This is a genomic window from Leclercia sp. M50 (assembly GCF_037150775.1).
Classification (GTDB): Bacteria; Pseudomonadota; Gammaproteobacteria; order Enterobacterales; family Enterobacteriaceae; genus Enterobacter.
The window spans coordinates 1-57,671 of record NZ_JBBCPK010000014.1 but is presented as its reverse complement, the minus strand read 5'-3'; the positions used below and the strand labels follow the sequence as shown (position 1 = coordinate 57,671).

The window sequence follows — 57,671 nt, the reverse complement described above, 5'->3', positions numbered from 1 at the left end:
GACCCGCCTGCTCCATCAGGTTGATGTTTTTATCCTGCTTCATGCGCGCGATGTCAGCCGGGTTCGGGTACGGCATAACCTGGCACTCGTTCTTCTGCAGCTTGGCGTAACGCACGGAGGCGTCAGGCGTGATGGAGAAGACCAGACGGTCGATCTGCGGCTTGGTGCCCCAGTAACCTTCAAACGCTTTGTAAAGAATGCGGGAGTCTTTCTGATACTGCAGCAGCTGGAACGGACCGGTACCGATTGGGTTCAGGTCAACTTTCTCCGGGGTGCCAGCTTTCAGCATGTTGTCCGCATACTCTTTAGAGAGAATAGAGGCGAAGTCCATGGCCAGGTCAGCCAGGAATGGCGCTTCCGGACGGGTCAGCACGAACTGAACGGTGTTGTCGTCCACTTTTTTGATTTCGCTGATCAGATCCGGCAGACCCATCCCTTCAAAGTATTCATAGCTGCCGCCGGATACTTTGTGGTACGGGTTCTGGGCATTTTTCTGACGGTCAAAGGAGAACACCACGTCGTCGGCGTTAAAGTCGCGCGTAGGTTTAAATTCTTTGCTGTCCTGCCACTTCACGCCCGGGCGCAGGTGGAAGGTGTAGGTCTTGCCGTCTTCGCTGATGTCCCACTTCTCTGCCAGACCCGGAATAACTTCCGTAGTACCGGTTTTGAATTCAACCAGACGGTTATAGATAGGTACAGAGCTTGCGTCGTACGTTGTACCAGAGGTAAAGAGCTGTGGGTTAAAGCCTTCCGGCGAGCCTTCAGAACAGTAGACCAGGGTTTTTGCCTGTACGCTTGCTGCGACAGTCATGGCTACCAGGCTCAGACCAAGCTTCAGCATCCCTGACTTCTTCAAGGAAATACTCATTGTTATTCTGCTCCAATGTGATGTTTTTGTTGTGTTACTCCGCCTGACCTTTAATTTTTTTTTACCCGGTCTGGTCGGTGTTGCCCTAAGGCGTGATAAGGGATGGAGATTCCTTTCAGAAGAGCGACTGAGTTGCAGCGCAGATCCTCCCTGAAATGCCCCTCGTGCCCTACAATCTGTCAACAGAATGTGAAAACGTCAATACAGGTGACGGGGATTTACGCTAAGTGTGAGAATTGGCAAACAAAGATTAAAAAAACCACCGGGGCCTATTTTCAGCAGGGAAATTTATGCTACCCGCCATGATGCAGCACAACTCTCTATGCATTCTGCTACAACCAGTGATTAACATTTATTCAACCGGGGTAAATTTTCTTACGGAATGGCGATTATCTGCGCACTAAATGCCGTGAACGTTAAAACGCACAGGGGAAAATGCTGAGGTTATGTATAAGCAACGCGAAAAAAGATCATTCCATATATAAAAAAATACAATGGAATATGTCACATAATCGTTAACAGGCAGGGGGAAAGCGCGGTAACCGCTATTTTAATTACTTTTGAATAATAACGTTCTGATGGGGTGTATTACTGTAACCCATAAAAGCAAAAAACCCCGCTCAAAGAGCGGGGTTTCGAATGTGGTCGGCGAGAGAGGATAACTCGTCACTCCGTGACTCGCCCTGCGGGCCGTTGCTGAAGCAACGTTCTCTCGCTTCGCTCGAGTCGAACCTCCTGCCCCGGAGGTTCTCATCCTCATAACCTTCAGATGCAAAAAACCCCGCTCAAAGAGCGGGGTTTCGAATGTGGTCGGCGAGAGAGGATTCGAACCTCCGACCCACTGGTCCCAAACCAGTTGCGCTACCAAGCTGCGCTACTCGCCGAATGCGGAGCGCATCTTACTGCTACGCTCTGCCTCCGTCAATCCCTTATTTTGCAAAAGCCTTTCGATCGGCTATAAAGTCGCCAGGCCCGTTACTTTGCGGCTTTCGCGGCGCTGTCCGGCACTTTACACCAGTTGTTATTCTCGTTAATCCCGCCGTCCGGCGAGGTGTAACCGAGGCAACCGAGAATGGTGTCGTACAGTTCCACATGACGACGAGCCACCTTCATATCCGCCTGCGCTTTAAGATGCGCAAACATTTTGGCTTTCTCCGGGTTCTCCAGATACTTATCAGACATCCACACCATCATCGGTACGCGGAACTGCTCCGGCGGGGCCATCTTGCGCGGCGTACCATGCAGGTGCTCTTTCTCGTTAATCGACTCACCGTGGTCGGCGGCATAGAAAACAATGGCTTTCTTATCGCGCAGCTGGTCAATCACGCTGTCGATAAAGTGATCCACATAGGTCACCGAGTTGTCGTAAGAGTTGATCAGCTGCTGTTTACTGCAGTCTTTATCCACGCCTTTACACTCCGGCGTCCATTTCGCAAAGCTACGTGGATAACGCTGGGTATAGTTAAAGTGCGACCCTTTGGTATGCAGGATAATCAGATGTTTACCGTTCGGGTTGCCCTCCAGCGAGCGTTGCATCTCGTCGATCAGCAGCATGTCGTCCACGCTCTTACCGCGGTTACGCGGCTCAGCGCCAATCTGTTCACGGTAGGCAATGTTGTTGGCCATGGTGTTGCTGTAGAACCACATCTCGCTCTGCATCGCATAGAGGTCGGAGGTAAAGCCCAGCTGACGCAGCACTGAGAAGACGTTCTGCTCTTTCAGCGTTCGCTGTGGGTTATCGCTCGCCCCGCCCTCACGCACGAACATGCAGCGCAACGAGAGTTTGGTCGCGGTATCGCAGGAGTAACCGCGGAAGGCGACAAGGTTTTTCTCCTGCGCCAGTTTCGGCGTGGTATCCCGCTCATAGCCCAGAATGCCCATGTGATCCCAGCGCGTGGTTTCACCGATAATGAAGACAACGTAGGTGTCATCCAGATCCGCAGGCGCCTGATAGGTGAATTTCTTCGCCGGATTCAACAGCGATTTATTGTCGGAAGATTCATCCACCTGCGCCCAGGCGTATAACCCCAGCGCGGAGATCCAGTTTGAAGGCAGATAGGAGTTCGCCACCACGCCGCCATAGCTCGGCATATCCACGCCGGAGGTACGCTCGACATTCTTCTGCTGTAAATCCAGCAGGCGGATAGGTCCCCAGACCATTAAGCCTGCCAGCACCACCACCGCAGCGCTTCTGGTGCGCTGTCCGGGGGTACGCAGCTGGCGCAACAACGTATAGCGGCAGCGGTTGTTCCAGATAAGCAGTAGCGGCAGGATGCTGACGCAAACCAGCCAGAGAATAAAGTGTAAACCGACCACCTCTTTCGAGAGGTCGATATCTGTGGTCATCACCGAAGCAATAATGCCGTAGCCGATCACCACGTTCATAAAGGTCATGTAATAGCTGGCACCTGCCGAGCACAGCACCACCAGCGTGGCGAGTACCCGCCAGACACGGCGGCCAAACAGCGACAGCAAACGCAGTAAAAAGAAGGTAACCAGTACAGTAGCAACCAGTTCAACGACCGCAGCGATTCCTTTCCAGGCGGTAAAGTCTTGCGCGTAACCGTCAAACCGACGGAAAAAAACCGCGCCATTCATAAACAGACCGATGTACAACGCAAGTAAAAAGCTGAGCTTTTGTTGCGTCATCGCTTTGATATATTTCATTAATGCAACCTGGAAAAAGGTAAAGTAGAGCCGCTTCACTCTTGGTCAAAAAGTGAACAGGTTATTTCATTGCCTGGGAGTACGTTATAAGAAACGTCTTTAAGCGCGGTAAGTAGACCACAGGGAAAAGAAAAAGTGGCAGCAGAGAATGTGATCCCTGCAAATATTTACAAAAAAACAAGTCCGATGGCCTACAACCGGCCTGTTCTTTACAGTTTATAAAAACAAAAAGGGCCGGAATATCCGGCCCTTAGAGGTAGTTTTAATCAAGCATGCGCTTGTTGCAACACTTCACGCTGCGGCTGGCGAATAGTGGTAGACAGGGCCAGAGACAGGATAAGTAAGGCGAATATTACGCAGAAAGTCACATAAAAACCGCCGAACAGCGAAGCAATAAGCGAACCGCAAATACTGCCGATACCAAAACCTAAATAAATAACGCCATAGTTTTTCGCCAGATTATTCAGGCCGAAGAACTCACTGACCAGCGACGGGAAGACGGTGATGGTGCCGCCGAAGTTAAACGCGACGCAGGCGATAGCCGCAAAGAAGGTCACTTCGTTGAGCGGGGCGAAAAGCAGAGCCGCCATTCCCACCAGGGAAACCACCTGGCCGAGGGTAATGACACGGATACGGGCAATTTTATCGGAGAGGATCCCCAGCACCAGGCGACCAGAGAGGTTGGCGATAGAGATAATGGTTACCGCGTTGGCCGCTGTTGCCGCATCCAGTTTCACCATCCCCTGGGCGATATCTTTCGCCACGCCAATCACATACAGACCGCTCATGCAGGCCGTCAGGAACATCACAGCCAGCATCCAGTACTGCGGCTTACGCATCGACTGGGCCAGCGTAAAGTCATTCTCGACAACGCCATTGACCGTCTGCACCTCCTGCTGCGGCGCATCTTTCATCAGGGTAGCGCCAAACAGGATCATCACCAGCACGATTGCGCCCCAGATCATAAAGGTCTTTTCAAGGCCGACGGTGGCGAGTAACTGGCTGTCGATAAATTTGAAGCCCAGGCTGCCAAGGCCATAAGAACCGATGGCAAAGGCGGAGATCAGCCCTTTACGCTCCGGGAACCATTTCACACAGTTCGACAGGGTTAAGAGATAGCCTGCACCATCCGCCAGCCCGACCAGCACCCCGGCGCTCAGCCACAGCATCATCAGATTGTTGGAATATGCGGTCAGGAAGAAGCCCAGCCCCAGCAACACACCGGAAGCCATCGTGACGCGCTTCACGCCGAAGCGTTCCTGTAATTTACCGGCGATGGACGAAGAGAGCGCCAGGCCCAGGCTCAGCAAACCAAAGGAGAAAGCCACCTGGCTTATCGGGGCATTGAGTTTGTCGGAAAGGGCGCTGTTAAACAGGCTCCAGGTATAGACCGACCCCAGAGCGAACTGGGTCACGATAGTACCGAAGAGGGTCAGCCAGCGGGTGCGGTTGTAAGTTGAAGTGTTCATGGCAGTTGTCCTGCAGCAGAAAAAAGGGAAATTCACTGCTGACAACGATATCCAAAACCTTACCTTACCAGGGGGAAAACGGCATGAAATGCAGAGGGCGTGGAATGAAATGCCGAAAATCAGGAATGAATGGCCTGGACAACCGTCTGAACCGCACCGGAGAAGGCTCGCTTCCGGCGCTGCACAGGCGATTTACGTGCCTAATTCAGAACCTGGCGCTGACGCCGAGGGTATAAAGGTAATCCTCGCCGGTGGTCATATTTTCAGCCTGCGACATCGAGGCATAGGCCGCCATATGAGGATTGATCAGCATATCGGCCCCGACGGTGACATCCATCCAGTTACCGTATTGGGTGGACGGCACCAGGCGTCCCAGGCCGGACTGCATTTTCCACTGATTATCACCGAACTGCTGGTTATAGCTGATTTGCGCCCACGGTCGCACATCGCCCACGCGCGTATCCACGCGCCAGCCGAGCGTACTTACGCTGGCGTGCCACAGCGGGTCGATCAGCGACTGCGTGTTCACGCTATCGCCAAACTCGTTATACATATTGGGCGTGGAGCCATCATAGTGCCAGGCGGCAACCGGTCCGGTCGTGAAACGGCGGGCCACGGGAATACTCCAGCCCACACTCATTGAGCTGGTCGCCTCCACAGGAGAGGAATCAGGTAAATTCAGCGCTAAACCGGGCGTATTCTGCGAGGAGAGGATCCGCTCTTTGAGAATGTCCTCATACCGCGGTTGGTGATCGTCGTCCCATGTATAACGCTCGGTGGTATTACTTTTTGTATCCGAAACGATATATTCCTGTTGCCAGGCGTTTGCTGTGTTGCCTGAAATCAGACAGGCCAACAAGCTCGCCATACCTGTCACGGCATGGCGGCCACTGATATTTTTTATCATCATCAAAGCGACTCCAGAGAAGAGCCGAGTTCGGCGATATTTGTGTTTGTTTAATTGAGGCCAGGTTGCAACATGAGGGATGTTGCGTATCAACCTGTATTAACTATTGTCTCTTTAGGTGACACGTCAAGCCGGGTCGATTGAAATTTTTGTAATTTCAGGAGCAAATAGGGAGAGAAACGATGCAACGTTGTGGCTGGGTTAGCCAGGATCCGCTTTATATCGCCTATCACGATCAAGAGTGGGGCGTACCGGAAACTGACGGAAAGCATTTATTCGAGATGATCTGTCTCGAAGGTCAGCAGGCCGGTTTATCCTGGATCACCGTGCTTAAAAAACGGGAAAACTATCGTCAGGCCTTTCACCAGTTTGATCCGGTCCTTGTCGCCGGGATGACCTCTGCCGATGTCGACAGGTTAGTGCTGGACGCGGGGATTATTCGCCATCGCGGCAAAATCGAAGCCATTATCGGCAACGCCCGGGCCTATCTGGCGATGGAAGAGAACGGCGAGCGCTTTTCCGATTTCGTCTGGTCTTTTGTCGATAACACCACGCAGGTGACCCAGGCGGCGACGCTTGCAGAGATCCCCACCTCTACGCCAGCCTCAGATGCCCTGTCGAAGGCGCTGAAAAAGCGCGGCTTTAAATTCGTTGGCACCACCATCTGTTACTCCTTTATGCAGGCCTGCGGGCTGGTCAACGATCACATCACCGCCTGCCACTGTCACCCCGGAGGTCAACATGATCCGCAAATGGCTCAATGACGATGTCGAGCCCCTGCTGGCACTCTGGCTGGAGAGCACCACCGTCGCCCATCCCTTTATCGATGCGCAATACTGGCTGGAGAGCAAAGCGGTGGTGCGTGAGGTCTACCTGCCGTCGGCCGAGACATGGGTATGGGAAGAGAAAGGCCAGCTTCGCGGGTTTATCAGCGTGATGGAATCCCGGTTTATCGGCGCGCTGTTTGTCGATCCGGCCTTTGCGGGCAAAGGGATCGGGCATGCGCTGATAAAACATGTTCAGCAGCGCTACCCCTCTTTAAGTCTCGAGGTCTACCAGAAGAACAATCGGGCGGTGAATTTCTACCACGCTCAGGGCTTTCGCATTGAAGACAGCGCCTGGCAGGAAGATACTCAACACCCGACCTGGCTTATGAGCTGGCAGGCGGATCAAACGCCGTCAGCGTAAGCGCTGGCCCCTGATATTTTTCCAGCCACGCCAGCGCAGTATTTCCCGCGCAGCCATTCCCCAGCTTCGAGCTGGGGAGATCTTTGGTCAGCACGTTGACCGCCCCGTTCTTACAAATCCCGTCGTTATCAGGATCCAGATCCGGCCATGCCCCCTGATGGATACAGATCACCCCCGGCTTGATGCCCTCGCTGACCACCGCGCCTGCCAGCACCTGCCCGCGATGGTTCCAGACGCGGACCACGTCGCCATCGGCAATGCCGCGCGCGCTGGCGTCATCCGGGTGGAGCGTCACCGGCTCGCGTCCGGCCACCGCATACTGCTCGCGCAGTGAGGAGTAGTTCAACTGGCTGTGCAGACGATGCGCCGGATGGGCAGAGAGAATTTGTAACTGCCCCGGCTCAGCATTGCCATGCCACTCGTCCGGCGCCAGCCACATCGGGTGCGGCGGACAGTCGGCATACTGGAAGCTGGCGATCCGCTCGGAGTAAATCACGATTTTGCCGCTCTCGGTTTTAAGCGGATGGCCCTCGGGATCGCGACGGAAATCCGCGAAGCGCACGAATCTGGCGTTCTCCTCAGATTCCGGCATTTCGACGATATCATTGGCTTCCCAGAACTCGGCAAAGGGTGCCAGGGTCACTCCCTGTGCCGCGCCGCGCTGCCCGGCAATCTCATAGAACGTCTCCAGCCACTCCAGATCGGTTTTACCTTCGGTAAAGCGCTCGCCGCCGCCCGGCTCCCAGCGCTCGCTCAGCTCGGCAAACACATCAAGATCGTCACGCGCTTCATCGCGCGGCGCCACAACCCGCTTCATCGGCACCATATGCTGGTTGCTGTAGTCGCCGGTCATGGTCATGTCGTTGCGTTCAAACGAAGTGGTCGCCGGCAGCACGATATCGGCATGCTTCGCCGCCGCCGTCCAGAAACATTCGGAGATTACCACCAGCTCCGGTTTTTGCCAGGCGCGGATCAGGCGGTTGGTGTCCTGATGATGGGTAAAGTTAGCCCCGCCCGCCCACCAGACAAAGCGGATATCCGGGAAGTGGCGATCCAGACCGTTGTGCTGATAAAAAGCGCCGGGATTTTCCAGGGCTTCCACAATGCGGGCGACCGGGATCTTATCCACCGCGTCGGTACCGCCCTTGACCAAACCCTGCATCGAGGCCAGCACCGCCGCCCGACGCGTCGGGTTACCGCCATTAGCAAAGTGATACGACAGTCCAAAGCCGCCACCCGGCGTACCAATCTGGCCGAGCATCGCCGCGAGGGTGACCAGCATCCAGTGTTTTTGCTCACCAAACTGCTGGCGCTGCATCCCCCACCCCGCCATCAGCATGGTGGTGTTATTGTGGAATAACGCCGCCAGTTCACGAATTTTATCTGCCGGAACGCCACAAATGTCGGCGGCCCACTCGGCGGTTTTGGCGATACCGTCCGTCGTTCCAAGCAGGTAGTCAGCAAATTTTTCATACCCGGAGGTACAGCGGGCAAGAAACGCCTCATCCTGCCAGCCATTCTCAACCAGCGTATGGGCGATGCCGAGCATCATCGCCACATCGGTGCCCATATGCGGGGCGATCCACTCGGCGCGCTCGCCAAAGAAATCCATGGTTTCGGAGCGCATCGGATCGATGCAGATCAGGCGCTTGCCGCTTTTACGCAGCGCGTCGAAATAGGGGATGCCCTGCTCATCGCTGGCGTTCCAGGCGATCTTAAGGGTGTTGAGCGGGTTGGCGCTCCAGAGCACCACCACCTCGCTGTGCTCCAGTACCAGCGGCCAGCTGGTCTGCTGCTGATACACTTCGTTGCCGCCCACCACATACGGCATGATGGCCTGCGCCGCACCGGTGGAGTAGTCCCCCAGATGGCCGGTATAGCCGCCCGCCAGGCTCATATAGCGCTGGAGCAGGGTTGCGGCTTTGTGCAGCACGCCATTGGAACGCCAGCCGTACGAACCGGCGAAAATGGACGATGGGCCATAGCTCTGGCGAATACGTTTATGCTGCGCATCGATAAGCGTCAGCGCCTCATCCCAGCTGACGCGCACAAATTCATCCTGCCCACGCACCCCCTGCGGATTATCCGGCGAGGCGAGAAACCCCTTACGCACCATCGGCCAGCGCACGCGGGTTTTGCTGTGCACCTGGTCGCGCACCGCGGTCTGCAGGGAGTTGGGATAGGTTGTCGGCAACGCGCCGCGGGATGACAGCACCGTCTCGCCGTCGGTCTCGACCAGCATGGGCCCCCAGTGGGCTGCAGTCAGAATGGTTTTCGTTGAAGTGGTCACAGCGTGTGCTCCTGGATTGCCGGTTGCAGGTTTTCTCAGCCTTCATTGAGGCTGTTTATGATTAGACACAAATTTAAGAGTTATCCCCGGAATTTTCTCCGTAACTGGACGTCATAATCAACCGCCACGCCCATCGTGGCAAAGAATAAAAAAGCTTAAGGAAAGAAGATGAAAAAAAGCGCACTTATGATTGCCGCCGTGGTGAGCGGCGCACTGGTTGTTTCAGGCTGCACAACGAACCCTTACACCGGCGAACGCGAAGCGGGTAAATCAGGCATTGGCGCAGGCCTCGGCTCCCTGGTCGGCGCAGGTGTTGGCGCACTCTCCTCCTCGAAGAAAGATCGCGGCAAAGGGGCGCTGATTGGCGCCGCAGCAGGCGCAGCCCTGGGCGGCGGCGTCGGTTATTACATGGACGTACAGGAAGCGAAGCTGCGCGACAAAATGCAGGGCACCGGCGTGAGCGTAACCCGCAGCGGCGATAACATCATTCTGAACATGCCAAACAACGTCACCTTCGACAGCAACAGCTCAACGCTGAAACCGGCGGGGGCCAATACCCTGACCGGCGTGGCGATGGTGCTCAAGGAGTACGAAAAAACCGCGGTGAACGTGCTGGGCTATACCGACAGCACCGGCAGCCAGGATCTGAACATGCGTCTCTCCCAGCAACGTGCTGACGCGGTGGCCAGCTCGCTGATCACCCAGGGCGTAGCGGCGACCCGTATTCGCACCAGCGGTATGGGCCCGGCGAATCCGATCGCCAGCAACAGCACGGCGGAAGGCAAAGCGCAGAACCGTCGCGTTGAGATCACCTTAAGCCCGATTCAGTAAGTGTTGTGCCGGGTGGCGGCATCGCCTGCCCGGCCAGTCGTCCCGGTAAGCGTAGCGCCACCGGGCATTTTCGCGCTAAGGTATGCTCACCCAAGGCAAGGAAACCAGCGATGAGCAAATCAACACGGCCCACCATCAGCGATGTGGCGAAAGCCGCAAAAACCGGTAAGACCAGCATCTCCCGTTACCTCAACGGCGAAAAACACCTGCTGTCCGACGCGCTGTTAGCCCGCATTGAACAGGCCATTGCCGATCTCGACTATCGTCCCAGCCTGATGGCCCGGGGACTGAAGCGCGGGCGAACCCGCCTGATCGGACTTATCCTCGCCGATATTACCAACCCCTACTCTGTTAACGTCCTCAGCGGCATCGAAGCCGCCTGCCGGGAAAAAGGCTTCACCCCGCTGGTGTGTAACACTAACAACGAACTTGACCAGGAGCTGCACTACCTCGATCTTCTGCGCAGCTATCAGGTAGAGGGCATTGTGGTTAACGCCGTGGGAATGCGTGAAGAGGGGCTGAACCGCCTGCAACAGTCCGCCCTGCCGATGGTGCTGATTGACCGCAAAATCCCGGATTTCGCCTGTGATGTGGTAGGGCTGGACAACACCCAGGCCGCCACCACCGCCACGGAACATCTTATAGAGCAAGGGTTTGAAGCGATTCTGTTCCTGAGCGAACCGCTGGGGATGGTCAACACCCGTCGCGAGCGCCTCAGCGCGTTTCGCGCGACCCTCGCCCGTTATACTGGCGTGATCGCCGAGAACGTCGAAATCCCCCTCCATGAAGCCGGACAGATGGACAGTGCCCTGCGCCAGTTCCATACCCGTCATCGCGGCATGCGCAAGGCGGTCATCTCCGCTAACGGCGCCTTAACGCTACAGGTCGCCCGATCGCTTAAGCGCATCGGCCTGCACTGGGGCAGCGATATCGGTCTGCTGGGCTTTGACGAGCTGGAGTGGGCCGAGCTGGCCGGTGTCGGCATCACCACCCTCAAACAGCCCACCTGGCAGATTGGCTTCGCCGCCGTCGAGCAGGTGATTCGCCGGATCAACGGCGCCGATGAAGCGGTCCGGGAGCGGGTCTTCTCCGGGGAGCTGATCGTGCGCGGTTCCACGGCGCGTTAATCCCCCTTCGTGATGGCGATCATAAATCCGGCATCCTGAACTTTTCTTTGGAACCGGTTCCATCTAGCGTAAAGAGTATCAGCTACGTGATGGAGTCCACCGATGGGCAGAAAAATTATTGTTGTCACCGCCGCGTATGGCGCTGACCAGGTACGGCAAGCGGGTGGGCAGCGCGCCATGCTGCCGGTTATCGCCGGGGCAGGCGCCGATGGCGTCGAGATCCGCCGGGAGTTATTCAGCGATGCCGAACTGGCAACCTTACCCACCCTTGCCGAGTCCATTGAACTGCTCGGCCTGTTGGCCTGCTACTCCGCCCCCGATGCACTGTTTAGCGCGGATGGCACCCTCAACCCACTGCTGCCCCGCTACCTTGCCGAGGCCGCGACGCTCAACGCCCTGTGGCTGAAAGTTTCCCTCGGCAACTTCAGCGATAAGCAGCAGCTCGATGCGCTGCGCGCCCTGCTCGATGACACCGGCATGACGCTGGTGGTGGAAAACGACCAGACGCGTTGCGGCCAGCTGGCGCCGATGCAGCGCTTCAAGGCGGCCTGCCGGGTAATGAGCCTGCCGGTCACGCTGACATTCGATATGGGCAACTGGCTGTGGGTGGGTGAGTCACCGGAAGAAGCGGCGAAGCATCTGGCGCCCGCGGTGAGTTATATCCACGTTAAGGCCGCCGTTCCTCATCAGCAGCAGTATCGCGCCGTGCCGCCCGACCAGGACAGCACCCGCTGGCAGGCCCTGCTGGAGCAACTGCCCGGCGATGTCCCACGCGGGATCGAGTTTCCGCTTGAAGGGCCAGATCTGACGGCGGTCACCCGTCATTACGTCAATTTACTGCGGGAGGCGTAAGCGATGCCGAATAGTCTGGATGTCATCACCATTGGTGAAGCGATGGCCATGTTTGTGGCTACCCACACCGGCGACTTAAGCGAAGTCGATCGCTTTATGAAGCGCGTCGCGGGTGCCGAGCTGAATGTCGCCACCGGGCTGGCGCGCCTGGGCCTGAAGGTGGGCTGGGTGAGCCGCGTCGGCAATGACAGCTTCGGCCAGTTTGTGCTCGACACCCTGAAAAAAGAGGGGATCGAGACCGCAGGCGTGACCATAGACGACCGTTATCCGACGGGCTTCCAGCTCAAATCAAAAGTCACCGATGGAACCGATCCCATTGTGGAGTATTTCCGCAAAGGCTCGGCAGCCAGCCATCTCTCCGTTGAAGATTTCAATCCGATCTGGTTTACCGCCGCCAGGCATCTGCACCTGAGCGGCGTGGCGGCAGCATTGTCCGCCAGCTCTTACGCCCTGCTCGATCACGCGGCGGGCGCCATGAAAGCCGCGGGGAAAACCCTTTCGTTCGATCCCAATCTGCGCCCGGTGCTGTGGAAAAGCGAAGCGGAGATGGTGGAGAAGCTGAACCACCTCGCCTTCCAGGCCGACTGGGTGCTACCCGGCCTGAAAGAGGGCCTCATCCTGACCGGGGAAAACACCCCGGAAGGGATCGCCGATTTTTACCTGAACCGGGGCGTGAAGGCCGTGATCCTGAAAACCGGTGCCGACGGCGCCTGGTATAAAACCGCCGATGGCGAGCAGGGTGCCGTGGCGGCAGTGAAGGTCGAGAACGTCGTCGATACCGTCGGCGCGGGAGACGGCTTTGCTGTTGGTGTGGTCAGCGCCCTGCTGGAGGGCAAAACGCTGCATCAGGCCGTCACGCGCGGCAATGTTATCGGCTCGCTGGCGATCCAGGTTCAGGGCGACAGCGAAGGATTACCCACCCGGGCGCAACTGGACGCATAAATTCCCTCTCCCTACAGGGGAGAGTGGGCTAACGATTAAACCACCGTGTACCCTACAGACAACGGCGGTAACCCCCTCAACGACAGAGGCAAGCCTATGAACAATGCAACAAACGCAGTAAAACGCTGGTGGTACATCATGCCTGTCGTGTTTATCACGTACAGCCTGGCGTACCTTGATCGTGCGAACTTTAGCTTCGCGTCTGCCGCAGGCATTACGGAAGACCTGGGGATCACCAAAGGCGTCTCCTCGCTGCTGGGCGCCCTCTTCTTCCTCGGTTACTTCTTTTTCCAGATCCCTGGCGCCATCTATGCCGAACGCCGCAGCGTCCGCAAATTGATCTTCATCTGCCTGATCCTCTGGGGTGCCTGCGCCTCCCTCACCGGGGTGGTGAATAACATCCCGGCGCTGGCGGCCATTCGTTTTATTCTTGGCGTAGTGGAGGCGGCGGTCATGCCCGCGATGCTGATCTACATCAGCAACTGGTTTACCAAATCCGAACGCTCACGCGCCAATACCTTCCTTATTCTCGGCAACCCGGTCACGGTACTGTGGATGTCGGTGGTCTCCGGATATCTGATCCAGTCCTTCGGCTGGCGTGAGATGTTCATTATTGAAGGTGTGCCGGCCATTATCTGGGCCTTCTGCTGGTGGGTGCTGGTGAAAGACAAACCGGCCCAGGCCAAATGGCTCTCTGAAGATGAAAAAGCGGCCCTGCAGGCGCAGCTGGATAAAGAGCAGCAGGGACTGAAAGCGGTGCGTAACTACGGCGAAGCCTTCCGCTCCCGCAACGTGGTACTGCTGTGCATGCAATATTTCACCTGGAGTATCGGCGTTTACGGTTTTGTTCTGTGGCTGCCGTCTATCATCCGCAGCGCGGGCGATAACCTCGGCATGGTTGAAGTGGGCTGGCTCTCCTCCGTACCTTATCTGGCAGCAACCATCGCCATGATTGTGGTCTCCTGGGCGTCGGACAAACTGCAAAACCGCAAGCTGTTCGTCTGGCCGCTGCTGTTGATTGCCGCCTGTGCCTTTATCGGCTCGTGGGCAGTGGGCGCTAACCATTTCTGGATCTCTTACACCTTGCTGGTGATCGCCGGTGCGGCGATGTATGCCCCGTATGGTCCATTCTTTGCCATCATCCCGGAAATGCTGCCGCGTAACGTGGCGGGCGGCGCGATGGCGCTTATCAACAGCATGGGTGCGCTGGGCTCGTTCTTTGGTTCATGGTTCGTGGGCTATCTGAACGGTGTGACCGGCGGCCCGTCAGCCTCGTACATCTTTATGGGGGTGGCGCTTTTTGCCTCGGTGTGGCTTACTTTAATTGTTAAGCCTGCTAATAATCAAAATATTCCCGTCGGCGCACGCCACGCCTGAATCCTTTTAAAATCAACGGAGATTAGCATGAAGCCGTCCATCATTTTGTATAAAGCCCTGCCTGATGCCCTGCAGCAGCGCCTTGAAGAGCATTTCACCGTTACCCGGGTTAACAACCTGAGCCCGGAGACGGTACAGCAGCATGCTGAGGCGTTCGCGGGTGCCGTCGGGCTGCTGGGCTCCAGCGAAAAGGTGGATGCCGCGCTGCTGGAAAAAATGCCTGCGCTGCGTGCAACCTCGACCATCTCGGTAGGCTATGACAACTTTGACGTCGATGCGCTGAATGCCCGCAACATCCTGCTGATGCACACGCCAACCGTACTCACCGAAACCGTGGCGGATACGCTGATGGCGCTGGTGCTCAGCAGCGCGCGTCGCGTGGTGGAAGTGGCCGAGCGCGTTAAAGCCGGCGAGTGGACCAAAAGCATCGGTCCGGACTGGTTTGGTGTCGATGTGCATGGCAAAACGCTGGGCATTGTCGGGATGGGCCGCATCGGCATGGCGCTGGCCCAGCGCGCCCACTTCGGTTTCAACATGCCGATTCTGTATAACGCGCGCCGCCAGCATAAAGAGGCTGAAGAACGCTTTAACGCCCGCCCCTGTGACCTGGATACCCTGTTGCAGGAAGCGGACTTCGTCTGCCTGATCCTGCCGCTGACCGATGAAACTCACCATATGTTCGGCAAAGCGCAGTTTGAGAAGATGAAGAAATCCGCCATCTTTATTAATGCAGGACGCGGACCGGTGGTGGATGAACAGGCGCTGATTGCAGCGTTGAAAAACGGTGAGATCCACGCCGCGGGGCTGGACGTATTTGAGCAGGAGCCGCTACCGGTCAGCTCAGAACTGCTGAAAATGCCAAACGTGGTCGCGCTGCCGCATATTGGCTCCGCCACCCACGAAACGCGCTATAACATGGCGGCCTGTGCGGTGGAAAACCTGATCGACGCCCTGCAGGGCAAGGTGGATAAAAACTGCGTCAATCCGCAAGTTAAGCCTTAAACGAAAAAAACCCGCCAGAGGCGGGTTTTTAAATCCTTTCGCTGAGTTGGAAGCTTACAGGCTTACAACGTTACCAGCTGCTGGGCCTTTAGCGCCGCTTTCGATGGTGAAGGAAACTTTCTGACCTTCGTCCAGAGATTTGTAGCCATCGTTCTGGATAGCAGAGAAGTGTACGAACACGTCTTTAGAGCCATCGTCAGGAGTGATGAAGCCGAAACCTTTATCAGCGTTGAACCATTTTACCAGACCAGTCATTTTACCAGACATAGATATTACCTTTTAAAAATTTGTTTTGCCTTCCGGCGCGATGATGGAATGTGTTACAGATTTTTAAGCGATGAAGGAAGGGTCACTACGAAGGGTATCTAAGATAACGCATCTGGACTGCTTAACTAAACTGCTCTAGGTCTGTGTAACAAACCGACGAGGTGTATTAAGACATAGTTCGCGGATCAAAGACAAGCTTTATTTTCAGAGAAGATAAAAAACCCCGCTTTGCAGCGGGGTTTTTTATTCTGGAATGTGCCCGGCGGCGCTTCGCTTGCACGGGCCTACAGATTTGTAGGCCAGCTAAACGCAGCATGGCCCGGCAAAATGCGAGTACGTTTTCAGACGTTATTCCGTTGCGGCCATCGCCGCGCTCCACGCCTGGCTGAACGCCTGATGCTGCGCGGCCAGCGGCCCAATCAGCGCATTGTACTGGCTGGCCTGCTGCGAGGTCGGGAACTGAATGCCGTTGGAGACAAAGCTCACCTGGGTGCCCTGCTGGGAAATATAATCTGCTACCTGCACCAGCTGCTGTGTAAAGATCTGGGCTGCTGGAATAAGCGGCTGCAGAGCTTCGGCAGGTTTGGTCACCACTTTTTCATACACTTTGTCGAACACAGGCTTGAGATCTTCGCCCTGCTTCAGCGCAGAGCGCGCGCCATCGGCCTGCATTTTGGCGTTCTGCAGCTGCTGGCCCAGCACACCCAGTGCGCCGTTTGACTGGCTCAGCGGTTCGCGCTGGGTCACGTAATCCTGGGGTACGCGAATTGCATTCACGCTATCCACCACCGGACGCAGTCCGGCGTCCATCGCCTGGTTCACCTGCTGTGAATAACCATACAAAATGGCATAGTCAGAAACGAAGGGACCAAACTGTTTTTTCTGATCCGCAGTCAGCGTTGGCAAACGCTCGCCACTACGCATCGCAGTATTTTGCAGGAAGTCGATAAACGCTTTGCGCTGATCCCCTTCCTTATCGAAACACCCACTCAGGCTAACTATCATTAACAACGCCGCAAGCGGCGCAAACCAGCGAGAGCAGGGCTTTCCTGTCGCCATTGTTATTACTCCTTTCACCCAAAAAAGCGCACACCGGCACACGCGTGCCCAACGGTGACAGAATAGTCCAGGTCAGGCCCGCAAGATACCCTTTTCATGTAAAACGACTATTGCCATATAAATTCTTACCATTTACAAAAAAATACCTGATGCTATGGCGCTACAGAATAATCAAGTCATTAGCATACTCAGTCGGTTCGCAAAGCGAGCCAGCGAAACGTATCTCTAACAATTAATCACGCACGTTACGATCTGTTCTCAGTTTTAGCGACTATTCTTAAATTGCTCTCTAATGTTCACGATCCCGCAGTGTGATTTATGAGGAGTTCTCAATGGAATTAAAAGATCCTATGTTTGATCTGCTAAGCAGTCTGGAACAGATTGTTTTTAAGGATGCACCGCAGACGGTTACCCGTTCGCAAAAGTCCAACCCCTTTACGGAATTTGAGCGCTTACGCAAAGGGACAGGGATGAAAACCGATGATTTCGCACGAGCAATGGGTGTCAGCGTAGCGATGGTTCAAGAGTGGGAATCAAAAAGAGTGAAGCCCTCCATGACCGAGCTGAAGCTGATGAGCCTGATTCAGGCTAACCCGGCACTCCGCAAGCAGTTGACTGAATAGTTATATTTTAGCCCCCGCATTTGCGGGGGTTTCTGTTTCTATCACCGCCTTTTACCACGCCACTCTCCGTTCAGCCACGCCAGTTCATGGGTCAGCTTCAGCCCATCCAGAAAAACGTCGTCATGCGATACTACCAGCAGTGCGCCTGTAAAGCCTGCCAGCGCCGCCTCGATAGCACGTGTCGAGGCCAGATCCAGATGGTTAGTCGGTTCATCGAGCAGCAAGAGCTGCGTCGCCTCTTCCCGCCACAGCACGCAGGCCAGCGCCGCTTTTAAGCGTTCGCCGCCGCTGAGCGCTGAAAGCGGGAGCGTCACCCGATCGGCGCCCAGCTGCAGCTGGGCCAGACGGCTGCGGAGTATCCCCTCCTCCAGCGGCGTGTTATGCAAATTGAGGTGGGAGATAACGGATTGCGTCAGATCCAGCTGCGATAAGTGCTGGTCGAGATATGCCACCGTGACCGACGTCCGGCAATGTCCCGAAACAGGCTGGCACTGGCCGAGGATGGCTTTCAGCAAGGTGGATTTCCCGCAGCCATTCGGCCCCCGCAACGCCACCCGCATCGGCCCATCCATGCGCCAGTTAAGCGGCGCCATCGTGATGTGCGGCAGCACCAGATCCTCCAGCACCAGTACCTGTTTCCCCTCCGCAATCTGGCTGCCTGGCAGGGTAAACATCACCGGGTTTTCCTCTTCCACCCGCTCCCGCGCCTGAGTGACCGCCGCGTTCATCGCATCCTGTTGCTCATGATGCTGTTTGCGCCACGCGCCCGGACGCTCCTTTGCTGCCCCTTTATACTTAACGCGCTCAAACGAGGCGATATTAAGACTATCCACCGTGCGCAGGGTTTTCGCCGACCGGCGCAGGCTGTCATCATGCTCCTTTTGCAGACGGGCGCGGGTGCGTTTGCGCTCGGTGGTTGCATGCTCAAGTGCCGCGCGGGCGGCCTGCTGCTCCGCATTCCGCTGGCGCTGATAGTCCGCGTAATTGCCACCGTAGCTGTGTAACCCCGACGCGCTGAGTTCCAGTATGCGCGGCACCTGTGCCAGCAGCTCACGATCGTGTGAAGCGACCAGCACGCAACCGGCATGCCGGGCAAGTTGCTCGTAAAACCACGCCCGCCCCTGCCTGTCGAGGTGGTTGGTGGGTTCGTCCAGTAGCAGAGAGTCCGCATTCGCCGTAAACGCGCCGCACAGCAGAGCGCGAACCCGCTCGCCGCCGCTCAGTTCAGCGGCCAGCCTGTCGGGATCAAACGGTGCAAGCCCCGCGCCGATAAACGCCTCGCTCAGTCGTTCCGTTAAATCCCAGTAACCGTCGAGACGCTCCAGATCCTCAGGCAGATAATCACCACTGTCGATACGCCTGCGGGCCGCGAAAAGGTCTTCATAGCCAAGCAGCTGAGCCAGCGTGGTGTAGGGGGAAATATTGTGCTGTTGCGCCACATAGCGGTGCGTGCCGAAACGTTCGATATGGCCGCTGGCAGGCACGTCCAGCCCGGCCAGCAGGCGCAGAAGACGGGTCTTGCCGCTGCCGTTACGGCCAACCAGCGCGCACAGTGACGGCTCCAGCGAGAGATTCAGCGGACCAAAAAGGGTATCGCCTGTCGGAAACTGGCAGGTGACCTGATGCAAAATAAAAGAAGGGGGTTGCGCAAAATGAGCCATAAGCACTCCTGAATGAAATCAAAACATCCCCTGCCGACGCGGTGGCGTTTAGCAAGGATCGAAATTCATCAGTCGTGTTTGTTCATTTTTGGGGGGCGCTCCAGAGGGAAAAAAGTAACCGGGGACAGGATAGCGGGTTTTTATTCAGGGTTTCAAGGTTAAATTTTCAACGGCACGCCATAAAAAAACCCGCCGAAGCGGGTTTTTTAGCAAGCGTAGCGCCGCCGGGCAAAAGCCCGTTACTGCAGCAGCGAGATATCCGCCACGCGCAGGAACAGCTCGCGCAGTTTTTCGAGCATAGAGAGACGGTTAATACGCAGATCTTTATCCTCTACGTTGACCATCACTTTCTCGAAGAAGGCGTCGATAACATCACGCAGTTCGGCCAGTTCCACCAGCGCTTCCTGGTAGCGACCTTCTGCGAAGACTGGCTCCAGCTTGTCGCGCAGCACCACAACCTGCATCGCCAGAGCGATCTCTTCCGGCTCTTTCAGCGTCGCGGCGTTCACTCGCTCGTTCAGCTTTTCATCGGACTTCGCCAGGATGTTGGAGACACGCTTGTTGGCCGCCGCCAGGGCAGATGCCGCTTCCAGGGTACGGAAGTGGGAGACCGCCTTCATACGGGCATCGAAATCGGCCGGACGGGTCGGACGACGCGCCAGCACCGCCTGAATGGTGTCCACGCTATAGCCTTCGTCCTGATACCAGGCGCGGAAGCGACCCAGCATAAAGTCGATCACCTCATCCACTACGTTGGTGTTGGTCAGCTTGTCGCCGTACAGACGCACCGCTTCTTCCGTCAGGGTCTGCAGATCGAGGTTCAGGTTCTTCTCAACGATGATACGCAGCACGCCCAGCGCAGCACGACGCAGCGCAAATGGGTCTTTATCCCCTTTCGGATGCTGCCCGATACCGAAGATACCCGCCAGGGTGTCCATCTTGTCGGCGATCGCCACGGCACAGGCAACCGGGTTGGACGGCAGATCGTCACCGGCAAAGCGCGGCTGATACTGCTCGTTCAGGGCCACGGCCACATCTTCCGCTTCGCCATCGTGACGCGCGTAGTGCATGCCCATCACGCCCTGGGTGTCAGTAAATTCAAACACCATGTTGGTCATCAGGTCGCACTTGGAGAGCAGACCGGCGCGGGTAGCGTGGTTAACGTCGGCACCGATTTCACGGGCGATCCAGCCAGCCAGCTCTGCAATACGGTCGGTCTTGTCGCGCAGGGTACCCAGCTGCTGCTGGAACAACACGGTTTGCAGGCGTGGGAGGTGATCTTCCAGACGCTTTTTACGGTCGGTATTGAAGAAGAACTCCGCATCCGCCAGACGTGGACGAACCACTTTCTCGTTACCGGAGATGATCTGCACCGGATCTTTCGATTCGATGTTCGCCACGAAGATGAAGTTCGGCAGCAGCTTGCCGTCGTTGGCATAGACCGGGAAGTACTTCTGGTCACCTTTCATGGTGTGAACCAGCGCTTCCGCCGGAACCGCGAGGAACTTCTCTTCGAACTTCGCGGTCAGCACAACCGGCCATTCCACCAGGGAGGTCACTTCTTCCAGCAGGCTGTCGCTCAGATCGGCTTTACCGCCAATCTGGCGGGCCGCTTCTTCCGCATCGGCTTTAATTTTGGCTTTACGCTGTTCGTAGTCAGCAATGACTTTACCGCGTTCCAGCAGGATTTCCGGATACTGATCGGCGTTGTCGATGGTGAACTCTGGCTCGCCCATAAAGCGGTGGCCGCGGATCACGCGATCGGACGCGACGCCCAGAATGGTGGCAGGAATAACGGTATCGCCCAGCAGCAGAGTCACGGTGTGAACCGGACGCACGAAGTGCACGTCGCTTGCGCCCCAGCGCATCAGTTTGGGAATCGGCAGCTTCGCCAGCGAGGTGGCAATCATGTTCGGCAGCAGCGCTTCTGCGCTCTCGCCTTTCACATGGGCGCGATAGAGCAGCCATTCGCCTTTGTCGGTGGTCAGACGCTCGGCCTGGTCAACGGTAATCCCGCAACCACGCGCCCAGCCTTCTGCCGCTTTGCTTGGTTTACCTTCAGCGTCGAACGCCTGGGCAATCGCCGGGCCGCGCTTTTCAACTTCGCGATCGGGCTGAGACGCCGCCAGGTTTGCCACTTTCAGCGCCAGACGACGCGGGGCAGCAAACCACTCAATTTTACCGTGTGCCAGGCCAGCGTTATCCAGCTCAGCAGTCACGTTCGCAGCGAAAGATTCAGCCAGGCTGCGCAGGGCTTTTGGTGGCAGCTCTTCGGTGCCGATTTCCACCAGGAAAGTTTTCTCAGACATGGCCGCCTCTTATTTGTTTCGGTTGCACATCGGGAAGCCAAGGGCTTCACGGGACGCATAGTAAGCTTCTGCAACGGCTTTGGTCAGGGTACGAATACGCAGAATGTAGCGCTGACGTTCAGTCACGGAGATCGCTTTACGGGCGTCGAGCAGGTTGAAGCTGTGGGCGGCCTTCAGAATACGCTCGTAGGCAGGCAGCGGCAGCGGAGTCTCCAGCGCCAGCAGCTGCTGGGCTTCTTTCTCATACTGCTCGAAGCAGGTGAACAGGAAGTCCACGTCCGCGTATTCAAAGTTATAGGTGGATTGTTCCACTTCGTTCTGATGGAACACGTCGCCGTAGGTGGTTTTACCCAGCGGGCCGTCGCTCCAGACCAGGTCGTAAACGCTGTCTACGCCCTGAATATACATGGCCAGACGTTCCAGACCGTAGGTGATTTCACCCGTAATCGGTTTACATTCCAGACCGCCAACCTGCTGGAAGTAGGTGAACTGCGTCACTTCCATTCCGTTCAGCCACACTTCCCAACCCAGACCCCAGGCACCCAGCGTCGGGTTTTCCCAGTTATCTTCCACGAAACGAATGTCATGAATGGTCGGATCCATACCCAGCTCTTTCAGCGACCCGAGATACAGTTCCTGAATGTTGTCTGGCGATGGCTTAATCACCACCTGGAACTGATAGTAATGCTGTAAACGGTTCGGGTTTTCACCGTAGCGACCATCGGTCGGGCGGCGGGATGGCTGTACATAGGCGGTAGCCATCGGCTCTGGCCCCAGTGCACGCAGGCTGGTCATCGGGTGTGAAGTGCCGGCGCCCACTTCCATGTCCAAAGGTTGAACAATGGTGCAGCCCTGGCGAGCCCAGTAATCCTGTAAGGTCAGGATCAGGCCCTGGAAGGTCTTAGTATCAAACTTTTGCATAGTATTTCGTGCTGGATACGTGTGGTTTTAAATGGAAGGGTTCAGTATACCCGCTGAGTGCAAGATATACAGTACGAAACGGGGTTGTTTAGGGAAAATTGGGAAATAAGCATAGCTGACAGCGCCCTGCAGACGCAGCCAGCACATTAAGCGACTATCTCAACGCATCGAAAGGTGTAAAAAATGGCCATCTGCGTCAAAAGAACAGATGAAACTCTCATTGCGGGCAGTGAAGCCCTGCATCTCATAGCTGCCCTGAAACTGCTCAAAGGCGGTGACGTCGATTTTTTGCGCGCCGGTATTGTAGCGCTGGGCCGCCCGATCCTTACACAGCTGTTCCATATCCAGGGAACGCTCCGGGCTGACTTTTTGGGTTTGCGCTTTTTGCGCCGGGGTGGTCTCCTGAGCCGCGCAGCTGGCCAGTAGCGCGGGTAGCAAAAGCCATATCGCACGCATCATCATTTATATTACCGCCCTCTGCTGTGGCTGTTATTTTTAAACTCTAAACTTTATAGATTATGGCCCGGCATTCTGCGAATCTCACCGCCCCGGCACAAGCAGGACGATGCAAACTCAGAATTTTCCAACGAGCGTCTGAATCAATATCACAGTCAGACTCTTTTTAATGTGTAAACAGAGGGATGGATGCAGGAAAAAATTAACTGGATTGATAATTTGCGGGGAATCGCCTGTTTGATGGTGGTGATGATCCATACCACCACCTGGTATATCACCAACGCCCCCGCCGTCAGTCTTATAAACTGGGATATCGCCAACGTGCTCAACTCCGCCTCGCGGGTGAGCGTGCCGCTCTTTTTTATGATCTCCGGCTATCTCTTTTTTGGCGAACGCAGCGCGCAACCGCGCCACTTTTTACGCATCGGTCTGTGCCTGCTGTTTTACAGCACCGTGGCGTTCCTCTATATCGTGCTCTTTACCTCGATCAACAGCGAGCTGTCGCTGAAATACCTGCTGCAAAAGCCGGTCTTCTATCACCTGTGGTTTTTCTTTGCCATTATCGTGATTTATCTGCTCTCCCCGCTGGTGCAGGTGAAAAGCACGAGCGGCAAAATGCTGCTGGCGCTGATGGTCGTGATTGGCATCGTGGCGAACCCCAATACGGTCTCGCAAAAAATGGGCGGGTTTGAATGGCTGCCCATCAATCTCTATATCAACGGCGACACCTTCTATTACGTGCTGTACGGCATGCTGGGCCGCGCCCTGGGTATGATGGATACCCGCAAACGCTGGCTGAATGCCCTGTGCGCCGCCCTGTTTATTGCCGCGGTGGCGATAATCTCCCGCGGTACGCTGCATGAACTGCAGTGGCGTGGCACCTTCGCCGATACCTGGTATCTCTACTGCGGCCCGATGGTCTTTATCTGCGCGGTTTCGTTATTTACCCTGGTGAAAAACACGCTCAATGCGCGCCCCCTGCCGCTGCTGGGGTTAATTTCACGGAACTCGCTTGGGATCTACGGTTTTCACGCGCTGGTGATCCACGCTCTGCGCACCCGTGGCGTGGAGTTAAAAAGCTGGCCGCTTCTGGATATCGTCTGGATCTTCTCCATAACGGTGGCGGTCAGCCTGTTGCTGTCGATGCTGCTACAGCGCATTGATACGCGCAGGTTTGTGAGCTGAGTGTGCGGCTTGTTTGCCCGGCGGCGCTTCGCTTGCACGGGCCTACAAGGCTGTGCAAACGAAGCGCCACCGGGCGCTGTATCAGGCGATCTCTTTCTGTTCTGCGATCGTATCAGACGAAGTCTGCACCGCACTGTCCCGCACGTTTTTTTGCACGGCCACCGCACCAAATAAGCTTAAGAAGAACGCAAGACCATAAAAGCCCTTCTCGCTTAGCAACAGAGTGGCATTCCACAAACCCACCACTAAAAGCGCGACGGCGATAATGAATGCCGTAAGGCACGTCATATAGTAGAGCGACGTCGTCGGGATCCCTTCATATTTGTCACGAACGGTTTTCTGATAAGAGGCTGCAGAAAACAAGCCAAGGATAATGACCGCAAAGTAATACCCTTTCTCATTGAGCTGCATATCCGCATTCCATAAACCAACCAGATAGCTAATGATCCCACCAAGAAGCGCAAGCCAGGATACGGCATTAAAAGCAGGGGAGCTATTTGTCACGTCTCTTTCCATTTTCACGTAAACCTCACCAGGGAACTGAACAAGGCATTATGGATGAAGTCTTGCGATCCACTGCAATGAAGGGCACGGAGAAGTATGAATTCGGAAAAAAACCATACAAATAAATAATTATTTAGAATCAATTATTTAAAATATAGAGATGGATAGGCCGGGTTAGGCGAAGCCGCCACCCGGCGCTGTATCACGACATCAGTGGCAGAAGCTGCTGATAGATTTTGCGGAACACGTCGCGACGCCCGGCATAGCGGGCATGACGATCGGGGTCCGGGGTGTGCTGCTGTTCAAGCGCCAGCTGTGGCAACAGCGACGCCAGCGGCTTGCCCGGATTCATTGCAATTTGCGCCAGTCGCGCCGCACCCAGCGCAGGCCCGACATCCCCGCCGGTACGGTAATCGAGCTGTTGTCCGCTGATATCCGCCAGCATCTGGCGCCAGTAAGGGCTACGCGCTCCCCCGCCAATCAGCGTAATGCTGGATGGTTGTAACCCGCACTCATGCACCACATCCATCCCATCGGCCAGCGCATAGCCCACCCCTTCCAGCACCGCTCGCGCCAGCTCAGCCGGGCCGTGTTGATGGGTTAAGCCAAAGAACACCCCTTTCGCCTGGGGGTTGTTATGCGGCGTGCGCTCGCCGGACAGATAGGGCAGGAACCAGACGGTATCGGCGTTTTCATCCGCCTGCTGCGCGGCATCGAGCAGGGCCGGCACGCTCTCTAATCCGGTCAGTTTCGCCGCCCAGTCCAGGCATGACGCCGCACTGAGCATCACCGACATCAGATGCCATTTGCCCGGCAGCGCATGGCAGAAACTGTGCACCGCGCTGTCAGGGTTACTGCGGTAGCCGTCGCTCACGGCGAAGTAAACGCCGGAGGTGCCCAGCGACAGCATCGCCTGCCCGGCATCGGCCATGCCCACGCCAACCGCGCCGGCGGCGTTATCCCCGCCCCCCGCCACGACCGGAACGGCCGGCATATTCCACTGCTGCGCCACCGACGGCAGCAACGTGCCCGTCTGCTCACAGCCTTCAAACAGCGCTGGCATATGGTCGCGGGTGAGATGGCAGGCTTCGAGCATCGTCTCGCTCCAGTCACGCTTTGCCACGTCGAGCCACATGGTGCCAGCGGCATCGGACATATCGCTGGCGTACTCTCCGGTCATGCGCAACCGCAGATAATCTTTCGGCAGCAGTATCTTCGCTACCTGGCTAAAAATTTCGGGTTCATGGCGCTGCACCCACAGCAGTTTCGGGGCGGTAAAGCCCGGCATCATCAGGTTGCCGGTGATCTCCCGTGAGGCCGGGACGCGCTCTTCCAGCAGGGCGCACTCTTCACCGCAGCGACCATCGTTCCATAAAATCGCCGGGCGCAAAACGCGGTTGTCCTTATCCAGCAGCGTGGCGCCATGCATCTGTCCGGCAATGCCCAGCGCTTTTACCTCGCGCAGAGAGTGTTGCTCGCCAAGCGCTTTCAGGGCGCGATCCGTGGCCAGCCACCAGGCTTCAGGATCCTGTTCAGACCAGAGCGGGTGTGGCCGTGAAACGTGCAGTTTTTCTGTTTGCGTTGCCAGCACGTCGCCCTGTTCATTTAACAGAATGGCTTTCACACCCGATGTGCCAAGATCGATCCCGATATACATTGCGGTGACTCCTTTAACAGAAATGCCCGGACGCTTGCAGCGGTTCCGGGCCTGGGCTAACCGTAAGCCGGACAAGCGTCGCGCTGCCCGGCAATACCCGGTTACTTATCAAACAGATAATGATTCACCAGATTTTCCAGCAGTTCCTGATGACCGCTCTGGTGCTGCGGCGCAAGGTTATGCTGTTCAGCGTACTTCGCCAGTTCGGTCAGTGATAACTGGCCTTTCAAAATTTGCTGACCCAGCTCACTGTTCCAGCCGCCGTAGCGTTTCGCCACGCGCTTATCCAGCTCGCCATCTTCAATCATGCGGGCAGCCACTTTCAACGACAGCGCCATGGTATCCATCGCCCCGATATGACCATAGAAGAGATCGTATTTATCGGTGCTCTGACGGCGCACTTTGGCGTCAAAGTTCAGGCCGCCGGTGGTGAAGCCACCCGCTTTGATAATTTCGTACATCACCAGCGCGTTTTCTTCCACGCTGACCGGGAACTGGTCGGTATCCCAGCCGAGCTGCGGATCGCCGCGGTTGGCATCTACGGAGCCGAAAATGCCCAGCGCGATAGCGGAGGCGATCTCGTGATGGAACGAGTGACCCGCCAGCGTCGCGTGGTTGGCTTCGATATTCACCTTGATCTCTTTTTCCAGCCCGAACTGCTTCAGGAAGCCATACACCGTCGCCACGTCGTAGTCATACTGGTGCTTGGTCGGCTCCTGCGGTTTTGGCTCAATCAGCAGCGTACCCTGGAAGCCGATTTTGTGTTTATGCTCGACAACCATCTGCATGAAGCGGCCAATTTGCTCGCGCTCCTGACGTAAGTCAGTATTGAGCAGCGTTTCGTAGCCTTCACGTCCGCCCCACAGCACATAGTTTTCCCCGCCCAGCTTATGGGTGGCATTCATCGCCGTCACCACCTGCGTGGCCGCCCAGCTGAAGACTTCCGGGTCCGGGTTGGTGGCAGCGCCTGCGCCATAGCGTGGATGGGTAAAGCAGTTGGCAGTGCCCCACAGCAGCTTCACGCCGCTCTGCTGCTGTTTTTCGGCCAGCACATCGACCATCTGCGCAAAGTTATTCAGATACTCTTTCAGCGAAGCGCCTTCCGGTGAAACGTCCACATCGTGGAAGCAGTAATAAGGGACATTCAGCTTGTGGAAGAACTCAAAGGCGACATCCGCTTTGCGTTTTGCCAGCTCCAGCGCTTCACCTGGCTGCTGCCACGGACGATCGAATGAGCCCACGCCAAACATATCGGCACCGTTCCAGCAGAAGGTGTGCCAGTAGCAGGCAGCGAAACGCAGGTGATCTTCCATGCGCTTACCCAGCACCAGCTCGTCCGGGTTGTAATGACGAAACGCTAAAGGATTTGAGGATTTCGGACCTTCATAACGAACGCGATCGAGTTGATCGAAATAAGCTTGCATAGTGAGCTCCATAATCAGGGATACAGCAAAGAGTTGATACTGGAGTAATACTGAATAGGGATCGCAGGTTGCTCAATTACGTTATTTCACACTGCTATTGAGAGAATGCACAAACGTGCGCTGGCTCGCAAAATCAATTTGCAGACAAACAAATTTCACTGCACAAATTCCATAATCACGTGTAATTAAGAGCTTATGTAATTTAAAATTCGATCGCGGTCATAATTTCGAAAATAAACCAAATATCATAACGAGAAGATAAAAATCTGTAATTGCCAGCCTGCCATTCCCCGTTAAGAATTTGCTACGTCTCTTGCAATGATTGTTTCTTTTATCTCAGCAACCTAACCCTACAAAAGGCAATACAATTATGAAGATAAAGAACCTGTGCCTCACTCTTTGTGCATCGCTGCTGCTGGCGAGTACGGCGAGTCATGCAAAAGAAGTTAAAATCGGCATGGCGATAGATGACCTCCGTCTGGAACGCTGGCAAAAAGATCGCGATATTTTTGTCAATAAGGCAGAAGCATTAGGTGCGAAAGTTTTCGTCCAGTCTGCCAATGGCAATGAAGAAACGCAAATGTCGCAAATCGAAAATATGATAAACCGCGGCGTCGATGTGCTGGTTATTATTCCTTATAACGGTCAGGTTTTAAGTAACGTGGTAAAAGAAGCCAAGCGCGAAGGGATTAAAGTGCTGGCCTACGACCGCATGATTAATAATGCGGACATTGATTATTATATTTCCTTCGACAATGAAAAGGTCGGCGAATTACAGGCGCAAAGCCTGGTTGCCAAAGTTCCACAGGGCAATTACTTCCTGATGGGCGGCTCCCCGGTGGACAACAACGCCAAACTCTTCCGCGCCGGACAGATGAAGGTGCTGAAGCCCTATATTGATGAAGGCAAAATCAAGATCGTTGGCGATCAGTGGGCGGACGGCTGGTTACCTGAAAACGCGTTAAAAATTATGGAAAACGCCCTCACCGCCAATAATAACAAAATCGATGCCGTAGTGGCCTCTAACGATGCGACCGCAGGCGGCGCTATTCAGGCACTCAGCGCCCAGGGGCTGGCCGGAAAAGTGGCGATCTCCGGGCAGGATGCGGACCTCGCCGGGGTGAAACGTATTGTGGCAGGTACCCAGACCATGACGGTATATAAGCCGATCACCGAGCTTGCCACTACCGCCGCAGAAATTGCCGTTGAGCTTGGCAATGGCCAACAGCCTAAAGCGGACGCCAGCTTAAACAACGGCCTGAAAGATGTGCCTTCCCGACTGCTTACCCCTATCGAAGTCAATAAAGAGAACATTGACGCCACCGTTGTGAAAGACGGTTTCCATAAAAAGAGCGAACTGTAATCCATCATCGCCCCCGGCTTGCGGGGGCACATCGACTTGTACTGTTTTCCTTCGGGTCATGTGGAGCAGTTATGTCTTATTTACTTGAAATGAAAAGTATCACCAAAGCGTTTGGCGCGGTGAAGGCCGTCGACAACGTCAGCCTGCGCTTAAACCCCGGCGAGATCATGTCGTTATGCGGCGAAAATGGCTCGGGCAAATCCACCTTAATGAAGGTTTTGTGTGGCATCTATCCTCACGGCAGCTACGAGGGTGAAATTGTCTTTTCCGGCGAAACGCTGCAGGCCACGCATATCCGCGACACCGAGCGCAAAGGGATCGCCATCATTCACCAGGAGCTGGCGCTGGTGAAGCATCTGACCGTGCTGGAAAATATCTTCCTCGGTGCCGAGGTAACCCGCCACGGCGTCCTGGATTACGACACCATGACCTTGCGCTGCGAGAAGCTGCTGGCGCAGGTCAGTCTGACGATCTCCCCCGACACCCGGGTGGGCGATTTAGGTCTGGGACAGCAGCAACTCGTGGAGATCGCCAAGGCCCTGAACAAACAGGTGCGTCTGCTGATCCTCGATGAACCAACAGCATCGCTGACGGAACAGGAAACCGCGGTATTGCTGGACATCATTCGTGACCTGCAAAACCACGGGATTGCCTGCATTTATATCTCCCACAAGCTCAACGAAGTGAAAGCGATTTCGGACACGGTATGCGTAATTCGCGACGGGCAGCATATCGGCACCCGGGAAGCGCAGGGGATGAGCGAGGACGACATTATTACCATGATGGTGGGCCGTGAGCTGACCGCGCTCTACCCGAACGAACCCCACACCCTGGGGGAAGAGGTGCTGCGCGTGGAGCATCTTACCGCCTGGCATCCGGTGAATCGCCATATTAAACGGGTCAATGATATCTCTTTCTCGCTGCATCGCGGTGAGATCCTGGGGGTGGCCGGGCTGGTTGGCGCCGGGCGCACCGAGGCTGTGCAGTGTCTGTTCGGCGTCTGGCCTGGCCGCTGGGAGGGCAGCATCTTTATTGATGGGCAGCAGGTAGAGATCAAAAACTGTCAGCAGGCCATCGCCCAGGGTATCGCGATGGTGCCGGAAGATCGCAAAAAAGATGGCATCGTACCGGTGATGGCGGTGGGCAAAAACATCACCCTTGCCGCATTAGATCAGTTCAGCGGCACGCTGAGCAGTCTGGATGATGCCGCGGAACAGCACTGCATTCTTCACTCTTTACAGCAGCTGAAAGTCAAAACTTCCTCCCCGGAGCTGGCGATTGGCCGCCTGAGCGGGGGCAATCAGCAGAAGGCGATCCTCGCCCGCTGCCTGTTGCTCAACCCGCGCATTCTGATCCTCGATGAACCGACCCGCGGGATTGATATCGGTGCGAAATACGAAATCTACAAGCTGATCAACCAGCTGGTCCAGCAGGGTATCGCCGTGATTGTGATCTCCTCGGAGCTTCCGGAAGTGCTGGGTCTGAGTGACCGGGTACTGGTGATGCACGAAGGAAAACTGAAAGCCAACCTGATAAACCAGAACCTGACGCAGGAACAGGTGATGGAAGCCGCACTAAGGAGCGAACGCCATGTCGAAAAGCAACCCCTCTGAGTTAAAAGTCACGGCACCCGCACCGGGTCTGTTTTCCGGGCTAAAAGCGCTCAATCTGCAGGTGTTTGTCATGATTGCCGCTATCGTGGCGATCATGCTGTTCTTCACCTGGATGACCGACGGCTCCTATCTCAGCGCGCGTAACGTCTCCAACCTGCTGCGCCAGACCGCCATTACCGGCATTCTGGCGGTGGGGATGGTGTTTGTGATTATCTCCGCGGAAATCGACCTCTCCGTGGGCTCAATGATGGGCCTGCTGGGGGGCGTGGCGGCGATTTTCGACGTCTGGCTGGGCTGGCCGCTGCCGCTCACCGTGGTCGTCACCTTGTTACTCGGTCTACTGCTCGGCACCTGGAACGGCTGGTGGGTGGCCTACCGCAAAGTACCGTCGTTTATCGTCACGCTGGCGGGAATGCTGGCCTTCCGCGGCATTCTGATTGGTATCACCAACGGCACCACCGTCTCCCCCACCAGCGCCTCCATGTCGCAGATTGGGCAGAGCTATCTCTCCGGCGGAGTGGGTTTTACCCTCGGCGCGATTGGCCTGATGGCGTTTGTCGCCTGGCAATGGCGCGGCAGAATGCGCCGGCAGGCGTTAGGGTTAGCCACAACGCCTTCCACCTCTGTCGTTGGGCGTCAGGCGCTGACGGCGGTGATCGTGCTGGGGGCAATCTGGCTGCTGAACGACTATCGTGGCGTGCCAACGCCGGTGCTGATACTGGTTCTGTTATTACTGGCAGGCATGTTTATGGCGACCCGCACCGCCTTTGGCCGGCGTATTTATGCCATCGGCGGCAACCTTGAAGCCGCACGTCTGTCAGGTATTAATGTTGAACGCACCAAACTTGCCGTCTTTGCCATTAATGGCCTGATGGTTGCCGTAGCGGGCCTGATCTTAAGCTCGCGTCTGGGTGCGGGCTCGCCGTCTGCCGGGAATATTGCCGAACTCGATGCCATCGCCGCCTGTGTCATCGGCGGAACCAGCCTTGCCGGAGGTGTCGGTAGCGTCGCAGGGGCAGTTATGGGGGCATTTATTATGGCGTCGCTGGATAACGGAATGAGTATGATGGACGTCCCGACATTCTGGCAGTATATCGTTAAGGGTGCCATTTTATTGCTGGCGGTATGGATGGATTCCGCTACCAAACGGCGCGCCTGAGGATGCCTTTTCATCTGTCACTGATACTGGAAAAATAGCGCCATGTTTGAGAAGCGTCACCGCATTACGTTGTTATTCAATGCCAACAAAGCTTATGACCGTCAGGTCGTCGAGGGCGTTGGGGAATATTTGCAGGCGTCGCAATCCGAGTGGGATATTTTCATCGAAGAAGATTTCCGCACGCGAATCGAAAATATCAAAGACTGGCTGGGCGACGGCGTCATCGCGGATTTTGACGACGCCGTTATCCAGCAACTGCTGGTCGATGTCGACGTCCCCATCGTCGGCGTCGGCGGCTCTTACCACCAGCCGGAACACTACCCTGCCGTTCACTATATCGCCACCGACAACCACGCCCTGGTAGAGAGCGCGTTTCTACATCTCAAAGAAAAAGGGGTTCACCGCTTCGCCTTTTATGGCCTGCCCACCTCCAGCGGAAAACGCTGGGCGGCGGAACGGGAATACGCTTTCTGTCAGCTGGTCGCAAAGGAGAAGTATCGCGGCGTGGTTTATCAGGGGCTGGAAACGGCCCCGGAAAACTGGCAGCACGCGCAGAACCGTCTTGCCGACTGGCTGCAAACCCTGCCGCCGCAGACCGGCATTATCGCCGTGACCGATGCCCGCGCCCGGCACGTGCTGCAGGTGTGCGAACATCTGCATATTCCGGTGCCGGAAAAGCTGTGCGTCATCGGGATCGATAATGAAGAGCTCACCCGCTACCTGTCACGCGTGGCGCTGTCGTCCGTGGCGCAGGGAACACGTCAGATGGGCTATCAGGCGGCCAAGCTGCTGCACCGGCTGCTGGATAACGAAAATCTTCCTCTGCAACGTCTGCTGGTGCCACCGGTTCGTGTGGTGGAGCGACGCTCAACGGATTACCGCTCGCTGAACGACCCGGCCGTCATTCAGGCCATGCACTACATTCGTAACCACGCCTGCAAAGGCATCAAAGTGGATCAGGTGCTGGATGCGGTAGGGATTTCGCGTTCAAATCTGGAGAAGCGCTTTAAAGAAGAGGTGGGCGAGACGATCCATGCGGTTATCCATGCAGAGAAACTGGAGAAAGCCCGCAGCCTGCTGATTTCGACCTCGCTCTCCATTAACGAGATTTCGCAGATGTGCGGTTATCCGTCGTTGCAGTATTTCTATTCGGTCTTTAAAAAAGAGTATGACACCACGCCGAAAGAGTATCGCGATCGCTACAGTGAAGTACTGATATAAATAAAAAAGGCCTTCCGGATGGAAGGCCTTTTTTTAAGATTACATATGAGCGGCAATTAAGCGCTGGTTATCCTGGTACATCGCAAACAGATAGTTGTTATAGCGTTGGCCCTGGGTTGAGTAACCTTTCAGCTTGTGGATCATCGTGCTCGCCGTCACTTCCTGATCTGCTTTACGCAGCTGCGCACGCGACTTACGGAAGGATTTATAGGCCGGATGCGTGTTCAGGTTCACAACATACGCATTCACGGAATCTTTTACCGATTCAAACTGCGAGTAACCTTTCACTTTGCCGGGCGCATTGTTACAACGACCTTTCGCACATTTCATGCCAAACAGGTTGTTATTACTACGGGCCAGCTTAGAGGTACCCCAGCCACTTTCGGCTGCTGCCATCGTTGCGACCATGCTGCCTGGGATGATATCCACACGCTCAAGCAAGGTGTTCCACGGTACACGACGTGTGTTCCCGTTCCAGCTCACTTTATAGTTTTTGGCTATCTCTTTCAGGCGCGCACGCTCGGACGGCGACCAGCGGCTGTCGTACTGCTTGGAAATAAGCCAGTTACGATCCGCCGTAATCGCGGCATTTTGACTTGTAATGTAAGGCATTACCGTCCGGAGAAACGCTTTTTTCCTTGGTGTTCCGGAAGGGTATTTTCGCAAATCAGGAAGTGAACTACTCTTTGCACTATTGCGAGAATACTCTTGTTTACTGCTAACCTTACTACTTGCTGTCGTCTTTATGACGTGGGCTTTCTTACTCGTTGTATCCGTGTGCGTCTTTGCAAGCACCCCACCAGAAAATGCCGTGGTGAGTAACATGAGTATCGCAGCCCCATATCGTCGAATGGGAGTCGATATCATTAGGTCTCCTGGTCGGATAGAAACATTCCAACACCTTATTTTTTTCGAAAATTGAGAGGCGAATCTCAAATCCTAGCAAAAATAGACGAGAAGAGCACCATTAGAAATAGTCCAAATCCGAAACCCTGTCACCTGGAATCTGCGCGTTTCAGCATCATTCTCGCGAAAACGTGCTCAATATCGCAGTTAAATAGCGTACTTAGCGTGAGATCACTCACCCTCGTTGCTCCTCCCTGCGCGATAGCGCCAGGGGATGAGTTTGCCCACTAGAATAGATGGCAAACTGAGCAAAATGCTGTGACAGGAAAATGGTATGAAACGTTCTGCTCTCGCTCTTCTGTTCTTGCCTGCACTGGCCAGCGCCGACTGGTCTGCCCCCGGCTTTCCAGCCTTTACCGCTGAAGGATCGGGGGTCTTCACGGCACAGGCAAAGCTGACGAAGGGTACCCGCCCGCTGACGTTGAGTTTTGACAAGGCGTGCTGGCAACCCACTAACGCCATAAAACTCAACGAGATGATGTCACTGAAGCCGTGCGAGGGCGATCCGGCGCAGTGGCGCATCTTCCGCGACGGGGATTATCAGGCACGAATTGATACCCGCTCCGGCACGCCAACGCTGATGTTGACCGTTGCCAGCGCCAGCGAACAGGCGGTGGCATCGGTAGTGCGCCAGTGCCCCAAATGGGACGGCAAACCGTTGACGCTCGATGTCAGCAATACCTTCCCGGAAGGAAGCGTGGTGCGTGATTTTTACAGCAAACAGACCGCGACGGTGCAGCAGGGTAAAATTACCCTGCAACCCGCACCGGGGAGCAACGGCCTGCTGTTACTGGAGCGGGCAGAAACGGACAAGCCCGCCCCGTTCAGCTGGCAAAACGCCACTGTCTATTTTGTCCTGACCGACCGGTTTGAAAATGGCGATCCGGCCAATGACAACAGCTATGGGCGCCATAAAGATGGTATGCAGGAGATCGGCACCTTCCACGGCGGCGACCTGAAAGGGCTCACCAGCAAGCTGGATTATCTGCAGCAGCTTGGCGTTAACGCCCTGTGGATCAGCTCCCCGCTGGAACAGATCCACGGCTGGGTCGGGGGCGGAACGAAAGGCGATTTCCCGCATTACGCCTATCACGGCTATTACACCCAGGACTGGACCCGGCTCGATGCCAACATGGGTACGGAGGATGATTTACGTCAGCTGGTGGATGAAGCTCACCGCCGGGGGATCCGCATCCTGTTTGACGTGGTGATGAATCACACCGGTTACGCGACGCTGGCGGACATGCAGGCGTACCAGTTCGGGTCGCTCTATCTGCAGGGCGAAGAGCTGAAGAAAACCCTGGGCGAACGCTGGACCGACTGGAAACCGGGGGCCGGCCAGAGCTGGCACAGCTTTAATGACTACATCAACTTCAGCGATAAAGCGGGCTGGGAAAACTGGTGGGGCAAGAAGTGGGTACGCACCGATATCGGTGATTATGACAATCCCGGCTTCGACGATCTGACCATGTCGCTGGCCTTCCTGCCAGACCTGAAAACGGAATCGACCACCCCATCAGGCTTACCGAATTTTTATCGCCACAAGCCCGACACCCGGGCGAAGGCCATTGACGGTTACACGCCCCGGGATTACCTCACCCACTGGCTGAGTCAGTGGGTGCGTGAATACGGCATCGACGGTTTCCGCGTTGATACCGCCAAGCATGTTGAGCTGGCGGGCTGGCAGCAGCTGAAAGACCAGGCCAGCGATGCCCTTAAAGCATGGAAAGCGGCCAACCCGGAGAAAAAACTCGACGATGCCCCGTTCTGGATGACCGGTGAATCCTGGGGGCACGGGGTAATGCAGAGCGATTACTACCGTCACGGCTTCGATGCGATGATCAATTTTGATTACCAGGAGCAGGCGGCCAAAGCGGTAGATTGTCTGGCCGACATTGACCTGACCTGGCAGCAGATGGCGGAAAAGCTGCAGAGCTTTAACGTCCTGAGCTATCTCTCCTCTCACGATACCCGTCTGCTCCGCGAGGGTGACCAGCGTGCGGCAGAGCTGCTGTTGCTGGCGCCGGGCAGCGTACAGATCTTTTATGGCGATGAATCTGCAAGACCGTTCGGCCCGACGGGCTCCGATCCCTTACAGGGCACGCGCTCGGACATGAACTGGCAGGATATCAACGGCTCGCAGGCTGCAACCGTCGCCCACTGGCAGCGGCTCGGGCAGTTCCGCGCCCGCCATCCGGCCATCGGTGAAGGCAGACAAACCACGCTGACGATGCCTCAGGGCTACGGCTTTGTCCGCGAGCATCAGGGCGACAAGGTGATGGTGGTGTGGGCGGGTAATCGCTGATCGGCTGGGGCAAAATCCCTCTCTTACGGGAGAGGGGTGCAGGATAAATTGCTACCTGATGGCAAACTAACAACATAAAGTCACACATCTTCGTTTCGACGCTGATTTGCACCTGCGCAGTTGTAGCGTTATGGTGAGCCACACTTAGAACACGCTCGACAGATCACCTGCTATGACTTTTTCACTTTTCGGCGACAAATTCACCCGCCATTCAGGCATTACCCGCCTGATGGAGGATCTCAACGACGGGCTGCGCACACCGGGCGCCATCATGCTCGGCGGCGGTAACCCGGCACAAATCCCTGAGATGAACGCCTATTTTCAGACGCTCCTCGCGGACATGCTGGAAAATGGCAAAGCCAGAGATGCGCTGTGCAATTACGACGGCCCACAGGGCAAAACCGAGCTGCTTGCTGCCCTCGCTGAGATGCTGCGCGACACCCTCGGCTGGGAGATTGATCCACAGAACATTGCTCTGACAAACGGCAGCCAGAGCGCGTTTTTCTACTTATTTAACCTCTTCGCGGGACGACGTGCCGACGGCACCACCAAAAAGGTGCTCTTCCCGCTGACGCCGGAGTACATCGGTTATGCCGACTCCGGCCTTGAGGACGATCTTTTCGTCGCCGCGCGCCCGAACATCGAGCTGTTGCCGGAAGGCCAGTTCAAGTATCACGTCGATTTTGAGCATCTGCATATTGGCGAAGAGACCGGGATGATCTGCGTCTCGCGCCCCACCAACCCGACCGGCAACGTCATCACCGATGAAGAGCTGATTAAGCTGGATGCGCTGGCGAACCAGCATGACATTCCGCTGGTGATTGATAACGCCTATGGGGTGCCCTTCCCGGGCATTATCTTCAGCGAAGCGCGCCCGCTGTGGAACCCGAACATTGTCCTGTGCATGAGCCTCTCCAAGCTGGGTCTGCCGGGTAGCCGCTGCGGGATTATCATCGCCAATGAGAAAATCATCACCGCCATCACCAACATGAACGGCATCATCAGCCTCTCCCCTGGCGGGATCGGCCCGGCAATGATGTGCGAGATGATTAAGCGCAACGATCTGCTGCGCCTGTCCAACGAGGTGATTAAGCCCTTCTACTATCAGCGCGTCCAGGAGACCATTGCGACTATCCGCCGTTATCTCCCGGAAGAGCGCTGTCTGATCCACAAACCCGAAGGGGCAATTTTCCTCTGGCTGTGGTTTAAGGATCTACCGATCACCACCGAGCTGCTCTATCAGCGCCTGAAAAAGCGCGGAGTATTGATGGTGCCGGGGGATTATTTCTTCCCGGGGCTGGACAAGCCGTGGCCGCACACCCACCAGTGCATGCGCATGAACTATGTCCCGGACCCGGAAAAAATCGAAGCGGGCGTGAAGATCCTCGCCGAGGAGATCGACCTCGCTTGGCGGGAAAACGGTCAGTAAGGATTTATGCCAGATAACGCAGCCGTTCGGCACGTAATCTGGCAGGATCGACACAACTTAACGCGCGGGTTGGACAGGCCTCCACGCAGGCAGGTCCACCTTCGCGGTGCGCGCAACGGTCGCACTTCAGCGCCTGCACCGCTTCTGCCTCTCCCGTCACCTGCATCGCCCCGAACGGGCAGGCAATCATGCAGCTTTTACAGCCGATACAGCGCTGTTGCTCTACCCGCCATACCCCCTGCTCACGCTGGATCGCCTGCGTCGGGCAGACGTTGGCGCAGGGGGCATCTTCACACTGGTGGCAGGTGACCGCCGTAGTGAACGTTCCGCCTTTCACCACCCGGATGCGGGAGGTAAAGGTCTTTGCCGTCACAGCGGCACAATTCTGGTTCTCCTGGTGCGATACCACGCAGGCCACTTCGCAGGTGCGACAGCCAATACATTTCGCCGGGTCCGCAACAATAAACGGGTTCATCGCCTGCTCCATCCTTGTTGAAAAAGTCAGGTTGCCAGAGTGTTCAGGGCACGCGCTTTGATCAGACGGGGCAAAAAGTCACTTTTGTGCGTCCTGCCGCGAATACTGGCCATTTGCCACAGCGCTCAGGCGGAATTGATGTGCTCCTTGCAGTAGCGGCGCTTCCAGACGCCGGGCGTTAACCCGGTATGCTTACGAAAAATTTGCCGGAAATATCCGGTGTCGTTAAACCCGCAGCGCACCGCCACCTCCTTGAGCGACACGGCATCATTAAGCAGTAACTTCTCCGCGGCCCTGACGCGCTGACGGTGGATAGCCTCGGTGAGCGTCAGATGAAAGACCCGACGAAACACCCGCCCCAGATAATCGGCGTTGCAGTGCAGCTCCCGGGCAAGCTGCGACGTGGAGAGCGGCCGGTGAAACTGCGTGCTGATCAGCTGCCGCGCCTTCCACGCCAGGCTGACGCCCGCTTCGTCCGGGGCGAGCTCCTGCCCGGGCATGACTGAGAGCTGTTGCAGGATCAGCAGCAGAATAAATTCCAGCGCCGGGCTGCGCTGGAGCTTCTCCTGTTCGGTCAGAAATTGCCGGAACAGGGCAATCATCGCCTGCGGATCGCCGGTTTTGCCGTGCTGCTGCACCGACAGCAGCGTACTCAGGGATGACGGCGCGGCCTGCTCGTGAACTTCAAAATGCAGCCAGTAAAAGCGTAAATCGGCAGGAAAATCTTCAATCCCCTTGTGTCGGCGGTGGGGCCACAGGAGCAGACTTTCTCCAGCATGGACCTCAAACAGCGTCGTATCCTCCTGGATCGTTAATGTCCCCTTTTCCACAAAGATGACCTCCCAGGAGTCGAGCCTGCGCGCCGGATGTCGCCCGACGCCCCGGGAGATAAAATAGCCGCCATTCTGCACCCTGATCGGAAGCGCTATGGATAATTCGAGCATGGTTATTCAATTCCTCGCTATTTATGAGCCAATTTTCTCTCTTTATCCCTGATTATTAACAGCTATTTGCCATTCGTCCCGATCAAAATCACATTTTACGCACAAGGTCGGAATCCTCACCTTTTTATACTTTTCCCTTCCCTTGTTGCCCCCAGGGAACAGTGCAAAATTAGTCAGGTACTCTGCAAAACAACATAAAAAATTCAATAACCCGAGGAGTTACCTCATGACTTCTACCCCGATTACACAGACAGAGATCGCCCAGCAGGCCATCAACGATCGCCTGACGGTGCGAGAAAAAATAGGCTACGGCCTGGGTGATGCTGGCGGCACGGTGATCACCTGTTTGATCATGAACTTTCTCACTTTTTTCTATACCGATGTCTTTGGTTTAACCCCGGCGCTGGTCGGCACGCTGTTTATCGCCCTGCGCATCTTCGACGCCATATCCGACCCGGTGATGGGGATCATCGCCGACCGTACCCAGAGCCGCTGGGGACGCTTTCGCCCCTGGCAGCTGTGGGTCGCCCTGCCGATTGGCATTATCGGCGTGCTGACCTTCACCGTGCCGGACGCGGGCATGGGGGTCAAAATCGCCTGGGCCTTCGGCACCTATCTGCTGCTCTCGGTGGGCTATACCGCCATCAACGTGCCCTATTGCGCGCTGATCAACACCATGACCACCCGCCACAGCGAAGTGCTCTCCTGCCAGTCATGGCGTTTTGTGCTGTGCGGCGTGGCCGGTTTTCTGGTCTCCGTTGGCCTGCCGTGGCTGGTTGAACTTCTCGGCCAGGGCAACGTGGCGCAGGGATATCAGTTCGGCGTGGGTGTGCTGTGCGCCATTGCGGTGGTGATGTTCCTGTGCTGCTTCTTCTGGGTTCGCGAGCGCGTACCGCTGGCGATGATGGGAAAATTTACCCTTAAGGAGCACCTCGCCGGTCTGCGTAACAACGACCAACTGCTGCTGATGCTGGTGATGTCTTTCCTGCTGATTAACGTCTTCAACATTCGTGGCGGCGGCTACATGTATTTCATCACTTACGTGCTGGAAGGGAGCACCGCCTACACCTCGCTCTTCTTCACGATGGTGACCTTTGCCTCTATTCTGGGCGCGGTGATCGTTAACCTGCTGTCGCGTCGCAGCGACACCGTCAAACTCTACTACTACACCAACCTGGTGCTGGCAGCCCTGGCGGTGGGGATGTGGTTCCTGCCCGGCGGCCCGGCTTACCAGACTCTGTGGCTGGTGGTCATTCTGGCGAACGGCGTGATCCTCGGCTTTACCCTGCCGCTGCACTTCGCACTGATGGCCTTTGCTGACGACTACGGCGAGTGGAAAACCCGCGTACGCTCCTCCGGCATGAACTTCGCCTTTAACCTCTTTTTCATCAAGCTGGCCTGGGCTTCCAGCGCCGGGATCATCAGCCTGGTGTTTATTTTCGTCGCCTACCAGCCGGGCGCAGGCAACCAGACGCCCGCCTCATTACAGGGCATTACCGCCATGGAGACCCTGCTGCCCGCTCTTTTCCATCTGCTGCTGGCGCTGGCGATCCGCAAGTGCCGACTCAATAACCCGATGATGACGCGCATTGCCACCGACCTGCGCCAGCGTCACGCTCACGCCTGAGGAGAACATGATGTCCATAATGGAACCCGACCTGCATAAACTGAAAATCAGCGACCCGTTTCTGGGTCAGTATCAACAGCTGGTGCGCGATGTGGTCATCCCCTACCAGTGGGATGCCCTGAACGATCGCATTGAGGAGGCGGAACCGAGCCATGCCATCAGCAACTTTCGCATCGCGGCGGGTCAGCAAAATGGTGAATTCTACGGGATGGTCTTTCAGGACAGCGACGTGGCGAAATGGCTGGAGGCGGTCGCCTGGTCGCTATGCCAAAAACCCGCCGCGGGGCTGGAAAAAACCGCCGATGAGGTGATTGAACTGGTAGCCGCCGCTCAGTGCGACGATGGCTATCTCAATACCTACTTCACGGTAAAAGCGCCGGAGGAGCGCTGGACAAACCTGGCGGAGTGCCACGAGCTTTACTGCGCCGGGCATATGATTGAAGCGGGCGTAGCCTGGTTCCAGGGCACCGGCAAACGCCGTCTGCTGGAGGTGGTCTGTAAGCTGGCCGACCATATCGACAGCGTTTTTGGTCCGGGCGAGCAGCAGCTACACGGCTATCCCGGCCACCCGGAGATCGAGCTGGCGCTGATGCGCCTTTTTGATGTCACCCAGGAGCCGCGCTACCTGGCGCTGGCGAAATATTTCGTTGAAGCGCGTGGCACCCAGCCGCACTTCTACGACATCGAATATGAAAAGCGGGGCAAAACCTCGTACTGGAACACCTACGGCCCGGCGTGGATGGTACAGGATAAAGCCTACAGCCAGGCGCATCAGCCGCTGGCGGAACAGCAAACGGCGATTGGTCATGCGGTGCGTTTCGTCTATCTGATGACCGGCGTCGCGCACCTGGCCCGTTTAAGTCAGGATGAGAGTAAACGCCAGGACTGCCTGCGCCTGTGGAATAACATGGCCCAGCGCCAGCTCTATATCACCGGCGGGATTGGTTCCCAGAGCAGCGGCGAAGCCTTCAGCAGCGATTACGATCTGCCGAACGACACCGTCTATGCTGAAAGCTGCGCCTCCATCGGCCTGATGATGTTTGCCCGTCGCATGCTGGAAATGGAAGCCAACAGCCAGTACGCCGACGTTATGGAGCGGGCGCTGTACAACACCGTGCTTGGCGGCATGGCGCTGGACGGGAAACACTTCTTCTACGTCAACCCGCTGGAAGTGCATCCGAAGACGCTGAAATTTAACCATGTCTACGATCACGTGAAGCCGGTTCGCCAGCGCTGGTTCGGCTGCGCCTGCTGCCCGCCAAACATCGCCCGCGTTCTGGCCTCGATTGGTCACTACATCTATACCGTTCGCGACGATGCCCTGTTTATCAACCTCTACATCGGCAACAGCATGGCTTTCCCGGTGGGTGAGCAGGAGTTGCAGCTGCGGATCAGCGGCAACTACCCGTGGCAGGAGCAGGTCGTCATCGAAATCGCCTCCTCGGTGGACGTCGACTATACCCTGGCCTTACGTGTGCCGGACTGGTGCGACAATCCACAGCTCACGCTGAATGGCAAACCCATCACGGGTGAGATGCGTCAGGGCTATATCTACCTGACCCGCCGCTGGCAGGAAGGCGATAAGCTGGTGTTAACCCTGCCGATGCCGGTCCGCCGGGTTTACGGTAATCCGCAGGTGCGCCAGCAGGCCGGAAAAGTGGCTTTGCAGCGCGGGCCACTGGTCTACTGTCTTGAAGAGGCGGATAACGGCGCGGGGCTGCACAACCTTACCCTGCCAGCCGACAGCGAATTCAGGCTCGTTGAAGGTAAAGGGATTTTTGCCCATAAGATGCTGATCCAGACGCAAGGGTATGCCCGCCACGCCGCGGACGCTGAACACCAACCGCTGTGGCAGTACGATCGTGCCCCCGCCACGCAACAGGCGCAGACGCTGACCTTTATTCCGTGGTTTAGCTGGGCTAACCGGGGCGAAGGGGAGATGCGGATTTGGGTGGATGAGGCGAACGCCGCACGCTAAAGCCGGAAAACAGAATCAGCCCTCATCTCAGAGGGCTGATTTTTACTACCTTAAAACGTCCAGGAGAGACCGGTCATCAGCGCGAAGCTGTCGTCACGGTCGATCATCGGGCTGTTTTTCACATCGTCAGGCAGCACGGTATAGACGGCGCTGGCATTCAGAGAGAGATTCTGTGTCAGCGGGTATTTAGCTGCCACACCCACATAAGGGGTCACGGTTTCGCCTGCATTGTACTGCTTTAAACCGCTGCGACGGGACTCTTTCTGCGAGACGCCGTAGTAGTAATCGTTGAAGCTTTCATCGTAGTAAAAGACCCCCACCGATGGCGTCAGGGTCAGGCGCGCCATGCGGAACGGGCGGAAATAAGAGATTTCACCCATCATGCCGCCGCTCTCATCCATCGCATCGGCGGCAATCGCCAACTTCAGGCTACCCCAGCTTTCGTGGTGATAGTAGGCGCCGCCCAGCATCGCGGAGGCTTTGCGCTCGTCCAGCTGCTTCATCGCAGAGTCGTCGTTATCGTCCGGATCAAAGTGCAGCGGCATCCAGGAGGCGGTCAGGCTGAGTTCGTTTTTGGCATCTTTCCAGACAATCCAGCCGCCGGTAGCCTGACGCACGTAAAAATGTTCCCCTTCGTAGTGCATTAATGGAACAGCGAAAACATTCTCGTTATAACCTTTATACGGTGACTCATTAAAAACGGCGCCCGCGCCAATTGAAAATTCATCGGCCATTGCGGGAGCAGCTGCAAATAAAACCGTGGCGATGAGTAAACTCTTTTTAAACGTCATTGTTTGTAATCCATTAAATTTCCTGCGACCCGGCGCATAATAATGGTTACAAAAATCGCAATGCAATTTTGATATTTGTATAATATTATATATAAATTCATATAGATGAGCATCAGGCAATGCACAAGCTGCAAATCAAACCGCGCGAATTAAAAATTATTTCCGTCATTGCCGCCACTCACAGCATTGGAGATGCTGCCGCGTTGTTGGGTATGGCCCAGGCCAACGTCAGTAAATATCTCTCGGATTTCGAAACTCGCGTCGGGCTGAAGATTTTCGAGCGCACCACCCGTCACCTGGCGCTGACCCAGTTTGGCCAGTCGCTGCTGCCCTTTATCAACGCCTCGCTGGAAAAGAACGAACAACTGGTTAATTTTATTGCAGATTATAAGCATGAAAAACGCGGTAAAGTGACTATTTACGGGCCAACGGGTATCATTACCTGGCTGGCCCGCCATGTGATTCATGAGATCGACAATATTGGCGATATTCGCATTAGCCTGAAAACCTATAACCTGAATGGCAGCGAGTTTCTCGAAGGCGTCGTGTTCCCCGACGATTGTGATATTTTAATTACCTATGCCCAACCCAAAGATGAAACTCTGGTCGCCACGACCTTAACCAAATATTCGGTTACCGCTTTCGCCACCCCGGAATATATTAAAAAGCACCCTATTAGTTCTCCTGAAGATTTAATTAATCACTCCTGCATTCTTATTGATTCAATGGTTATCGACGATGCCAACATCTGGCGTTTCCGCGCGAATCACAGCAATCAGATACATGACTATAAAGTCACCGGGAACTATATTTGCGACAACACCCAGACGGCGCTGGAGCTGGCGCGCAATCATCTGGGGATCGTTTTTGCGCCCAAACAGAGCCTGCAGAAAGAGATCGAACAGGGTGTTCTGGTGCCCTGCTTCGCGCATCAGGAGGAGTGGTGGCTGGATCTGGTAGCTATCTTCCGTAAACGTGACTATCAACCGTGGCGGGTGCAGTATGTGCTCGACGGCGTGCTGAATACCCTGCGTAAGCAGATTGCGCAGGCCACCCAGCGGCGGCCTGCGCTGAAGGGTCAGAACAGCCCGAGCGGCTTGTCGGAGTAGCTCACCAGCAGACACTTGGTCTGCTGGTAATGTTCCAGCATCATCTTGTGCGTTTCACGGCCAATACCCGACTGTTTATATCCGCCAAACGCGGCATGCGCCGGATAAGCGTGATAGCAGTTGGTCCATACGCGTCCGGCCTGGATCCCGCGGCCCATCTGATAGGCCAGATTGCCGTTGCGGCTCCAGACGCCTGCGCCCAGGCCATACTGGGTATCGTTGGCCAGCTCCAGCGCCTCCTCCATGGTTTTGAAGGTAGTCACCGCCAGCACCGGGCCAAAGATCTCCTCCTGGAAGACGCGCATGTTGTTTTTACCGGACAGGATGGTCGGCTCAAGGTAGTAACCCTCTTTCAGCTCCCCGTCCAGCATCTTGCGCCGCCCGCCGGTTAAGATATCCGCCCCCTCTTTCTTACCGATATCAATGTAGTTGAGGATCGTCTCCAGCTGCCCGTGGGAAACCTGGGCCCCCATCTGGGTACCATTGTCCAGCGGGTTGCCGCTGCGGATCGACTCCACGCGGCGGATGGCGCGCTCCATAAAGCGTTCGTAAATGGACTCCTGCACCAGCGCCCGGCTTGGACAGGTACAAACTTCCCCCTGGTTGAAGGCAAAAAGCGCAAACCCTTCCAGCGCCTTGTCAAAGAAGGCATCCTCTTCGTCCATCACATCGGCGAAGAAGATGTTCGGGGATTTTCCGCCCAGCTCCAGCGTGACCGGGATGATGTTCTGGGTGGCGTACTGCATGATCTGCTGGCCCACTTCGGTGGAGCCGGTAAAGGCCACCTTGGCGATCCGTTTGGAGGTCGCCAGATATTCACCAATCTCCCCGCCCGCGCCGTTGACCACGTTCACGACGCCCGGCGGGAGCAGGTCGCCCACCACTTCCATCAGCAGCAGGATCGACAGCGGAGTTAAGCGCGCCGGTTTCAACACCACACAGTTGCCTGCCGCCAGCGCGGGCGCCATTTTCCAGGCGGCCATCAGCAGCGGGAAGTTCCACGGAATGATCTGTCCGACCACGCCCAGCGGCTCATGGAAGTGATAGGCCACGGTATCTTTGTCCACCTCGCTGATCCCCCCTTCCTGCGCTCGAATACAGGAGGCGAAGTAGCGGAAATGGTCGATAGCCAGCGGCACGTCGGCGGCCATGGTTTCGCGGATCGGTTTACCGTTGTCCCAGGTTTCCGCCGTGGCTAAAAGCTCCAGATTCTGCTCCATGCGATCCGCGATTTTGAACAGGATCGCCGCGCGATCCTGTACCGAGGTGTGCGCCCACTTCTCTTTCGCTTTGTGGGCGGCATCCAGCGCCAGATCGATATCGCGTTTCCCGGAGCTGGCGATCTCGCACAGCGGCTGGCCGGTCACCGGGGTGAGGTTCTGATAATAGTCGCCGTCGGCCGGAGGAACCCAGTCGCCGCCGATAAAGTTGTCATAACGGGCTTTAAGTTTGAGAGGAAAACCATATTCGCCAGGCAGGATACGTGCTGATGGAGGGTTATTCGTCATGACTGTCTCCTTGTGTGTAGTGTCTTTCAAAGGTAGACCGCGGCGGTGAAAACATCGCCAGTCGTCGCCTGCTTTGCGAGCCCCTTCACGCATTACCTTACTTTACGTTTGGTTTTCGGCGCTGAGCCATACTTAAAGCGCACAACCCGGGCGGAGGTAAGGATAAATGCGGCTTTTTATCGGCTTTGACGTGGGCGGAACCCACATTAAACATGGCGTGATCGACGAGAACGGCAACGAAATCGCCACCGATCAGTTTGATACCCCAGAGGATGAAGAGAGCTTTAAGCAACAGTGGCGCGAGGTGGTCGAGGCTTACCAGAACGAACACGAGATCGCGGCTATCGGCGTGAGTTTTCCTGGCCACATCAATACCCATACCGGCGAAGCCGCAAAGGCGGGCGCGCTCGACTATCTGGATAACATTAACCTGTATGCGCTTTTCTCAGAGCTGACGGACCTGCCGGTTATCGCCGAGAATGACGCCAACTGAGCTGCGCTGGGCGAACGCTGGCGCGGCGCGGGGCGTGAATATGAAAACTTTGTCTGCATTACGCTCGGTACCGGAATCGGCGGCGGCATTGTGGTGGAGGGCGATCTCTGGCGCGGCTCGCACCACCGCGCCGGGGAATTCGGGGTGATCCCGGTCGGCAAGAACGGCGAAGGGATGCATATCGTCGCCTCGGCCAAAGGGCTGATGGAGACCTGCCGCCGGGCGCTGGCCGTCTCCGAAGAGGAGATGCCGAAAGGCGAAGAGCTGTTCGAGCGTATGGAGAACGACCTGCATCTGCGCGAAGCCGTCGAAGAGTGGGCCCTGTTTCTGGCCCGCGGAGTCTACAGCGTCATCTCCATGTTTGATCCGCAGGTGGTGCTGATTGGCGGCGGCATCAGCGAGCAGGAGAAAATTTATAAGCTGCTCGACAGACACCTGCAGACCTTTGAAGAGTGGGAGGCGCTACAGGTGCCCATCCTGCCCTGCCAGTTGGGTAACCAGGCGGGCAGGCTGGGAGCCGTATGGCTGGCAAAACAGAAACTTGCCAGAAGCGAGACTTAAGGCTGCGGCGACTCGCCGGTAAAGAGCTGCGCGTCACGCAGGAGATGATCGTTACCGCGGCGGCGGGTAAAGCCAATGCGGTTGAAATACTCCAGGATCTGGATCGCCAGTTTACGCCCGACGTTCAGCCGATCGCGGAAATCCGCCGCGCAGGTGGAGCCGCGCTCGCTATCCAGCGCCCGGATCAGATTCGCAAAGGTGACGATGCGATCGTGGCGATAGTAACGGTCTTTGACGATCGCGGTGATCAGCCCCTGCTGCGCCGCATGCTTCAGTACCTGACGCATGGTCTGTTCGTCAGTGGCGGTTTCACGCGCCAGGTCGCGTACCCACCAGGGGTCGTCGCGGAACAGCGCCTGCGCTTTTTGCCAGACGGCCTGCTGCTCCGGGGTAAAGCCCGCTTTATGATCCGGCAGATGCAGCCAGCCGTGGTAGCTGTGTAGCTCCCCGCTCTCGCGCATCCGCTCGATCAGCAGCAGCACCAGGGCTTCATCCTCCATCGGTAGCGCCATGCAACGCAGGCGCTCGCGCCCGGGGCCAGGTTCATCCTGATGCTGCTGATGATAGATTGCCAGCACATCGAGAATTTTACGCTGCCAACGGGCGGCAACCGGGGTGTTTAACAGACTGTTTCCGGCCTGGATGAACGTCGGCTGCTGCGTCAGCTGACGCAGTCCTTCTCCGCTGAGCTGGCGTGCCCAGCCAAAGTCATCCAGATTCACCGCCCCACGCTCCAGGTGCGCCAGCAGGGCGCTGCGGTCATCCGTCGCCGTCTCAAGCGTCGCCAGCCAGTTCAGGTAATCCGGCTTACGCTTTCCGCGACGCGGGGGATTAAGCGTCACGACCCGCGCCCCGGCCAGGGTGACGCGGGCAGAAATATCGCGCAGCACCAGCCGATCGTTGTCGGCCAGCCACAGAGGGGTGTCAAAGACCAGCTCCGCCAGCGCCCCCTCCAGCAGCGAGACACGTCCCGTCACGTGGCTGGCGGCATGGTGAATATGCAGCGGCTGCCACTGCGCGAGCGGTACATCGCTCTGCAGGGAGACAATCACCCGCGTGGCCGGCTCCGGCGGCGTCCCGGCCAGCAGCCAGTCGCCGCGGTTCAGCTCAGCTTTTTCCGTATCACCCACCAGGTTCAGGGCAATACGCTGTCCGGCGTGCGCCTGTTCGACAGGCTGATTCTGCGCGTGCAACCCGCGAATACGTACCGGCTTGTTGACCCCGGTCAGCCACAGGCTGTCACCCACCCGCACCTCGCCAGACAGCGCCGTGCCGGTCACCACCAGCCCCGCCCCTTTCACGGTAAAGGCGCGGTCGATAGCCAGCCGAAAACGGTGATGGTCAGCATGGGCGCGCTCAGGGAGCTGTTGCAGATGATCGCGCAGGGCATCGATTCCCCGCCCTTCGGTGGCGACGGTGACAAACAGCGTGGCATCCGCGAAGCCATAATCGCGCAGGGTCGCCAGCACCTCCTCGCGCACCGCCTCCACCCGCTCCTCATCGACGCGATCGGCTTTGGTCAGCGCCACCGTCAGCTGCGGGTTGCCAGTCAGACTGAGGATCTGCAGATGCTCGCGCGTCTGCGCCATCACCCCGTCATCACAGGCCACCACCAGCAGGGCGTGATCGATACCGCCCACCCCCGCCAGCATGTTGGATAAAAACTTTTCGTGCCCCGGCACGTCAATAAACCCCAGCACCCGGCCATCCGGCTGCGGCCAGTAGGCATAACCCAGATCGATGGTCATGCCGCGCTTTTTCTCTTCCGGCAGTCGGTCGGCGTTGACGCCGGTGATCGCCTGCAACAACGTCGTTTTGCCATGGTCAACATGACCGGCAGTGGCAATAATCATTTCAACAACATCTCCAGAAACAGTGCTTCATCTTCCAGGCAACGTAAATCCAGCCACAGGCGCCCGTCCTTGATCCGTCCGAGCACCGGCACAGGCAGCGAGCGCCAGCGCAATGCCAGCGCGTCCAGCTGGCCGCCGCGCCCGTCACGCGGGGTAAAGGTCAGTGCCGCGCCGGGCAGACGATCCACCGGCAGCGACCCGCTGCCCGGCTGCGACAGGCAATCTTCCACCCGCACCTCGAAGTCAGGGTAGTGTGCAGCAATGTCTGTCAGCAGCCGCTCTCCCTGACGGTGAATGGAGGCGGCATCGCGGCTCAACAGGCGCAGCGTCGGCAGCCGTTCGGCCAGCGTCTCCGGATGAAGATAGAGGCGCAAGGTCGCCTCCAGCGCGGCGAGGGTCATTTTATCCGCCCGCAGGGCGCGTTTCAGTGGATGCTGTTGCAATCTGGCAATCAGCTCGCGCTTACCGACAATAATCCCCGCCTGCGGACCGCCTAACAGCTTATCCCCCGAGAAGCTCACCAGGCTGACACCGGCGGCAATCAGCGCCTGGGGCATCGGCTCTTTCGGCAGGCCATAGCGGCTGAGATCCACCAGCGAACCGCTGCCCAGATCGACGACCACCGGCACCTCATTCTCCTGCCCGATGCGCACCAGCTCGGCTTCGTCCACGGCATGAGTAAAGCCTTCGATGTGGTAGTTACTGGTATGCACCTTCATCAGCAGAGCGGTGTTTTCATTGATAGCTGCGGCGTAATCCCGGTCGTGGGTACGGTTGGTGGTGCCCACCTCGCGAAGCTGGCACCCGGCCTGGGTCATCACATCCGGGATGCGAAACGCGCCGCCAATCTCCACCAGCTCACCGCGGGAGACCACCACCTCTTTACCGCTTGCCGTCGCGGCCAGCATCAGCAGCACCGCCGCAGCATTGTTATTCACAATGCAGGCATCTTCCGCCCCGGTGAGCTGGCACAGCAGCGCCGCCAGCGCGCGGTCGCGGTGGCCGCGTCCGGCACCGTCGAGATCGTACTCCAGGGTCACTGGCACCTGCATCGCCTGGGTGACCGCGGCAACCGCCTCCTCTGCCAGCAGCGCGCGCCCCAGATTGGTATGCAGCACGGTGCCCGTCAGGTTGATGACCGGGCGCAGGCCCGTGGCGTCATCCTGCGCCAGCCGCTTTTCGGTCTCCTGGGCCCAGTCGTCGCACCACGCTGGCAGGCGGTTGTCGGCGCGGATCCCGGCGCGGGCTTCGTCCTGTAACAGACGCAAGGTCTCCACCGTTCGGCTGTGACCAAACCGGGCAATAATGGCAGTAAGACGGGCATCGCGAAGCAGACGATCGGTCGCGGGGAGTTGGCTGTAGAGAGCGTGCTGAGTAGTCATGAATATGCCTGACGGTTAGGTATTTTCCCCCCTCCCGACGGGAGAGGGAGTCAATGTCAGGAGCGATTGTACCGCGTCCGGCAAGGAAGTGTTATCGACGACATCAAGCCTTTGGCGGTTCGGTACGGGCGAAACTTTCACGCTGGAAGAGGGTTTCCGCCAGCTTAACCAGCAGCGGACGATCGACGCACCAGCCCGGTGAAACCCGGCGGAAATTGAGGTAGCCGATGGCGCAGGCGATGGCGATGGTCGCCAGATTGACGCTGTCGGTGGCAATTTTCCCGTCGCGGATCAGCTGCTCACAATGATCGAGACTGCGAGCGATTTTCTCGCGCTGGCGCAGCAGCTCGCTCTCGGATTGCTGCGCCGCCGGGCGGGCCTGTTCACGCACGGAGGCTAACGCCGCATCCATGATCCCATCCGCCAGCGCCTCGATTTGCCGGATAGCCAGCGCCGCTTTCGGTTCACGGGGGATCATCGCCGGGGCGATATCCAGCAGTTCGATATAGCTGGCAATGATGGGGGAATCGAACCAGTGTTCACCGTCATCGGTTACCAGCGCCGGGACTTTGCCCAGGGGATTGTACTGCGCGACACCGCTTTCAGCCTGATAGGGCTGTTCATTAACAAATTCAAAAGTGATGCCTTTCTCCAGCAGGAGAATGGAGATTTTACGTACAAAGGGACTGGTATAACTGCCGATGAGTTTCATTGCCTGCTCCTTATCCGCCAACAAAAGCATAAGTATGGCTCAGGCAAAGAAAAAAGGCAGGCGATGCATCGCGCATGCCTGCCTTTCAGGGGATTAATGGTCGAGATAGAGGTAGTGCATCCAGCTGGTCATACGCAACAGGACCTTACGCATCACGGAAACATGCGAGAAGTGATCGGAGTAAACCGCCACCTGGGCATAGATACCGTCAGGCAGAGCGTCCACGTCGGCGTTCGGCTCCAGTTCAATGGTGCCCAGCACGCCGTCGGTACCCGGCACTACCGTCAGGGACTGCAGCGAGCCCTGCGCCTGGTAAGAACCGCCCGGCACCACCGGCAGAATGCTGGTGAGCTTGCCAGAGAACACCTGGCCCGGCAGGGCGTTGAATACCACTTCAGCTTCATCGCCCGGTTTCAGACGCAGCAACGAGTTCTGGCGGAACTGCGCCACAATCTGCCGTTTCTGCTCAGGAATGAACACCATCACCGGACGCAGCGGCAGTGAAGCCGCATAGGTCCCCGGACGAATCAGCACCTGGGTGATGTAGCCGTTGCTCGGCGCCCGGATGATGGTCTGGTCCAGGTTGTAGGTGGCTTCGGCCAGCTGGGCGCGCAGAGAGGCGATTTGCGACTGTTCGCCGTTAGACATGCTTTCTAACTGGCTCTGGATCTGCACCTGTTCCGCCACCGACGCCTTCACCATGGCGTCCTGCGCCAGGTAGTTTTGCCGCGCGTTATCGATGTCGCTTTCAGAGAACGGATTCACCTTCGCCCGGCTGCCTTTCACATAACGCTGATAGTCTTTGAACAGACGGTCACGCTCGGCGGAGACGCGGGTGGTATTCGATTGTGCTTCCGTAAGCTGGGCTTTCAGAACATCAATATTGTGTGTCGCCGTCACCAGGTCGGCCTGGAGCCGATCGACGCGCGCTTTATACCTGCCCGGGTCGATTTTAAATAACACTTCGCCCTTTTTAATGAGCTGGTTATTTTTATCGGTCACTTCAGTTACTACCCCTGTAACCTGCGGCGTAATCGGAATTGAGATAACCGCTTTCTGCGCCGTAAATGTATAGGGGTGGTTATAGTTCATTAATAAAATAAGGCCGGCCACGATAAATACGCCGCCTAACGTTGCGGTCGCCAGCGTCCACTGGTTTACCGGGATACGGAATATTTTAAAGATGGCCCATGCAAACGCGACATAGGTCAATATGATCAACAGATCCATGATTATCGCTCCGGCGTATTCTTGTCAGCAACGGGCGGCACGGCGGCCAGTTTTTGTTCCAGCTCGGCTACGCGCTTCGCCAGCGCATCTACGTCGGGGCTACGGTCCGGGGGCTGAATGTGGTTCTGCATTCCCCAGCCGCGCTCTGGCTGGTAGAGCGTGGCCCAAATCCACAGAAATGGCCAGATGGCATGGAGCGTAAACAGGCTTATCCATCCCGCCGTATGGATCGCATCGGCATGAGGATGGTTGCGCTTTTTGGCCATATTATAAGGAATGTCATGGATAGCGATGATTCCATAGAAAAGAACCAGGAAAACAAAAATCAACACACCCAGCGCAAAATAGTTGAGAAACATATTTGCCTCGCTAAATAAATCAACAACTCATTTAAGTAATTAAATGGTAAGCAAGCATATTAATTCACTGGTAAGTACACGATCGTGATATTAATATTTCAGAGCCGGGGAGTATGGTTTTTCGTTATATCTCCATGCAAGTTTATAAGCGTGACAAAATATATCCTGAATAATAATAGACTTAAATTTACAATATGGATTACTTTAGCTTATAACTTTTTGCCACACCACATCACAGATATTTAATTTTGGCGATAAGTGTTGTTGACTTACATCCTGGCGCTGTTCGCCAAAGCAGAAGTTGTCTGCGATCACATCCAGAGAAATCCGCATAAAAATTTTTTGTGGTTTTGATCACACTCCAGAAACAAACTCGCGACTTGTAAATGTGATCTACTTCACATTTAAGGGGCTATATTGCCGCTTTCACGTCCATTGTATTTTTTTTACACATCAATTTTGTGATATTCATCACGCCACTCCTCACCACACCCCCCACATTTACGTGACTCAGATCACATAAATTTTGCCCATCTGGACAGTGAAACAATTAAGTGCCAGATTTCACGACATCAGAACAGTGCAGGCTACCTCTGCCACCGCATTCACAACAAACCTCGGGCCGAAGGCCTGCGTAAACAAAAAGAAGGGGTGTTTTATGTCATCCGATTTCAAGATCAAAGTTCAAAGCTTTGGTCGTTTCCTCAGCAACATGGTGATGCCAAATATCGGCGCGTTTATCGCGTGGGGTATCATCACCGCGTTATTTATTCCGACAGGATGGTTGCCTAACGAAACGCTGGCAAAACTTGTAGGCCCAATGATCACCTATCTGCTGCCGCTGCTCATCGGTTATACCGGTGGTCGTCTGGTAGGCGGTGACCGTGGCGGCGTGGTCGGTGCTATCACCACCATGGGTGTTATTGTCGGTGCGGATATGCCGATGTTCCTCGGCGCAATGATTGCCGGTCCACTGGGCGGCTGGGCAATTAAGAAATTTGACGTCTGGGTTGATGGCAAGATCAAATCCGGCTTCGAAATGCTGGTGAACAACTTCTCTGCCGGCATCATCGGTATGATCCTGGCGATTCTGGCGTTCCTCGGCATTGGCCCGGCAGTTGAAGTACTTTCCAAACTGCTGGCGGCGGGCGTTAACTTCATGGTTGCCCACGACATGCTGCCGCTGGCGTCCATCTTTGTTGAACCGGCGAAAATCCTGTTCCTTAACAACGCCATCAACCACGGTATCTTCTCACCGCTGGGTATTCAGCAGTCTCACGATCTCGGCAAGTCTATCTTCTTCCTGATTGAAGCGAACCCGGGTCCAGGTATGGGTATCCTGCTGGCGTACATCTTCTTCGGTCGTGGCAGTGCGAAACAGTCTGCGGGCGGTGCGGCAATCATCCACTTCCTGGGCGGTATCCACGAAATTTACTTCCCATACGTGCTGATGAACCCACGTCTGATCCTCGCCGTTATCCTCGGCGGTATGACCGGTGTGTTCACCCTGAGCGTGCTGGGCGGCGGTCTGGTTTCTCCGGCCTCTCCGGGTTCTATCCTGGCAGTACTGGCGATGACCCCGAAAGGTGCTTACTTCGCTAACCTCGCGGCAATCTTTGCAGCCATGGCGGTCTCCTTCATCGTGGCGTCTATCCTGCTGAAAACCAGCAAAGTGAAAGAAGAAGACGATATCGAAGCGGCAACCCGTCGTATGCAGGACATGAAAGCCCAGTCTAAAGGCGCAACGCCGCTGGCTGCGGGCGATGTCTCTAACGACCTGAGCCATGTTCGTAAAATCATCGTTGCCTGCGACGCCGGTATGGGCTCCAGCGCCATGGGTGCAGGCGTACTGCGTAAGAAAGTGGCGGATGCCGGTCTGTCTCAGATCTCCGTCACCAACAGCGCCATTAACAGCCTGCCGCCGGATGTTGACCTGCTCATCACCCACCGCGACCTGACCGAGCGTGCGATGCGCCAGGTACCGCAGGCGCAGCACATTTCGCTGACCAACTTCCTCGACAGCGGCCTGTATACCAGCCTGACCGAACGCCTGGTGGCGGCACAGCGTCACGAAGAAAACGAAGTGAAAGTGCGTACCAGCCTGCAGGACAGCTTCGATGAGAGCAATAGCCACCTGTTCCGTCTGGGTGCTGAGAACATCTTCCTTGGCCGTACCGCGAGCAATAAAGAAGAAGCGATTCGCTTTGCCGGTGAGCAGCTGGTGAAAGGCGGCTACGTTCAGCCAGAATATGTTGAAGCGATGCTGGAACGTGAAAAACTGACCCCGACCTACCTGGGCGAATCCATTGCGGTACCGCACGGTACGGTTGAAGCGAAAGATCGCGTTCTGAAAACCGGCGTGGTGTTCTGTCAGTACCCGGCAGGCGTGCGCTTCGGTGAAGAAGAAGATGACATCGCCCGTCTGGTAATTGGTATCGCGGCCCGTAACAACGAGCACATTCAGGTGATTACCAGCCTGACCAATGCCCTGGACGATGAGAGTGTTATCGAACGTCTGGCTAACACCACCAGCGTAGAAGAAGTTCTGGCGCTGCTGAACAAGTAAGTTAAGCAAACCTCCCTCTCCCCGTTGGGGAGAGGGCTAGGGTGAGGGGAAATTCGCGTGGTTCCTCACCCCAGCCCTCTCGGGTAAAAACATTGATGAAGGTTAATACTATGAAAGCATTACATTTTGGCGCAGGTAACATCGGTCGTGGCTTTATCGGCAAACTGCTTGCAGACGCGGGCATTACGCTGACATTCGCCGATGTCAATCAGACGGTACTTGATGCCCTGAATGCACGTCATAGCTATCAGGTGCATGTGGTTGGCGAAAACGAGCAGGTTGAAACCGTGACCGGCGTCAACGCGGTCAGCAGCATTGGCGACGACGTTATCGATCTGATTGCCGGGGTTGACCTGGTGACGACCGCCGTCGGTCCGGTGGTGCTGGAGCGCATCGCGCCAGCGGTGGCGAAAGGTCTGGCCAAACGTAAGGCCCAGGGTAACGACACCCCGCTGAACATCATCGCCTGTGAAAACATGGTGCGTGGCACCAGCCAGCTGAAAGGCCACGTGATGGCCGCGGTAGCCGATGAAGATAAAGCCTGGGTTGAAGAGCACGTTGGCTTTGTTGATTCCGCCGTAGACCGTATTGTGCCACCGTCCGCCTCTGCCACGCACGATCCGCTGGAAGTGACCGTCGAGACCTTCAGCGAATGGATTGTCGACAAAACCCAGTTTAAAGGCCCACTGCCTGACATTGCTGGCATGGAATTAACTGATAACCTGATGGCATTTGTCGAACGTAAGCTCTTCACGCTGAACACCGGGCATGCTATAACCGCCTACCTCGGTAAATTAGCCGGTCATCAGACCATTCGTGACGCCATTCTCGATGAGAAGGTCCGCGCCGTGGTAAAAGGTGCAATGGATGAGAGCGGCGCGGTATTGATTAAACGCTACGGTTTTGATGCCGATAAGCACGCGGCATACATTCAGAAAATCCTTGGTCGTTTTGAAAACCCGTATCTGAAAGATGACGTTGAGCGCGTTGGCCGTCAGCCGCTGCGCAAACTGAGTGCGGGCGATCGCCTGATTAAGCCGCTGCTCGGCACCCTGGAATATGGTCTGCCGCACGCCAACCTGGTCAAAGGCATTGCTGCCGCGATGCACTACCGCAGCGAAGAAGATCCGCAGGCGCAGGAACTGGCGCAGTTGATTGCTGAGAAAGGTCCACAGGCCGCGCTGGCGCAGGTATCCGGTCTGGATGCCAACAGCGACGTGGTCGTGGAGGCGGTGAACGACTATAACGCAACCAAATGATGCAGGAACTGGCGCAGGTCATCCTGCGCCCGGAAGATAGATTGTCAGATATGCAGGCAATAATGGAACAAACCCAGGCCTTTGAAAACCGTGTGCTGGAGCGTCTGAATGCTGGCAAAACCGTTCGAAGTTTCCTGATATCCGCCGTCGAGTTATTAACCGAGGCGGTGAATATCCTGGTACTTCAGGTGTTTCGCAAAGACGACTACGCAGTGAAATACGCAGTTGAACCGTTGCTCGACGGCGACGGCCCCTTGGGCGATTTATCCGTGCGTCTGAAACTGATCTATGGCCTGGGCGTCATCAGCCGTCACGAGTATGAAGATGCGGAACTGCTGATGGCGTTGCGCGAGGAGCTCAATCACGACGGCAACGACTATTCGTTTACCGACGACGAGATCCTCGGTCCGCTGGGCGAGCTGCATTGCGTTACCGCCCTGCCCCCGGCGCCGCATTTTGATACCAGCGATCCTGAGCTTTACGCCATGCAGAAACAGCGTTATCAGCAGATTGTTCGCTCCACCATGGTACTCTCCCTGACCGAGCTGATTTCCCGAATCAGCTTAAAAAAAGCGTTTCAGAAGTAAGCCTGCGCACATTCGTGTATCCTTTGTGGTAATTCCCCCTGTTTTTAGAGCCATTTGTTATGAAAGAAGTCGAAAAGAGTGAAATCAAACGTCTGAGCGATCGTCTGGATCTGATCCGCCACCAGCAGGCCAGCCTCTCTCTGGTTGATGCCGCAGAGAAGTACGCCGAGCTGGAAAAAGAGAAAGCGACGCTGGAAACTGAGATCGAACGTCTGCGCAGCGTGCACAGCCAGAAGCTGAGCAAAGAGGCGCAAAAGCTCACTAAGCTGCCGTTCCGCCGTGCGATCACCAAGAAAGAACAGGCAGATATGGGCAAGCTGAAGAAAAGCGTGCGCGGCCTGGTGGTTGTCCATCCGATGACCGAGCTGGGTCGTGAAATGGGTCTGAAAGAGATGACCGGTTTCAGTAAGACCGAATTCTGATTTTTTGCCGGGTGGCGCGATGCTGACCCGGCCTACCTTCTTCCCTCTCGACATTGGCCCTACCAATTCACTGAGCAACCCTTCCTTAGTTCACATTTCTATAATCTTTGCTCACAAACACATTGCCGACCAATAACATTTGGTTAACCATTTGTTGTCATTAACCCTACATCACACTATTGGCAGGACCACTTTTACACATAATGTGACGCAGAGATGAGCACAGACTCACC

Annotated in this window: 47 protein-coding genes, 1 tRNA gene, 1 other RNA gene and 1 pseudogene (1 of these 50 running past the window's edge); 24 read left to right on the top strand and 26 right to left on the bottom strand. The window is 56.3% G+C overall.

Going from position 1 to position 57,671, the window contains the following annotated elements; all coding sequences use genetic code 11:
- From dppA to WFM46_RS05485, 6 genes are all read right to left on the bottom strand, one after another.
- A protein-coding gene (gene dppA, locus WFM46_RS05510; protein ID WP_103177792.1) for a dipeptide ABC transporter periplasmic-binding protein DppA crosses the window boundary here: on the bottom strand, positions 1 to 868 show its 5' portion. It extends 740 nt beyond the left edge of the window; the window shows 868 of its 1,608 coding nt (coding positions 1-868); its start codon is at positions 866 to 868; its stop codon lies off the left edge, out of view.
- A gap of 642 nt (positions 869 to 1,510) precedes the next feature.
- A non-coding RNA gene (locus tag WFM46_RS05505) (RtT sRNA) lies at positions 1,511 to 1,642 on the bottom strand.
- A gap of 33 nt (positions 1,643 to 1,675) precedes the next feature.
- Positions 1,676 to 1,752 (bottom strand) — tRNA-Pro (locus WFM46_RS05500).
- Between the two features lie 91 nt (positions 1,753 to 1,843).
- Complete coding sequence (eptB, locus tag WFM46_RS05495; protein ID WP_180210811.1) at positions 1,844 to 3,535, bottom strand: kdo(2)-lipid A phosphoethanolamine 7''-transferase; 1,692 nt, start codon at positions 3,533 to 3,535, stop codon at positions 1,844 to 1,846.
- 266 nt (positions 3,536 to 3,801) lie between these two features.
- Positions 3,802 to 5,004, bottom strand: coding sequence for an L-lactate MFS transporter (locus tag WFM46_RS05490; protein ID WP_103177789.1), 1,203 nt, complete (start codon positions 5,002 to 5,004; stop codon positions 3,802 to 3,804).
- A gap of 205 nt (positions 5,005 to 5,209) precedes the next feature.
- The gene (locus tag WFM46_RS05485) at positions 5,210 to 5,914 is read right to left on the bottom strand and encodes an autotransporter domain-containing protein (protein WP_103177788.1); all 705 of its coding nucleotides are present in this window, start codon (positions 5,912 to 5,914) and stop codon (positions 5,210 to 5,212) included.
- A 179-nt stretch (positions 5,915 to 6,093) separates the two neighbouring features.
- On the opposite strand from WFM46_RS05485, the gene tag reads away from it, so the two are divergent.
- Both tag and WFM46_RS05475 read left to right on the top strand, forming a co-directional pair.
- Positions 6,094 to 6,675: a DNA-3-methyladenine glycosylase I gene (gene tag, locus WFM46_RS05480; RefSeq protein WP_336997216.1), complete on the top strand. Its 582-nt coding sequence runs from the start codon at positions 6,094 to 6,096 to the stop codon at positions 6,673 to 6,675.
- Positions 6,653 to 7,099: an N-acetyltransferase gene (locus WFM46_RS05475; protein ID WP_114316188.1), complete on the top strand. Its 447-nt coding sequence runs from the start codon at positions 6,653 to 6,655 to the stop codon at positions 7,097 to 7,099. The genes tag and WFM46_RS05475 overlap by 23 nt, the downstream gene beginning before the upstream one ends.
- Here the strand turns inward: WFM46_RS05475 and WFM46_RS05470 are convergent.
- Complete coding sequence (locus WFM46_RS05470) at positions 7,062 to 9,389, bottom strand: molybdopterin guanine dinucleotide-containing S/N-oxide reductase (protein WP_442913448.1); 2,328 nt, start codon at positions 9,387 to 9,389, stop codon at positions 7,062 to 7,064. The genes WFM46_RS05475 and WFM46_RS05470 overlap by 38 nt on opposite strands.
- 168 nt (positions 9,390 to 9,557) lie before the next feature.
- On the opposite strand from WFM46_RS05470, the gene WFM46_RS05465 reads away from it, so the two are divergent.
- From WFM46_RS05465 to ghrB, 6 genes are all read left to right on the top strand, one after another.
- A complete protein-coding gene (locus WFM46_RS05465; RefSeq protein WP_103177784.1) occupies positions 9,558 to 10,220 on the top strand; it encodes an OmpA family lipoprotein in 663 nt (220 codons plus the stop codon).
- A 110-nt stretch (positions 10,221 to 10,330) separates the two neighbouring features.
- Positions 10,331 to 11,347: a LacI family DNA-binding transcriptional regulator gene (locus WFM46_RS05460; protein ID WP_336997215.1), complete on the top strand. Its 1,017-nt coding sequence runs from the start codon at positions 10,331 to 10,333 to the stop codon at positions 11,345 to 11,347.
- 102 nt (positions 11,348 to 11,449) lie between these two features.
- Positions 11,450 to 12,199, top strand: a complete 750-nt coding sequence (locus tag WFM46_RS05455) for a sugar phosphate isomerase/epimerase family protein (RefSeq protein ID WP_114385542.1) — start codon at positions 11,450 to 11,452, stop codon at positions 12,197 to 12,199.
- A gap of 3 nt (positions 12,200 to 12,202) precedes the next feature.
- Positions 12,203 to 13,141 carry a PfkB family carbohydrate kinase gene (locus WFM46_RS05450; RefSeq protein ID WP_180210815.1) on the top strand — a complete coding sequence of 313 codons (939 nt, stop codon included), beginning with the start codon at positions 12,203 to 12,205 and terminating at the stop codon, positions 13,139 to 13,141.
- Between the two features lie 96 nt (positions 13,142 to 13,237).
- On the top strand, positions 13,238 to 14,518 hold the full coding sequence (locus WFM46_RS05445; RefSeq protein WP_336997214.1) for an MFS transporter: 1,281 nt from the start codon (positions 13,238 to 13,240) through the stop codon (positions 14,516 to 14,518).
- Positions 14,519 to 14,545: 27 nt separating this feature from the next.
- Positions 14,546 to 15,520 (top strand): glyoxylate/hydroxypyruvate reductase GhrB, encoded by a 975-nt coding sequence (gene ghrB / locus WFM46_RS05440; RefSeq protein WP_103177779.1) that lies wholly within the window; start codon positions 14,546 to 14,548, stop codon positions 15,518 to 15,520.
- A 54-nt stretch (positions 15,521 to 15,574) separates the two neighbouring features.
- Here ghrB and cspE read toward each other — a convergent pair whose 3' ends face one another.
- Both cspE and WFM46_RS05430 read right to left on the bottom strand, forming a co-directional pair.
- Positions 15,575 to 15,787 (bottom strand): transcription antiterminator/RNA stability regulator CspE, encoded by a 213-nt coding sequence (gene cspE / locus WFM46_RS05435; RefSeq protein WP_032615822.1) that lies wholly within the window; start codon positions 15,785 to 15,787, stop codon positions 15,575 to 15,577.
- A gap of 348 nt (positions 15,788 to 16,135) precedes the next feature.
- Positions 16,136 to 16,846: a DUF3053 domain-containing protein gene (locus tag WFM46_RS05430; protein WP_103177778.1), complete on the bottom strand. Its 711-nt coding sequence runs from the start codon at positions 16,844 to 16,846 to the stop codon at positions 16,136 to 16,138.
- 332 nt (positions 16,847 to 17,178) lie between these two features.
- On the opposite strand from WFM46_RS05430, the gene WFM46_RS05425 reads away from it, so the two are divergent.
- Entirely contained in the window at positions 17,179 to 17,469 is a 291-nt protein-coding gene (locus WFM46_RS05425) for an HTH-type transcriptional regulator (RefSeq protein WP_103177777.1), read from the top strand.
- Between the two features lie 41 nt (positions 17,470 to 17,510).
- On the opposite strand, the gene WFM46_RS05420 is transcribed toward WFM46_RS05425, so the two are convergent.
- The 4 genes from WFM46_RS05420 to WFM46_RS05405 all read right to left on the bottom strand — a co-directional run bounded on the left by WFM46_RS05420 (position 17,511) and on the right by WFM46_RS05405 (position 22,822).
- Positions 17,511 to 19,130 (bottom strand): ABC-F family ATP-binding cassette domain-containing protein, encoded by a 1,620-nt coding sequence (locus WFM46_RS05420; protein WP_336997213.1) that lies wholly within the window; start codon positions 19,128 to 19,130, stop codon positions 17,511 to 17,513.
- Between the two features lie 239 nt (positions 19,131 to 19,369).
- Complete coding sequence (gene glyS, locus WFM46_RS05415; RefSeq protein WP_103177775.1) at positions 19,370 to 21,439, bottom strand: glycine--tRNA ligase subunit beta; 2,070 nt, start codon at positions 21,437 to 21,439, stop codon at positions 19,370 to 19,372.
- 9 nt (positions 21,440 to 21,448) lie between these two features.
- Positions 21,449 to 22,360 carry a glycine--tRNA ligase subunit alpha gene (gene glyQ, locus WFM46_RS05410; RefSeq protein ID WP_003860141.1) on the bottom strand — a complete coding sequence of 304 codons (912 nt, stop codon included), beginning with the start codon at positions 22,358 to 22,360 and terminating at the stop codon, positions 21,449 to 21,451.
- A 159-nt stretch (positions 22,361 to 22,519) separates the two neighbouring features.
- Positions 22,520 to 22,822: a YsaB family lipoprotein gene (locus WFM46_RS05405; protein ID WP_103177773.1), complete on the bottom strand. Its 303-nt coding sequence runs from the start codon at positions 22,820 to 22,822 to the stop codon at positions 22,520 to 22,522.
- Positions 22,823 to 23,005: 183 nt separating this feature from the next.
- On the opposite strand from WFM46_RS05405, the gene WFM46_RS05400 reads away from it, so the two are divergent.
- Complete coding sequence (locus WFM46_RS05400; protein WP_263950078.1) at positions 23,006 to 24,001, top strand: acyltransferase; 996 nt, start codon at positions 23,006 to 23,008, stop codon at positions 23,999 to 24,001.
- 81 nt (positions 24,002 to 24,082) lie between these two features.
- On the opposite strand, the gene yiaA is transcribed toward WFM46_RS05400, so the two are convergent.
- The 3 genes from yiaA to xylA form a co-directional block, all read right to left on the bottom strand.
- Positions 24,083 to 24,517 (bottom strand): inner membrane protein YiaA, encoded by a 435-nt coding sequence (yiaA, locus tag WFM46_RS05395; protein WP_180209482.1) that lies wholly within the window; start codon positions 24,515 to 24,517, stop codon positions 24,083 to 24,085.
- A gap of 190 nt (positions 24,518 to 24,707) precedes the next feature.
- Positions 24,708 to 26,162: a xylulokinase gene (gene xylB / locus WFM46_RS05390; protein WP_180209481.1), complete on the bottom strand. Its 1,455-nt coding sequence runs from the start codon at positions 26,160 to 26,162 to the stop codon at positions 24,708 to 24,710.
- Positions 26,163 to 26,263: 101 nt separating this feature from the next.
- Positions 26,264 to 27,586: a xylose isomerase gene (xylA, locus tag WFM46_RS05385; protein ID WP_114316199.1), complete on the bottom strand. Its 1,323-nt coding sequence runs from the start codon at positions 27,584 to 27,586 to the stop codon at positions 26,264 to 26,266.
- 370 nt (positions 27,587 to 27,956) lie between these two features.
- On the opposite strand from xylA, the gene xylF reads away from it, so the two are divergent.
- The 4 genes from xylF to xylR all read left to right on the top strand — a co-directional run bounded on the left by xylF (position 27,957) and on the right by xylR (position 32,942).
- Positions 27,957 to 28,949 carry a D-xylose ABC transporter substrate-binding protein gene (xylF, locus tag WFM46_RS05380; RefSeq protein ID WP_103177768.1) on the top strand — a complete coding sequence of 331 codons (993 nt, stop codon included), beginning with the start codon at positions 27,957 to 27,959 and terminating at the stop codon, positions 28,947 to 28,949.
- Positions 28,950 to 29,020: 71 nt separating this feature from the next.
- Positions 29,021 to 30,562 carry a xylose ABC transporter ATP-binding protein gene (locus WFM46_RS05375; RefSeq protein ID WP_336997212.1) on the top strand — a complete coding sequence of 514 codons (1,542 nt, stop codon included), beginning with the start codon at positions 29,021 to 29,023 and terminating at the stop codon, positions 30,560 to 30,562.
- Complete coding sequence (gene xylH, locus WFM46_RS05370) at positions 30,540 to 31,721, top strand: xylose ABC transporter permease XylH (protein ID WP_103177766.1); 1,182 nt, start codon at positions 30,540 to 30,542, stop codon at positions 31,719 to 31,721. The genes WFM46_RS05375 and xylH overlap by 23 nt, the downstream gene beginning before the upstream one ends.
- Positions 31,722 to 31,763: 42 nt before the next feature.
- Complete coding sequence (xylR, locus tag WFM46_RS05365; protein ID WP_103177765.1) at positions 31,764 to 32,942, top strand: D-xylose utilization transcriptional activator XylR; 1,179 nt, start codon at positions 31,764 to 31,766, stop codon at positions 32,940 to 32,942.
- 39 nt (positions 32,943 to 32,981) lie between these two features.
- On the opposite strand, the gene WFM46_RS05360 is transcribed toward xylR, so the two are convergent.
- Positions 32,982 to 33,809: a protein bax gene (locus WFM46_RS05360; protein ID WP_103177764.1), complete on the bottom strand. Its 828-nt coding sequence runs from the start codon at positions 33,807 to 33,809 to the stop codon at positions 32,982 to 32,984.
- 313 nt (positions 33,810 to 34,122) lie between these two features.
- On the opposite strand from WFM46_RS05360, the gene WFM46_RS05355 reads away from it, so the two are divergent.
- Both WFM46_RS05355 and avtA read left to right on the top strand, forming a co-directional pair.
- Positions 34,123 to 36,153: an alpha-amylase gene (locus WFM46_RS05355; RefSeq protein ID WP_336997211.1), complete on the top strand. Its 2,031-nt coding sequence runs from the start codon at positions 34,123 to 34,125 to the stop codon at positions 36,151 to 36,153.
- A gap of 172 nt (positions 36,154 to 36,325) precedes the next feature.
- Entirely contained in the window at positions 36,326 to 37,582 is a 1,257-nt protein-coding gene (gene avtA / locus WFM46_RS05350) for a valine--pyruvate transaminase (protein WP_103177762.1), read from the top strand.
- A gap of 4 nt (positions 37,583 to 37,586) precedes the next feature.
- Here the strand turns inward: avtA and WFM46_RS05345 are convergent, their stop codons facing one another.
- Together WFM46_RS05345 and WFM46_RS05340 are read right to left on the bottom strand one after the other, a co-directional pair.
- Positions 37,587 to 38,057 (bottom strand): 4Fe-4S dicluster domain-containing protein, encoded by a 471-nt coding sequence (locus tag WFM46_RS05345; protein WP_103824345.1) that lies wholly within the window; start codon positions 38,055 to 38,057, stop codon positions 37,587 to 37,589.
- A gap of 125 nt (positions 38,058 to 38,182) precedes the next feature.
- Positions 38,183 to 39,001, bottom strand: a complete 819-nt coding sequence (locus tag WFM46_RS05340) for an AraC family transcriptional regulator (RefSeq protein WP_103177760.1) — start codon at positions 38,999 to 39,001, stop codon at positions 38,183 to 38,185.
- Between the two features lie 226 nt (positions 39,002 to 39,227).
- Here WFM46_RS05340 and WFM46_RS05335 point away from each other — a divergent pair, with 226 nt between their 5' ends.
- Positions 39,228 to 40,628: an MFS transporter gene (locus tag WFM46_RS05335; RefSeq protein ID WP_336997210.1), complete on the top strand. Its 1,401-nt coding sequence runs from the start codon at positions 39,228 to 39,230 to the stop codon at positions 40,626 to 40,628.
- Positions 40,629 to 40,638: 10 nt separating this feature from the next.
- Positions 40,639 to 42,606, top strand: coding sequence for a glycoside hydrolase family 127 protein (locus WFM46_RS05330; protein ID WP_336997217.1), 1,968 nt, complete (start codon positions 40,639 to 40,641; stop codon positions 42,604 to 42,606).
- A gap of 50 nt (positions 42,607 to 42,656) precedes the next feature.
- Here the strand turns inward: WFM46_RS05330 and WFM46_RS05325 are convergent, their stop codons facing one another.
- Entirely contained in the window at positions 42,657 to 43,397 is a 741-nt protein-coding gene (locus WFM46_RS05325) for a MipA/OmpV family protein (protein WP_336997209.1), read from the bottom strand.
- Between the two features lie 119 nt (positions 43,398 to 43,516).
- Here WFM46_RS05325 and WFM46_RS05320 point away from each other — a divergent pair, with 119 nt between their 5' ends.
- Positions 43,517 to 44,506, top strand: a complete 990-nt coding sequence (locus WFM46_RS05320; protein WP_156653698.1) for a LysR family transcriptional regulator — start codon at positions 43,517 to 43,519, stop codon at positions 44,504 to 44,506.
- On the opposite strand, the gene aldB is transcribed toward WFM46_RS05320, so the two are convergent.
- On the bottom strand, positions 44,476 to 46,014 hold the full coding sequence (gene aldB, locus WFM46_RS05315) for an aldehyde dehydrogenase AldB (protein WP_103177755.1): 1,539 nt from the start codon (positions 46,012 to 46,014) through the stop codon (positions 44,476 to 44,478). The genes WFM46_RS05320 and aldB overlap by 31 nt on opposite strands.
- Positions 46,015 to 46,180: 166 nt before the next feature.
- Between aldB and WFM46_RS05310 the strand changes: the two are divergent.
- A pseudogene (locus tag WFM46_RS05310) lies at positions 46,181 to 47,068 on the top strand (ROK family protein).
- Here the strand turns inward: WFM46_RS05310 and selB are convergent.
- From selB to WFM46_RS05285, 5 genes are all read right to left on the bottom strand, one after another.
- Positions 47,065 to 48,921 carry a selenocysteine-specific translation elongation factor gene (gene selB / locus WFM46_RS05305; RefSeq protein ID WP_336997208.1) on the bottom strand — a complete coding sequence of 619 codons (1,857 nt, stop codon included), beginning with the start codon at positions 48,919 to 48,921 and terminating at the stop codon, positions 47,065 to 47,067. The pseudogene WFM46_RS05310 and the gene selB sit on opposite strands and share 4 nt — an antisense overlap.
- Complete coding sequence (selA, locus tag WFM46_RS05300) at positions 48,918 to 50,303, bottom strand: L-seryl-tRNA(Sec) selenium transferase (protein WP_336997207.1); 1,386 nt, start codon at positions 50,301 to 50,303, stop codon at positions 48,918 to 48,920. The genes selB and selA overlap by 4 nt, the downstream gene beginning before the upstream one ends.
- 103 nt (positions 50,304 to 50,406) lie before the next feature.
- The gene (locus WFM46_RS05295; protein ID WP_336997206.1) at positions 50,407 to 51,015 is read right to left on the bottom strand and encodes a glutathione S-transferase; all 609 of its coding nucleotides are present in this window, start codon (positions 51,013 to 51,015) and stop codon (positions 50,407 to 50,409) included.
- A 93-nt stretch (positions 51,016 to 51,108) separates the two neighbouring features.
- Complete coding sequence (locus tag WFM46_RS05290) at positions 51,109 to 52,245, bottom strand: HlyD family secretion protein (protein WP_156653696.1); 1,137 nt, start codon at positions 52,243 to 52,245, stop codon at positions 51,109 to 51,111.
- 2 nt (positions 52,246 to 52,247) lie between these two features.
- A complete protein-coding gene (locus tag WFM46_RS05285; RefSeq protein ID WP_103177749.1) occupies positions 52,248 to 52,604 on the bottom strand; it encodes a DUF3302 domain-containing protein in 357 nt (118 codons plus the stop codon).
- A gap of 658 nt (positions 52,605 to 53,262) precedes the next feature.
- Here WFM46_RS05285 and WFM46_RS05280 point away from each other — a divergent pair.
- From WFM46_RS05280 to WFM46_RS05265, 4 genes are all read left to right on the top strand, one after another.
- The gene (locus tag WFM46_RS05280; RefSeq protein ID WP_336997205.1) at positions 53,263 to 55,170 is read left to right on the top strand and encodes a PTS mannitol transporter subunit IICBA; all 1,908 of its coding nucleotides are present in this window, start codon (positions 53,263 to 53,265) and stop codon (positions 55,168 to 55,170) included.
- Between the two features lie 95 nt (positions 55,171 to 55,265).
- Positions 55,266 to 56,429 (top strand): mannitol-1-phosphate 5-dehydrogenase, encoded by a 1,164-nt coding sequence (mtlD, locus tag WFM46_RS05275; protein WP_336997204.1) that lies wholly within the window; start codon positions 55,266 to 55,268, stop codon positions 56,427 to 56,429.
- A complete protein-coding gene (gene mtlR / locus WFM46_RS05270) occupies positions 56,426 to 57,016 on the top strand; it encodes a mannitol operon repressor MtlR (protein ID WP_103177746.1) in 591 nt (196 codons plus the stop codon). Before mtlD ends, mtlR begins: the two co-directional genes overlap by 4 nt.
- A gap of 59 nt (positions 57,017 to 57,075) precedes the next feature.
- Positions 57,076 to 57,438: a YibL family ribosome-associated protein gene (locus WFM46_RS05265; protein WP_103177745.1), complete on the top strand. Its 363-nt coding sequence runs from the start codon at positions 57,076 to 57,078 to the stop codon at positions 57,436 to 57,438.
- The last annotated feature ends 233 nt before the right edge of the window (positions 57,439 to 57,671 follow it).

Coding starts and splice junctions, on each gene's coding strand:
- WFM46_RS05485 (WP_103177788.1), bottom strand. CDS start 5,914: ATGATGATAAAAAATATCAGTGGCCGCCATGCCGTGACAGGTATGGCG.
- glyS (WP_103177775.1), bottom strand. CDS start 21,439: ATGTCTGAGAAAACTTTCCTGGTGGAAATCGGCACCGAAGAGCTGCCA.
- aldB (WP_103177755.1), bottom strand. CDS start 46,014: ATGACGAATAACCCTCCATCAGCACGTATCCTGCCTGGCGAATATGGT.
- avtA (WP_103177762.1), top strand. CDS start 36,326: ATGACTTTTTCACTTTTCGGCGACAAATTCACCCGCCATTCAGGCATT.
- WFM46_RS05400 (WP_263950078.1), top strand. CDS start 23,006: ATGCAGGAAAAAATTAACTGGATTGATAATTTGCGGGGAATCGCCTGT.
- WFM46_RS05425 (WP_103177777.1), top strand. CDS start 17,179: ATGGAATTAAAAGATCCTATGTTTGATCTGCTAAGCAGTCTGGAACAG.
- WFM46_RS05445 (WP_336997214.1), top strand. CDS start 13,238: ATGAACAATGCAACAAACGCAGTAAAACGCTGGTGGTACATCATGCCT.
- eptB (WP_180210811.1), bottom strand. CDS start 3,535: ATGAAATATATCAAAGCGATGACGCAACAAAAGCTCAGCTTTTTACTT.
- cspE (WP_032615822.1), bottom strand. CDS start 15,787: ATGTCTGGTAAAATGACTGGTCTGGTAAAATGGTTCAACGCTGATAAA.
- WFM46_RS05375 (WP_336997212.1), top strand. CDS start 29,021: ATGTCTTATTTACTTGAAATGAAAAGTATCACCAAAGCGTTTGGCGCG.
- WFM46_RS05405 (WP_103177773.1), bottom strand. CDS start 22,822: ATGATGATGCGTGCGATATGGCTTTTGCTACCCGCGCTACTGGCCAGC.
- selA (WP_336997207.1), bottom strand. CDS start 50,303: ATGACTACTCAGCACGCTCTCTACAGCCAACTCCCCGCGACCGATCGT.
- WFM46_RS05320 (WP_156653698.1), top strand. CDS start 43,517: ATGCACAAGCTGCAAATCAAACCGCGCGAATTAAAAATTATTTCCGTC.
- WFM46_RS05335 (WP_336997210.1), top strand. CDS start 39,228: ATGACTTCTACCCCGATTACACAGACAGAGATCGCCCAGCAGGCCATC.
- ghrB (WP_103177779.1), top strand. CDS start 14,546: ATGAAGCCGTCCATCATTTTGTATAAAGCCCTGCCTGATGCCCTGCAG.
- WFM46_RS05265 (WP_103177745.1), top strand. CDS start 57,076: ATGAAAGAAGTCGAAAAGAGTGAAATCAAACGTCTGAGCGATCGTCTG.
- WFM46_RS05340 (WP_103177760.1), bottom strand. CDS start 39,001: ATGCTCGAATTATCCATAGCGCTTCCGATCAGGGTGCAGAATGGCGGC.
- xylB (WP_180209481.1), bottom strand. CDS start 26,162: ATGTATATCGGGATCGATCTTGGCACATCGGGTGTGAAAGCCATTCTG.
- mtlR (WP_103177746.1), top strand. CDS start 56,426: ATGATGCAGGAACTGGCGCAGGTCATCCTGCGCCCGGAAGATAGATTG.
- xylH (WP_103177766.1), top strand. CDS start 30,540: ATGTCGAAAAGCAACCCCTCTGAGTTAAAAGTCACGGCACCCGCACCG.
- WFM46_RS05420 (WP_336997213.1), bottom strand. CDS start 19,130: ATGGCTCATTTTGCGCAACCCCCTTCTTTTATTTTGCATCAGGTCACC.
- WFM46_RS05455 (WP_114385542.1), top strand. CDS start 11,450: ATGGGCAGAAAAATTATTGTTGTCACCGCCGCGTATGGCGCTGACCAG.
- WFM46_RS05325 (WP_336997209.1), bottom strand. CDS start 43,397: ATGACGTTTAAAAAGAGTTTACTCATCGCCACGGTTTTATTTGCAGCT.
- WFM46_RS05280 (WP_336997205.1), top strand. CDS start 53,263: ATGTCATCCGATTTCAAGATCAAAGTTCAAAGCTTTGGTCGTTTCCTC.
- xylR (WP_103177765.1), top strand. CDS start 31,764: ATGTTTGAGAAGCGTCACCGCATTACGTTGTTATTCAATGCCAACAAA.
- WFM46_RS05330 (WP_336997217.1), top strand. CDS start 40,639: ATGTCCATAATGGAACCCGACCTGCATAAACTGAAAATCAGCGACCCG.
- WFM46_RS05460 (WP_336997215.1), top strand. CDS start 10,331: ATGAGCAAATCAACACGGCCCACCATCAGCGATGTGGCGAAAGCCGCA.
- WFM46_RS05345 (WP_103824345.1), bottom strand. CDS start 38,057: ATGAACCCGTTTATTGTTGCGGACCCGGCGAAATGTATTGGCTGTCGC.
- WFM46_RS05450 (WP_180210815.1), top strand. CDS start 12,203: ATGCCGAATAGTCTGGATGTCATCACCATTGGTGAAGCGATGGCCATG.
- WFM46_RS05355 (WP_336997211.1), top strand. CDS start 34,123: ATGAAACGTTCTGCTCTCGCTCTTCTGTTCTTGCCTGCACTGGCCAGC.
- selB (WP_336997208.1), bottom strand. CDS start 48,921: ATGATTATTGCCACTGCCGGTCATGTTGACCATGGCAAAACGACGTTG.
- WFM46_RS05285 (WP_103177749.1), bottom strand. CDS start 52,604: ATGTTTCTCAACTATTTTGCGCTGGGTGTGTTGATTTTTGTTTTCCTG.
- xylA (WP_114316199.1), bottom strand. CDS start 27,586: ATGCAAGCTTATTTCGATCAACTCGATCGCGTTCGTTATGAAGGTCCG.
- xylF (WP_103177768.1), top strand. CDS start 27,957: ATGAAGATAAAGAACCTGTGCCTCACTCTTTGTGCATCGCTGCTGCTG.
- WFM46_RS05290 (WP_156653696.1), bottom strand. CDS start 52,245: ATGGATCTGTTGATCATATTGACCTATGTCGCGTTTGCATGGGCCATC.
- tag (WP_336997216.1), top strand. CDS start 6,094: ATGCAACGTTGTGGCTGGGTTAGCCAGGATCCGCTTTATATCGCCTAT.
- mtlD (WP_336997204.1), top strand. CDS start 55,266: ATGAAGGTTAATACTATGAAAGCATTACATTTTGGCGCAGGTAACATC.
- WFM46_RS05295 (WP_336997206.1), bottom strand. CDS start 51,015: ATGAAACTCATCGGCAGTTATACCAGTCCCTTTGTACGTAAAATCTCC.
- WFM46_RS05465 (WP_103177784.1), top strand. CDS start 9,558: ATGAAAAAAAGCGCACTTATGATTGCCGCCGTGGTGAGCGGCGCACTG.
- WFM46_RS05360 (WP_103177764.1), bottom strand. CDS start 33,809: ATGATATCGACTCCCATTCGACGATATGGGGCTGCGATACTCATGTTA.
- WFM46_RS05430 (WP_103177778.1), bottom strand. CDS start 16,846: ATGGCGACAGGAAAGCCCTGCTCTCGCTGGTTTGCGCCGCTTGCGGCG.
- WFM46_RS05475 (WP_114316188.1), top strand. CDS start 6,653: ATGATCCGCAAATGGCTCAATGACGATGTCGAGCCCCTGCTGGCACTC.
- glyQ (WP_003860141.1), bottom strand. CDS start 22,360: ATGCAAAAGTTTGATACTAAGACCTTCCAGGGCCTGATCCTGACCTTA.
- WFM46_RS05490 (WP_103177789.1), bottom strand. CDS start 5,004: ATGAACACTTCAACTTACAACCGCACCCGCTGGCTGACCCTCTTCGGT.
- yiaA (WP_180209482.1), bottom strand. CDS start 24,517: ATGGAAAGAGACGTGACAAATAGCTCCCCTGCTTTTAATGCCGTATCC.